Genomic DNA, 56473 nt, shown 5'->3' with positions numbered 1-56473 from the left:
AACACCACCTTGATGAATTACCTGCCGGACGCCAGCAATCATGGCGCCGAGATTTTCTGCCAGGCCGAAGTGCGCTACCTGGAGCGGGAGGGCGATGGCTGGATCGTGCATTTCCAATATCTGGACAGCGGTCGCGAGAAGTTCTCGGCGCCGACCCTGTTCGTCAAGGCCGACATCGTGGTGCTCAGTGCCGGCACCCTGGGTTCCACGGAAATTCTCCTGCGCTCCAAGGCCAAGGGCCTGTCCACCTCGGACCAGCTGGGTGAGCACATGAGCGGTAACGGCGACATCCTCGGGTTCGGCCATAACTGTGAGCAGACCATCAACGGCATCGGCTTCGGCACCCATTCGGCCAGTGAGCTCAAACCCGTGGGGCCGTGCATCACCTCCATCATCGACATGCGCACCGAAGGCGACTGGCGCAGCCGCATGGTCATCGAGGAGGGGTCGATTCCCGGTGCCCTGGGCCGGGCCATGGTGCCCAGCATGGCGCTGTTTGCCGCGACCCTGGGCAAGGCCACCGACAACAGCCTCAGCGCTCAGTTGGGCTACAAGGAGCGCGAGGCCGAGAGCTTTCTGCGGGGGCCTTATTACGGTGCGCTGCACAACATGCAGACCTACCTGATCATGAGCCATGACGATGGCCGCGGCCGCATGCTGCTGGACGCCAAGGATCAACTGCGCATCGACTGGCCGGGCGTTGGCCAGCAGCCCAATGTGATTCTTGGCAACGAGCGCCTGTACCAGAGCACCAAGGCGCTGGGCGGAGTCTGGGTGGAGAACCCGATCTGGACCAAGCTGCTCAAGCACAGCATCGTTTCGGTGCACCCGCTGGGCGGCTGCGTCATGGGCGAAGACGCCGCTCAGGGGGTGGTCAACCACAAAGGCCAGGTGTTTTGCGGCGCCAGCGGCACCGAGGTCTATCCCGGGCTGTATGTGGCGGACGGCGCGGTGATTCCCACCTCGTTGGCGGTCAATCCGTTGCTGACCATCTCGGCGGTCAGCGAGCGCAACATGCGCCTGCTGGCCGAAGATCGGGGCTGGAAGATCGATTACAGCCTGCCCTCGGCCCCGAGCAAGGCGGTGCCGGCGCCGACCCTGGGCGTGCAGTTCACCGAGACCATGAAGGGTTATTTTTCCACGGCCTTCACCCAGCCCCAGGGCACCGATCTGGCGCTCTATCAGGAGGCGGCCAAGCGCGGCGAGGCGCAGAACTCTCCCATCGAGTTCACCCTGACCATCACGGCCAACGACCTCAACCGGATGATCAAGGAGCCCGAGCACGCTGCCACCCTGGTGGGCACCCTGGAGGCTCCGGCGCTGTCGGCTCAGCCCCTGGTGGCCAGCCACGGGGTGTTCAACCTGTTCGAGGAGTTCCAGCAGCAGGTGGGCGTGCGCCACATGAACTACGACATGCGCCTGACCGCCGAGGACGGCAACCAGTACTACTTCAGTGCGTTCAAGACCGTGCCCGAGGATCACGGCGTGCTGAACATCTGGCCCGACACCAGCACCCTGTACGTGACCCTGTACCGCGGCCAGGACAAGAGCGGCCCGGTGCTGGGCTCCGGGGTGATGCACATCCTGCCGGCGGACTTCGCCAGGCAGATGACCACCATGAAGGTGCTCAATGCGCGCAACGAGCGTGAGCGCATCGAGGCCCTGGCGCGCTTCGGCAAGTTCTTCGCCGGGATTCTCTGGGAGAGCTACGGCGGCGTGTTCGCCGGAGACATCTACTTCAACCCCGACGCGCCGCCGCGGAACAAGCGGCCCCTGGATGCACCGGTGCCCACGGTGCAGTTCTTCGAGACCGAAGACCGGGTGCAGCTGCGCCTGACCCGCTACCAGGCCGGCAGCAAAGGCCCGGTGATGCTGGTGCACGGGCTTGGCGTGGGCTCCAACATCTTCTCCACCGACACCATCCAGACCAACCTGCTGGAGTACCTGTGCAAGCACGACTATGACGTCTGGCTCCTGGATTTCCGGGTCAGCATCCTGTTGCCGGCGAGCAAGCGGGAATGCAATGGCGACCAGATCGCGGCCTATGATTTCAAGGCCGCCATCGGCCAGATCAAGCAGGCGACCGGGGCCCGTGACGTGCAATGCGTGGTGCATTGCTACGGCGCCACGACCTTCTTCATGTCGCTGCTGGCGGGCCTGCAGGACGTGCGCTCGGTGGTCTGCTCGCAGATTGCCGCGGATACCGTGGTGGCCACCGCCACCGGGATCAAGGCCGGGTTGCACCTGCCGGGCATGCTCGACGCCATCGGCATCAAGTCCCTGACGGCCTACGCCGACAGCAAGGAAAGCCTGTTCAACCGCCTCTACGACACGGCGCTCAACGGCTACGCGCGGATCGAGGCCCAGGGTTACTGCACCAATCCGGTGTGCCACCGCATCACCTTCATGTACGCCTCGCTGTACCGCCACGACACCCTCAACCAGACCCTGCACGACAACCTGCACGAGCTGTTCGGCGCCTCCAACATCGAGACCTTCGAGCATCTGGCACTGATCTGTCGCAAGGGGCACCTGGTGGACTTCAAGGGGCGTGACGTCTACATGCCGCATTTCGATCGGCTGAAGTTGCCCATCTGCTTTATCAGCGGCGCCGACAACCAGTGCTACCTGCCGCTAAGCACGCAGAAGACCTATGAACGCCTGTGCCAACTCCATGGCCCCGAGTTGTTCAGCCGCCACGTGGTGCCGGGTTACGGACACATCGACTGCATCTTCGGCAAGAACGCGGTGGTCGATGTGTACCCGCTGATGCTGGCGCACCTGGAAAAGACCGCCCGGGGCTGACCCAGGCCAGCCCGCGGCAAGATCGCCGCGGGCCCGCTCCAGATCAAGCAACAGGCACCGCAGCAAGCGCGCTTGGAGGCCAAGTGCAGGCTGCAGCGGCCGCTACACATGGATGCAGGGAAGGTTGATATGAACGCTTATATCCGCTGGTTCCAACGCTTCATCTGGCTGGGCATCGCCATGAACATGGTGTTCGCCCTGCCGGCGCTGTTTGCCCCGGCGCTGCTGACCGCGGTGGTCGGCCTGCCGCCGGTGCTGTCGGACCCCTGGCTGGAAAACACCGGCATGCTGCTGGTGGGCATCAGCCTGTTCTATATGCCTTCGGGCTGTAACGCGCCGCGCTTCGTGGTGCATTCCTGGCTGTGCGTGCTGTCGCGGCTGATCGCCGTGGCGTTCTGGATCTACCTGATCAATACCAGCAACCAGGCCACGGTGTTCGTGCCCATGCTGATGGGCGACCTCAGCATGTTCCTGATCCTCGGCATCCTGCTGTACTTGGGCAGTGCCCCGGCCAACCGGCCCTGGGCCCTGCTCTGTGCCGGGCTGCACGACTGGCGCCAGTACTGGGCCGCCTGCTGGAAGCGCCACAGCTTTCGCGTGGGCAGCCTGGTCCTGCTGCTGGTCCTGGGGGTGGTCGGTTATGCCACGTGGGTCAACATGATTCGCGAGGTGCCCCAGCCGCCGGAAGCCTCGGACGAGGATCACTTCAAGTACGCCGCCATCGGCCTGGGGATCGAAGCGCGGATTCCTTACTACCTGTTTGCCGTGCTGCCGCAACTGTGCCCGGAAAAACTCCCGCGCCCCGGCGGTTACGAGGTCTTCGGCTTCCTCTACGAGAACGGCCGGGACCTGCCGGTGGGCATGGCCAAGCGGCAATTGGGCTACCCCACGGTGGAGCCCAACTGCGCCCTGTGCCACACCGGTGCCTACCGGGCCAGCGCCAGCGATGTGTCCCAGGTGGTGCCCACTGCACCGGCCAACCTGATGCAGCTCCAGGCCTTCCAGTGGTTCGCCTACGATTGCGCCAGCGATCCGAAATTCACCGTGGATGCGCTGATGAACGCGATCAACGCCAAGTTCCAGCTGGGCTTTGTCGAACGCCTGTACAACCGCTACCTGATCATGCCCATGGCCAAGAGCGCGCTGCTCAAGCAGAAGCAGGCCTATGCCTGGCAGAAGCTGCGGCCGCAGCAAGGGCCAGGGCGCACCGACACCTTCAACCCGACCAAGATGGTGGTGTTCGGCTTCCCCGACGACTCCACCATCGGCACCGTGGACCTGCCGCAGATCTGGAACCAGAAGCCGCGGGAATCGATGTACCTGCACTGGGACGGCAACAACAACCAGATCCGCGAGCGCAACTACGCGGCGGCGATGGCGGTGGGCGCGACCCCGGAATCGGTGCTGCCTGAGAGCTTCAACCGGGTCACCAACTGGCTGCTGGGGCACAAACCGCCGGCCTGGCCGTTCGCCCTCGATCAGGCCAAGGTGGCCCAGGGCAAGCCGCTGTGGGAGGCCAACTGTGCCGGGTGCCATGACTTCGGCAAGGCCGACACCGGCCAGGTCACCACCAATATCCAGACGCTGGGCACCGATCCCCACCGCCTGGACTCCTTCACCACCGGCCTGGTGCAAGCCTTCCATGGGTTCAAGAAGCCGCCTTTCGACTTCGGTGCCTATCGCAAGACCCAGAGCTACAGCAACACCCCTACCGACGGTGTCTGGCTGCGGGCGCCTTATCTGCACAACGGCTCGGTGCCGAGCCTCTGGGACCTGTTGCAGGCTCCGGAATTGCGGCCCCAGGTGTTCTACACCGGCTCGGATGTGTATGACCCGCAGAAGGTCGGTTTCATCACCAGTGGCGCGGCGGTGCAGGGGCCGGGCTCCTTCAAGTACGACACCCACCTGGAGGGCAACAGCAACAGCGGCCATCTGTACGGCACGCAGCTTTCCGCAGAGCAGAAGTGGCAGTTGATCGAATACATGAAGACCCTGTGACGCCCGTTCGGCGTTTGGGCAAAGGGACCATCAAGAGGGATGCCGGCATGTCATTTGTGAGCAATCTGGAACATGAATACGAACAGGTCAAAGCCCGGGTCGACGGGCTGCTGGCCAGACTCGAGCTGGCCTGGAAAAAACTCCGTAGCGAGCTTGAACCGAAGGAGCTGCAGGCGATCGTGCAACTGCTGCAGCGCGCCCATGACCAGGCGCAGTACGCCCTGATTCACGGCGACTTGCCCCCCGGTCAGGCGCCGGTGCCCTGGGAGCTGGCCCACGGCCTGTCGGTCCTGCACCTGGGGAACGCCAAGCCCTTGCCGCAAACGGTGGCCGAGCTGCAAACCCAGGTGATGAAGGACGGCACCCTGCTGGGTTGTCGCCAATGGGAGCTGCTGGACCTGCGCTGGAGCGAGGCCTTGCTCAACTGGATCGAGAACCTGCGCACGCACGCGACCTTCGGCACCACCCCGGCGCTGATCGAGATGGCCGACAACGTGCTGCTGGACATGGCCGGGGATTGGGGCACCGGCTACTTCCAACCCAATTCGGCGGCGCAGCGCGTGGCGGACCTGATCAAGCAGGACCAGCCGGATTTCACCGTCCACCTGGGAGATGTGTATTACGCCGGTACCGGCAGCGAAGAGAATTCCGACCTTGCCGACTGGCCCATGGGCCGCCAGGCTTCATTCAGCCTCAACTCCAACCATGAAATGTACAGCGGTGCCCATGGCTACTTTGCCGAGATCGCCGCGCTGTTTCCCAAGCAGCAAGGCACCAGCTACTTCGCCCTGTTCAACAGCCACTGGCTGATCGTCGGCCTGGACAGCGCCTATGCCGCCGATGAAATGAACCTGTACATGGACGGCAACCTCAATCCCCCGCAGCAGCAATGGCTCAAGGACCTGGTAGCGAGCAAGGGGCAGGGGCGCAAGATCATGGTCCTCAGTCATCACCAGGGGCTGGATATCAGCGGCCAGCAGCAGACCGCGCTGTACAAACAGGTGGTCGCGGCCCTGGGTCGGGTGCCGGACTACTGGTACTGGGGGCACCTGCACAATGGCATCTGCTATGCGCCCAAGGACGGTATGTACGGGCGCTGCATCGGCCACGGGGCGATTCCCTATGGCGTCACCCGCGAGTTGAAAGGCAACCCTCAGGTGCTGTGGTCGGAAACCCTGTCGGCGGGTGATCCGAACTACCCGCTGCGGGTGCGCAATGGCTATGTGAGAGTGAAGTTGAGCGGCTCGCAGATCAGCGAAGACTTCATTGGCGAGACCGGCGCGGTCAGTTGGTCACAGCCCTGAAGGCCCTGTAGCCGCTGCCGAGCCCGCGAGGCTGCGACAAGGTCCGCAGGACCTTGCTTGACGGTTTCCCGCCGGACCTCAAGCGTTCTCAAGCTCGCTGCGTCTGCCGCGTTTGCTGCATCGCAATGCCGCCCAAGCCGTTCGCAGCCTGCGGCAGCGGCTACATAATCCTGTAGCCGCTGCCGAACTCCTGCGGTGTCAGCCAGTGACCGGCACGCCCTTGAGATAAGGCGCCGGTTCCGCGCCGAGGTTGCTCAGCATGCGCTCGCTGTACCAGTCGACGAAGTTGACCACGCCGAACTCATAGGTCTTGGAGTACGGACCCGGCTGGTAGGCGGTGGAGTTGATGCCACGCTGGTTTTCTTCCGCCAGGCGCCGGTCCTGGGCGTTGGTGGCGTCCCACACCTGGCGCATGCGCTCGACGTCGTAGTCCACGCCTTCCACCGCGTCCTTGTGCACGATCCACTTGGTGGTGACGATGGTTTCCTGAGCGCTGATGGGCCACACGGTGAACACGATGATGTGGTCGCCCATGCAGTGGTTCCATGAGTGCGGCAGGTGCAGGATGCGCATCGAACCCAGGTCCGGGTTCTTGATCCGTCCCATCAGCTTGGCGCAGCCCTGCTTGCCGTCCAGGGTCATGGACACGGTGCCCTTGAGCAGGGGCATGCGCACGATGCGATTGCGCAGGCCGAAGCTGGCGTGAGCGTAGGGGATCTTCTCGGCTTCCCAGGCGGCGGCGGACGCGGCCACATGGTCCTTGAACGCCTGGTCGGCGCGGGGGTCGGTGACGTCGTCCCATTCCAGCAGGGTTTTCAGCAACTCGGGGTGCGAGCCGACGCAGTGGTAGCACTCGCGGTTGTTCTCCAGTACCAGCTTCCAGTTGGCCTTTTCGTGCAAGGTGGTCTGCACCGCCACCTTGGTGTTCTCCATGTCGTAGGGCTCCATGTAATGGGCCAACGTGGAGAGGAAGTCGTCGATGGCCGGCGGATTCTCGGCCAGGGAAATGAAGATGTAGCCGCCGGCGGTTTTCACGTTCACCGGTTTCAGGCCGTATTGCTTCATGTCGAAGTCGGCGCCCATCTCGGTGCCGGCGAACAGCAGGCGGCCGTCCAGTTCGTAGGTCCACTGGTGGTAGTGGCAGACCAGCTTGGCCACCTTGCCCTTGTCGCTGGTGCACAGCCGCGAGCCGCGGTGGCGGCAGACGTTGTGGAAGGCGTGGACCACACCGTCGGCGCCGCGGATGACAATGATCGGGTTCTTGCCGATCTGCAGGGTGATGTAGTTGCCCTTGGTGGGGATCTCGCAGGTCATGCCGGCGATCAGCCATTCCTTCTGGAAAATCTCCTGCATGTCGATATCGAACAGCCTTTCATCGCAGTAGAAAGGCTGCGGCAGGGAGAAGGTCCGCTCGCGCTCCTGCAGCATCTGTGCAGTGGCCTTGCGTGCAGGTTCCAGTGGATCGCCCAAGCTCAGGGTTGCGGTGACGTCCATCGTTCAAGTCCTCATGGCCGTTCGGTGCGGCCGGCGAATTAAATAGTGGCTACGGTGGGTGCTACGCAAGTCACGAAAAATCGGTTGTCGTGTTTGAGGCGAGTGTGGGTCCGCGGGCGCCTTGAACCTTATCCATGGGCGACATGGCCCAATCTGTTCCCGACGGGGGAGCCCCTGTAACTGGGGGCTGGTCGCGATAAGCATGTGAATGTCGCAGATAGGTAAATGGGCGCGAGAAGCCTTACGCAGAATCGCTGACAAGACGCCGACAGTCGGCCGTGGAGAACAGCATGTCCAACACCTTCCTCAACCCGGTAACCACCCAGACCTGGGCCAATGGCCGTCACATCGTCCGTTGCGTCAAAGTCATCCAGGAAACCTGGGATGTGCGGACCTTCTGCTTCATGGCCGACCAGCCGATCATGTTCTTCTTCAAGCCCGGGCAGTTCGTCACCCTGGAGCTGGAGATCGAAGGCCAGCCGGTGATGCGTTCCTACACCATCTCCAGCTCGCCATCGGTGCCCTACAGCTTCTCGGTGACCATCAAGCGCGTGCCGGGCGGCAAGGTCTCCAACTGGTTGCACGACACCTTGCATGAAGGCCAGGAACTGGCGGTGCACGGGCCGGTGGGGCTGTTCAACGCCATCGATTTCCCCAGCCCGAAAGTGCTTTACCTCAGCGGCGGCGTCGGCATCACCCCGGTGATGTCCATGGCGCGCTGGTTCTACGACACCAACGGCAACGTCGACATGGTGTTCATCCACAGCGCCCGCTCGCCCAAGGACATCATTTACCACCGCGAGCTGGAACACATGGCCTCGCGGATCGACAACTTCAGCCTGCACCTGATCTGCGAGAAACACGGCCTGGGCGAGCCCTGGGCCGGCTATCGCGGCTACCTGAACCACAAGATGCTGGAACTGATGGCCCCGGACTTCCTGGAGCGGGAAGTGTTCTGCTGCGGGCCGACGCCCTACATGAATGCGGTCAAGCGCCTGCTGGAAGCCGCCGGTTTCGACATGGCGCGCTACCACGAGGAATCCTTCGGCGCGACCCCGCCCGAAGCTCGGGCCGACGCCGTGGAGCATGCCGAGCAAGCCGCCGAAGCGCCGGAAGTGGATGTCGCCGACCTGCATCAGGTGGAGTTCACCGCCTCCGGCAAGAGCATCCGCGTGGCCCCGGGGGAAACCGTGCACGCGGCCGCAGCCAAGCTCGGCCTGATGATCCCCAAGGCCTGCGGCATGGGCATCTGCGGCACCTGCAAGGTACTCAAGCTGGGCGGCGAAGTGGTGATGGAACACAACGGCGGGATCACCGAGGAAGACGAAGCCGAAGGCTACATCCTGTCCTGCTGCAGCGTGCCCAAGGGCGACGTGCGGGTGGAGTTCTGATCGCCGGCAAGCCGGCTCCTACACCCATCTGCTGTAGGAGCTGGCTTGCCAGCGAACAGGGGCAACCCGGCTACTGATACAACGCCGGCCGCCGATCCAGGTGCACATGGTTATGTTCACTGATGGACTTGTGCCAGGCCTGGGCCAGCTCCAGCTCCGCCAGCAGCAACTGCTGCCCGTTTTCCCGATTCTTGCCCGCCAACGGATAGCCATCGGCATCGACGATGGTCGAGCCGCCCACCCAGTTCACCCCGCGCTCTTCGCCGCAGCGGTCGCAGGCGGCGATGAACATCCGGTTGACCGCCGCGTTGGCCTGGACCCGGACCATCTCCGCCGGCCGCTCGCTGGCCGGGCGCGGGCCGTCCGGCCAGTTCACCGGCGCGCATAAAAGCGCCGCCCCGGCCAGGGCTGGCAGGCGCACCCATTCGGGGAACTCCAGGTCGTAGCAGATCATCATGGCGATCGGCCCGAAGCGGGTGGGCACCACGGGGGGCGGCTCGTCGCCCGGGGTGAAGATCAGGTTCTCCCGGTCCCACAGGTGCGCCTTGCGATACACCGTCAGCGTTCCTTCAGGCTCGATCAGGGCGGCGCTGTTGGCCACTCGCTGATCGTCCAGGCGCTCGCAGAAGCCGCCGACAATCACCACCTGCAGTTCTTCGGCCAGGGTTTTCCACAGGCTCAAGGTCGGCCCGTCGAGGCTTTCCGAAAGCGCCAGGGCTTCTTGCAGGTCGCGGAACACGTAGCCGCTCTGCACCAGCTCCGGAAGCACCACCACTTGGGCGCCGTGGGCGGCGGCCTGGCGGATGGCCTCGGTGCTGAGGGTGCGGTTGTAGTCCAGGTCGCCGATTCGTGGTGCCAGTTGCTGGCAGGCCACTTTCAGGGATGTCTGGGGGATCATTGCGCGCCTCCTTCCAGTTGCTGTTCGCTGGCCTGGATAGCCAGGCGTTCGGCTTCCAGGTCCAGGTTGCGGGTCAGCGCCCAGTAGACCAGCCCGGCCACCGCCAGGCCAATCACGAAGGCGACGTCGGCGCCGCCCAGGGCCTGGGACAGTGGGCCTTGGTAGAAGCTCAGGGACATGAACGGCACCATCGCCAGCAAACCGAGGAAGTAGGCCAGCAACCCGGCGCTGGACCAGCGGCCATAAATGCCGGCTGGATTGAAGATGTGGCTGATGGCGTAGCGGCCTTTGCGCACCAGATAGAAGTCCGCGAGGTTGACCGCGGTCCAGGGCACCAGGAAGTACAGCATCAGCAGGACAAAGGTGTTGAAGCTGCCCAGGTAGCTTTCGGGAATGTTCATGGCGATCAGGAAGATCACCACCGCCACCAGCAGGATGCCGGTTACCCGGCTCTTGAGGTTGGGCTTGATCGACTTGAAACCGTCAATGGCGCTGATGCCGGTGAGCATGGCGCCGTAGCAGTTGACCGCCATGATGCCCACCAAAGCCGGCACCGCGATCAGCACGGTGAAGGTGCCGAAGCCGGGAATCAGGGTGTTGCCCACTTCGCGCACGCTGGCAATGGCGTCCGGCGAGGGCAGGGCCGAGGCCAGGAAGGCTCCCAGGGACATCAGCCACAACGCCGAGCCGGCGGCGCCCAGGTAGGTCCAGAAAACCACCTGGCGCGACGGCGTCTGGTGCGGCAGGTAGCGCGAATAGTCGGAGACGTACACCGAATAGCTGATCTGGTAACCGGCGGCGGCCGACAGCTGGATCAGGAACGCCGACCAGGAAAACTGCGGGTCGGCCAGGGCCGAGTCGGCCTGCAGGGTCAGCAGGGCGCTGACGGTGAGCACCGCGAACACGCTGATCATCACGTAGGTCAGCCAGCGCTGCACGGTGTGCAACAGGTCATGGCCAACCACTGCGATCAGCACCGCGATGGCGATCATCAGGGTGTACCAGGGCGCCCGGGCCCCGGGGATCACCGTGTTGATGGCGTCGGTGGCGAGGATCACGTTGAACACGTTGAAGCCTATGTAGACGAACACCACCGCGGTGAACGGCACGATGGCCCCGCGCAGGCCGAACTGGGCGCGGGACTGGATCATCTGCGGCAGGCCCATGCGCGGGCCCTGGTTGGCGTGGAAGGCCATGCAGAAGGTGCCCAGGCACACGCCAATGACGATCGCCAGTATGGCATAGGGCAGACTCAGGCCCAGGGCCGCGCCGGTGAAGCCGGTGACCATGGTGGTGAGCACGAAGTTGCCGGTGAACCAGAACGGTCCCTGGTGCCAGACCTTGCCGTGGCGCTCGTTGCGCGGCACGTAGTCGATGGAACGGGTTTCGATCGCAAGGCCAGGAGACTGGGCCTTTTCGGTGACGCAAGACTGAGTCGTCATGGGTGGAGCCTTTGTTTTTATAGGTCGACCCCGGAGTCTCGGATAAAGGTGGCGGATGTTGAATCAGCAGGGGCAAATAATCAGTTCAGGAATTTGTGAACTGATGCTTTCGCTGGCCAGCCAGTTCCCGTGGAGGAGGGTGTGTCGTTGTAGGAGCCGGCTTGCCGGCGAAGGCGCCCGTGAGAGCGGCGCCCGGGTTGCGGGCCTGTTCGCTGGCAAGCCAGCTCCTACGGGGTGGGAGGTGCGCTGGCCGGCGAAGGCGCCTGTGAGACCGGCGCCCGGGTTGCGGGCCTGTTCGCTGGCAAGCCAGTTCCTACATGCGCAGGGGATGGGTCAGGCGCTCATGACGGTGCGGATGTCCGCTGCCAGTTCGCGCACGCGCTCTTCTTCGGTGTCCCAGGAGCACATGAAGCGCGCGCCGCCCTTGCCGATGAAGGTGTAGAAGCGCCAGCCCTTGGCCGTCAGGGCGGCAATCGCCGGTTCCGAAAGTTGCAGGAACACGCCGTTGGCCTGCACCGGGAACATCAGATCCACGCCAGGGATGTCGGCCACCAGTTGGGCCAGCAACTGCGCGCAGTGGTTGGCGTGGCGGGCGTGCTTGAGCCAGGCGTCGTTTTCCAGCAGGCCGACCCAGGGCGCCGAGAGAAAGCGCATTTTCGAGGCCAGCTGGCCGGCCTGCTTGCAGCGGTAGTCGAAGTCTTCCGCCAGCTTGTGGTTGAAGAACAGGATCGCTTCACCCACCGCCATGCCGTTTTTCGTACCGCCAAAGCACAGCACGTCGACGCCGGCTTTCCAGGTCAGCTCCGCCGGGGTGCAGCCGAGGAAGGCACAGGCGTTGGAGAAGCGCGCACCGTCCATGTGCAGGTTCAGCCCCAGTTCCTTGCAGGTGGCGCTGATGGCGCGCACTTCTTCCGGGGTGTAGACGCTGCCCACTTCGGTGGCCTGAGTCAGGGTCACCACCCGCGGCTTGGGATAGTGGATGTCCTGGCGCTTGAGGGCGATCTCGCGGATCGATTCCGGGGTCAGCTTGCCGTTCTGGGTGCCGGCGATCAGCAGTTTGGAACCGTTGGAGAAGAACTCCGGAGCGCCGCATTCGTCGGTTTCGACGTGGGCGGTTTCCGAGCAGATCACGCTGTGGTAACTCTGGCACAGCGACGACAGGGCCAGGGAGTTGGCGGCGGTGCCGTTGAAGGCGAAAAACACTTCGCAGTCGGTTTCAAAGAGCTTGCGGAAATGATCGGCGGCGCGAGCGGTCCACTGATCGTCGCCGTAAGCGCGCTCGTGGCCGTGGTTGGCCTGCTCCATGGCGGCCCAGGCTTCAGGGCAGATGCCGGAGTAGTTGTCGCTGGCGAACTGTTGGCTTTTGTCGGTCATGGCCGGCTTCCGTGTAAGAGAGTTCCGTGGTCGATGATGGTGCGCACTTTACCCAAGAACAATGGCCGAGCACACGCTCTGTTTATGCCGGAATAATGCAGGGCCCATAAGGATTTATGCGTGATGCGATGCTGAAAACCGACAACCGCCGGCGCGATGAGGCGCTGGATGCGCTGAAGTGGCTGGCGCTGCTGAGCATGGTGCTGGATCACCTGCGGTATGTGGGCTTGAGCCTGGACTGGCTGTACGTGCCGGGGCGCCTGGCGTTTCCCTGGTTCTGCCTGGCGATGGCGGTGAATCTGACCCGGGCCAGGGTTGAAACCGACCGTCGGCCCGGACCATGGCGTTACCTGGGCTGGCTGCTGCTGTTCAGCCTGCTGAGCGAGATTCCCTACCGCCTATTCATTCCTGATCCCGACACCTTGAATGTGTTGCCGACCCTGGCCCTGGGCCTGCTGGTGGCCCGGGGCTGGCAGCAACGTCGGGGACTGGCCTTGGCGCTTGGCCTGGTGGCCCTGTTGCTGGCGCTGGGTTTTTCCCGCTGGCTGATGTTTGGCGCCTTCGGGGTGTTGCTGCCACTGGCCTTGCTGCTGGTGCTGCGTCGCCCCTGGTATTTCAGCCTGTTGCCCGGGGCCTTGTGCCTGGCGGCCAACCAGTGGGAAACCTTGTTCCCGGCGGCGCGCCTGGGCAATCCGGTGGCGACCTGCGGTATTGCCGTTTGTCTGCTGGCGCCGTGGCTGGGAGTGATGCTGCTGCGGGGGCTGCGTGGCGGGTCGGTGCCGGCCATGCGCCGCTGGGCCTACCTGCTGTACCCGGCGCACTTTCTCCTGCTGCTGGCCCTGCGCCAACTCCTGTAGCCGCTGCCGCAGGCTGCGAACGGCTTGGGCGGCATTGCGAAGTAGCAGACGCGGAGATCCTGAAGGCGTCGATCCAGAGCCTTCACTGGGCAGCGGTCCGAGGCATTTGTCCGTGGGCGCCAAGGCATGTCGTAAACGCACCTTTGCGTGGCGTCCATAGGCATTTGAGTTCCCCTTGCCGGTCATACCATCGCATCCAAAGGGCGCAGCTTTAAGGCTGGCCTCACCGAGACGAAAGGCGCAGCGCCGCCGCTGGGAGAGACGTGATGTTCAGCAAGCAAGACCAGATCCAGGGTTACGACGATGCACTGCTGGCGGCGATCAATGCCGAGGAACAACGCCAGGAAGATCACATCGAGCTGATTGCGTCGGAGAACTACACCAGCAAGCGGGTGATGCAGGCGCAAGGCAGCGGGCTGACCAACAAGTACGCCGAGGGCTACCCGGGCAAGCGCTACTACGGTGGCTGCGAGCATGTGGACAAGGTCGAGGCCCTGGCCATCGAGCGTGCCAAGCAGCTGTTCGGCGCCGATTACGCCAACGTCCAGCCACATTCCGGTTCTTCCGCCAACAGCGCGGTGTACCTGGCGCTGCTGCAGGCCGGCGACACCATCCTCGGCATGAGCCTGGCCCATGGCGGCCACTTGACCCACGGCGCCAAGGTGTCGTCTTCGGGCAAGCTGTACAACGCCGTGCAGTACGGCATCGATACCCGCACCGGGCTGATCGACTACGACGAGGTCGAGCGTCTGGCCGTGGAACATAAGCCGAAGATGATCGTCGCCGGCTTCTCGGCCTACTCCAAGACCCTGGACTTCCCGCGCTTCCGGCAGATTGCCGACAAGGTCGGGGCGCTGCTGTTCGTCGACATGGCCCACGTCGCCGGGCTGGTGGCCGCCGGTCTGTATCCCAACCCGCTGCCTTATGCCGACGTGGTCACCACCACCACCCACAAGACCCTGCGCGGTCCCCGTGGTGGGCTGATCCTGGCCAAGGCCAACGAAGAGATCGAGAAGAAGCTCAACGCTGCGGTGTTCCCGGGTGCCCAGGGCGGTCCGTTGATGCACGTGATCGCCGCCAAGGCGGTGTGCTTCAAGGAAGCGCTGGAGCCCGGGTTCAAGGCCTACCAGCAACAGGTGATCGACAACGCCCAGGCCATGGCCGGCGTATTTATCAAACGCGGCTACGATGTAGTGTCCGGTGGCACCGACAACCATCTGTTCCTGGTCAGCCTGATCCGTCAGGGCCTGACCGGCAAGGATGCCGACGCCGCCCTGGGCCGCGCCCACATCACCGTGAACAAGAACGCCGTGCCCAACGACCCGCAGTCGCCGTTTGTCACCTCCGGCCTGCGCATCGGCACCCCGGCGGTCACCACCCGCGGATTCAAGGTCACCCAGTGCACTGAACTGGCCGGTTGGATCTGCGACATCCTCGACCACCTCGGCGATGCCGACGTCGAGGCCAATGTCGCTCGCCAGGTGGCAGCCCTGTGCGCTGATTTCCCGGTTTACCGCTGAGAGCCGCAACTGGAGCAATGACTATGCAACGCTATTCGGGCTTCGGCCTCTTCAAGCACTCTCTCAGCCACCATGAAAACTGGCAGCGCATGTGGCGCACGCCGACCCCGAAGAAGGTCTACGACGTGGTCATCGTCGGCGGTGGCGGGCATGGCCTGGCCACCGCCTACTACCTGGCCAAGGAGCACGGCATCACCAATGTCGCGGTGGTGGAAAAGGGCTGGCTGGGTGGCGGCAACACTGCGCGCAACACCACCATCGTGCGTTCCAACTACCTGTGGGACGAGTCGGCGCAGCTTTACGAGCACGCCATGAAGTTGTGGGAAGGCCTGTCCCAGGACCTCAACTACAACGTGATGTTCTCCCAGCGCGGGGTCTACAACCTGTGCCACACCCTGCAGGACATCCGTGATTCCGAGCGCCGGGTCAGCGCCAACCGCCTCAACGGCATCGATGGCGAGCTGCTCAACACCCAGCAGGTGGCGGACGAGATCCCCTACCTGGATTGCTCGAAAAACACCCGTTATCCGATCCTCGGCGCCACAGTCCAGCGCCGTGGCGGCGTGGCCCGTCACGACGCCGTGGCCTGGGGCTTTGCCCGGGCCGCCGACGCCCTGGGCGTGGACCTGATCCAGCAGACCGAAGTCATCGGTTTTCGCAAGGAAAACGGCGTGTGCATCGGCGTCGAGACCAACAAGGGCTTTATCGGCGCCAAGCGCGTCGGTGTGGTCACCGCCGGTAACTCCGGGCACATGGCCAAGCTCGCCGGTTTCCGCCTGCCGATCGAATCCCACCCGCTGCAAGCGCTGGTGTCGGAGCCGATCAAGCCGATCATCGACAGCGTGATCATGTCCAACGCGGTGCACGGCTATATCAGCCAGTCGGACAAGGGCGATCTGGTGATCGGTGCCGGTATCGACGGCTGGGTCGGCTACGGCCAGCGCGGCTCCTATCCGGTGATCGAACACACCATCCAGGCCATCGTCGAGATGTTCCCGGTCCTCTCCCGAGTGCGCATGAACCGCCAGTGGGGCGGCATCGTCGACACCAGCCCGGACGCCTGCCCGATCATTTCCAAGACTCCGGTGCCGAACATGTTCTTCAACTGCGGTTGGGGCACCGGCGGCTTCAAGGCCACCCCGGGCTCGGGCAACGTGTTTGCCGCGAGCCTGGCCAAGGGCGAGATGCATCCATTGGCCGCCCCTTTCTCCATCGACCGTTTCCACAACGGCGCGCTGATCGACGAACACGGCGCTGCTGCGGTCGCCCACTAAAAGGACAACTCCCTATGTTGCATATCTTCTGTCCTCACTGCGGCGAGCTGCGCTCCGAAGAGGAATTCCATTCGTCCGGCCAGGCGCACATTCCCCGGCCGCTGGACCCCAACGCCTGCACCGACGAGGAGTGGGGCGACTACATGTTCTTCCGCGATAACCCTCGCGGCCTGCACCACGAGCTGTGGATTCACGCCGCCGGTTGCCGCCAGTACTTCAACGCCACCCGCGACACCGTGACCTACGAAATTCTTGAAACCTACAAGATAGGCACCAAACCGCAGTTCACCGCCAAGGCTGCTGGAGAGAAGGTATGAGCCAGACCAATCGCCTGTCCAACGGCGGACGCATCGACCGCAACAAAGTCCTGACCTTCACCTTCAACGGCCAGACCTACAAGGGCTTCGAGGGCGACACCCTGGCCTCGGCCCTGCTGGCCAACGGCGTGGACATCATCGGTCGCAGCTTCAAGTATTCCCGGCCCCGGGGCATCTTCGCCGCGGGCTGCGAAGAGCCCAACGCGGTGCTGCAGATCGGCGCCACCGAAGCCACCCAGATCCCCAACGTGCGCGCCACCCAACAGGCGCTGTACCAGGGCCTGGTGGCCACCAGCACCAACGGCTGGCCTAGCGTCAACAACGACATGATGGGGATTCTCGGCAAGGTCGGCGGCAAGCTGATGCCGCCGGGCTTCTACTACAAAACCTTCATGTACCCGCAATCGTTCTGGATGACCTACGAGAAGTACATCCGCAAGGCGGCGGGCCTCGGTCGCTCGCCCACCGAGAACGATCCGGACACCTACGACAACATGAACCAGCACTGCGACGTGCTGATTGTCGGTGGCGGCCCTGCTGGTCTTGCAGCTGCGCTGGCCGCAGCCCGCAGTGGCGCCCGAGTGATCCTGGCCGATGAGCAGGAAGAATTCGGCGGCAGCCTGCTGGACAGCCGCGAAAGCCTGGACGGCAAGCCGGCGGTGGAGTGGGTGGCCAGTGTGGTCGCCGAGCTCAAGTCGCTACCGGATGTATTGCTGCTGCCACGGGCCACGGTCAACGGCTACCACGACCATAACTTCCTGACCATTCACGAGCGTCTCACCGATCACCTCGGCGACCGCGCGCCGATCGGCCAGGTGCGCCAGCGTATCCACCGGGTCCGCGCCAAGCGCGTGGTGCTGGCCACCGGCGCCCACGAGCGGCCGCTGGTCTATGGCAACAACGACGTGCCGGGCAACATGCTGGCCGGTGCCGTCTCCACCTACGTGCGCCGCTACGGCGTGGCCCCGGGCAAGAAACTGCTGCTGTCTACCAACAACGACCACGCCTACCGCGTGGCCCTGGACTGGCTCGACGCCAGCCTGCAAGTGGTGGCCATCGCCGATGCGCGGCACAACCCCCGCGGCGCCCTGGTGGAAGAAGCCCGGGCCAAGGGTATTCGCATCCTCACTTCCAGTGCGGTGATCGAAGCCCGTGGCAGCAAGCACGTGACTGGCGCGCGCGTAGCGGCCATCGACGTCAAGGCGCACAAGGTCACCAGCCCCGGCGAATGGCTCGATTGCGACCTGATCGCCAGCTCCGGCGGCTACAGCCCGGTGGTGCACCTGGCTTCGCACCTGGGCGGCAAGCCGGTGTGGCGTGAAGACATCCTCGGTTTCGTGCCCGGTGAAGCGCCGCAGAAACGCGTGTGCGTCGGTGGCATCAACGGCGTCTACAGCCTCGGCGACACCCTGGCCGATGGTTTCGAAGGCGGTGTGCGCGCCGCCAGCGAAGCCGGGTTCCAGAGCGTGGAGGGCGTGCTGCCCAAAGCCCTGACCCGCCTGGAAGAACCAACCCTGGCGCTGTTCCAGGTGCCCCATGAAAAAGGCACCGCGCGTGCGCCCAAGCAATTCGTCGACCTGCAGAACGACGTCACCGCCGCCGCCATCGAACTGGCGACCCGCGAGGGCTTCGAGTCGGTGGAGCACGTCAAGCGCTACACCGCGCTGGGCTTCGGCACCGACCAGGGCAAGCTGGGCAACGTCAACGGCCTGGCCATTGCCGCCCGCTCGCTGAACGTCAGCATTCCGCAGATGGGCACCACCATGTTCCGCCCGAACTACACGCCGATCACCTTCGGCGCCGTGGCCGGTCGGCACTGCGGGCACATCTTCGAGCCGGTGCGTTTCACCGCGCTGCATGCCTGGCATGTGAAGAATGGCGCCGAGTTCGAAGACGTCGGCCAGTGGAAGCGCCCCTGGTACTTCCCGAAAAACGGCGAAGACCTGCATGCCGCGGTCAAGCGTGAATGCCTGGCGGTGCGTGACAGCGTCGGCCTGCTGGACGCCTCGACCCTGGGCAAGATCGACATCCAGGGCCCGGACGCCCGGGAATTCCTCAACCGCATCTACACCAACGCCTGGACCAAGCTCGACGTGGGCAAGGCCCGCTACGGCCTGATGTGCAAGGAAGACGGCATGGTCTTCGACGACGGCGTCACCGCCTGTCTGGCCGACAACCACTTCCTGATGACCACCACCACCGGCGGCGCGGCCCGCGTGCTGCAGTGGCTGGAGATCTACCAGCAGACCGAATGGCCGGACCTCAAGGTGTACTTCACTTCGGTCACCGACCACTGGGCCACCATGACCCTGTCGGGCCCCAACAGCCGCAAGCTGCTGAGCGAAGTCACCGACATCGACCTGGACAAGGACGGCTTCCCGTTCATGACCTGGAAGGAAGGCCTGGTGGGCGGCGTGCCGGCGCGGGTGTTCCGTATCTCGTTCACTGGCGAGCTGTCCTACGAGGTCAACGTCCAGGCCGACTACGCCATGGGCGTGCTGGAGCAGATTGTCGAGGCTGGCAAGAAGTACAACCTGACCCCTTACGGCACCGAAACCATGCACGTGCTGCGGGCCGAGAAGGGTTTCATCATCGTCGGCCAGGACACCGACGGCTCGATGACCCCGGACGACCTGAACATGGGTTGGTGCGTGGGCCGGACCAAGCCGTTCTCGTGGATCGGCTGGCGCGGCATGAACCGTGAAGACTGCGTGCGCGAGCAACGCAAGCAACTGGTGGGCCTCAAGCCGATCGACCCGACCCAGTGGCTGCCGGAAGGCGCGCAACTGGTGTTCAACCCCAAGCAGGCGATTCCCATGAGCATGGTCGGTCACGTGACCTCCAGCTACGCCCACAACTCCCTGGGTTATTCCTTTGCCCTGGGTGTGGTCAAGGGCGGCCTCAAGCGCCTGGGCGAGCGGGTCTTCGCGCCCCTGGCCGATGGCCGGGTGATCGAGGCGGAAATCGTTTCCTCGGTGTTCTTCGACCCCAAGGGCGACCGCCAGAACATATGACATGAACCCGGGCACGCACCCTGTAGCCACTGCCGCAGGCTGCGCCAAGGTCCGCAGGACCTGCCCGGGATGCAAAACCTTGCGCCCGGTTCCCAAGCGACCGCAGCCCCTGGCAGCGGCAACCGGAACCGGACCACAGAATAAAGGACAGGTGCTCCATGACCGCAGTCAACGTTTACCAACAGCGCCCCACCACCGGGGCCAAGGCCGAGTCGTCTTTGCACCACGCCGACCTGCCGAGCCTGGTGGGCAAGGGCCGCAAGAACGCCGGTGTGATCCTGCGCGAGAAAAAACTCCTCGGTCACCTGACGATCCGTGGCGACGGCCACGATCCGGCCTTCGCCGCCGGCGTGCACAAGGCCCTGGGCATCGAATTGCCGGGTGCCCTGAGCGTGGTGGTCAAGGGTGAAACCAGCCTGCAATGGCTGGGCCCGGATGAGTGGCTGCTGATCGTGCCCAGCGGCGAAGAGTTCGCCGCCGAGCAGAACCTGCGCGCCGCCCTGGGCGACCTGCATATCCAGATCGTCAACGTCAGCGGCGGCCAGCAGATCCTCGAACTGTCCGGCCCCAACGTGCGCCAGGTGCTGATGAAGTCCACCAGCTACGACGTGCACCCCAACAACTTCCCGGTGGGCAAGGCGGTGGGCACGGTGTTCGCCAAGTCGCAACTGGTGATCCGCCGTACCGGCGAAGACACCTGGGAGTTGCTGGTGCGCCGCAGCTTCTCCGATTACTGGTGGATGTGGCTGCAGGATGCCGCCGCCGAATATGGCCTCAGCGTCCAGGCCTGAACCCTAACCCTGTGGCCGCTGCCGCGGGCTGCGACAAGGCTCGAAGAGCCGCCCCCTGCGGGGCCGAGCGCAGCCTTCGGCAGCGGCTACAGTGCTTTCGTCAACAGGAGCCCATCTGATGAGCCGCGCCCCCGATACATGGATTCTCACCGCCGACTGCCCCAGCGTGCTCGGCACGGTGGACGCGGTGACCCGCTTTCTGTTCGAGCAGGGTTGCTACGTCACCGAGCACCACTCCTTCGATGACCGACTCTCGGGCCGCTTTTTCATTCGCGTGGAATTTCGCCAGCCCGACGGCCTCGACGAACAGGGCTTTCGTCAGGGGCTGGCCGAGCGCGCCAAAGCCTTCGAGATGAACTTCGAGCTGACCGCGCCGCACTACCGGCCGAAGGTGGTGATCATGGTCTCCAAGGCCGACCACTGCCTCAACGACCTGCTCTACCGCCAGCGCATCGGCCAGTTGCCCATGGACGTGGTGGCGGTGGTGTCCAACCACCCGGACCTCAAGCCCCTGGCCGACTGGCACCAGATTCCCTACCACCACTTCCCCCTCGACCCCAATGACAAGCCGTCCCAGGAGCGTCAGGTGTGGCAGGTGATCGAGGAGTCCGGCGCCGAACTGGTGATCCTTGCCCGCTACATGCAAGTGCTGTCGCCGGAGCTGTGCCGCAAGCTCGATGGCAAGGCGATCAATATCCATCACTCGCTGCTGCCGGGCTTCAAGGGCGCCAAGCCTTATCACCAGGCTTACAACAAGGGCGTGAAACTGGTGGGGGCCACGGCGCACTACATCAACAACGACCTGGACGAAGGCCCGATCATCGCCCAGGGCGTGGAAGTGGTGGACCACAGTTACTACCCCGAAGACCTGATCGCCAAGGGGCGTGACATCGAGGGCCTGACCCTGGCCCGGGCGGTGGGCTACCACATCGAACGGCGGGTGTTCTTGAACGGCAACCGCACGGTGGTGCTCTGATGATTCTTGGGGCTGCTGCGCAGCCCTTAGCGAGCAAGCTCGCTCCTACAGGCGTTGCGCCTGTTTGCGTGAAAGCGATTTTGAAAACGAAACAGCATCCGTACCCGAGCAATCCACGTGTTTCCCCCTTTGGGTAACGCGGTTCCATAACAACAACAGCGAGGTGAAAGCATGTCTGGTAATCGTGGTGTCGTGTATCTGGGCAGCGGCAAGGTCGAGGTACAGAAAATCGACTATCCAAAAATGCAGGACCCGCGCGGCAGGAAGATCGAGCACGGCGTCATCCTGCGCGTAGTCTCCACCAACATCTGCGGTTCGGACCAACACATGGTCCGTGGCCGTACCACCGCCCAGGTCGGCCTGGTCCTGGGTCATGAAATCACTGGCGAAGTGATCGAGAAGGGCAGCGACGTCGAGAACCTGAAGATCGGTGATCTGGTGTCGGTGCCGTTCAACGTGGCGTGCGGGCGCTGCCGTTCCTGCAAGGAGCAACACACCGGGGTCTGCCTGACCGTCAACCCGGCCCGCGCCGGTGGCGCCTACGGCTACGTCGACATGGGCGACTGGACCGGCGGCCAGGCCGAGTACGTGCTGGTGCCTTACGCCGACTTCAACCTGCTGAAACTGCCGGATCGCGACAAGGCCATGGAGAAGATCCGCGACCTGACCTGCCTCTCCGACATCCTGCCCACCGGTTATCACGGCGCGGTGACTGCTGGCGTTGGCCCGGGCAGCAGCGTTTATGTGGCCGGGGCCGGCCCGGTCGGCCTGGCCGCCGCTGCGTCTGCGCGCCTGCTGGGGGCGGCGGTGGTGATCGTCGGCGACGTCAACCCGGTGCGCCTGGCCCACGCCAAGGCCCAGGGTTTTGAAATTGCCGACCTGTCCAAGGACACCCCGCTGCACGAGCAGATCGCCGCCCTGCTGGGCGAGCCGGAAGTCGACTGCGCGGTGGACGCCGTGGGCTTCGAAGCCCGGGGCCACGGCCATGCCGGTGCCCAGCACGAAGCCCCAGCCACCGTGCTCAACTCGCTGATGGGCGTGGTACGGGTAGCGGGCAAGATCGGCATTCCCGGCCTCTACGTCACCGAAGACCCAGGCGCCGTGGACGCCGCGGCGAAGATGGGCAGCCTGAGCATCCGCTTCGGCCTGGGCTGGGCCAAGTCCCACAGCTTCCACACCGGCCAGACCCCGGTGATGAAGTACAACCGCCAACTGATGCAGGCCATCATGTGGGACCGCATCAACATCGCCGAAGTGGTGGGCGTGCAAGTCATCAGCCTCGACGACGCCCCGCGCGGCTATGGCGAGTTCGATGCCGGCGTGCCGAAGAAATTCGTCATCGACCCGCACAAGCTGTTCAGCGCTGCCTGAGGACCGTCAGCCTTTGGGTTGAAGCCTGTCAGTCACTTAAAACGCCGCGTTCTCTTGCCGAGAACGCGGCGTTTTTTCTTCTGGGGTGAGGGCACTTTCAATCAGGCGATCAGTGTGGCGCGCAAGCGCCGTCCCAGCACATCCATCAGGTCGCAGCCATCGCGCAGGGGAATGGCGCAGAGCTGGGCCAGCTCCTGGGCCAGTACCGGGTCCTTGCCCAGCGCATCGCTCAAGGCCAGTTGCTCCAGCACCTGGGTCACGGCGCGGATACGGAAGGCGGCGGCTTCATGGAGCACATCCAGTGGCGCCTGGGTGTCGATCAGTAGAGAGGGAATGTTGCAGTCGTGGCCGGTGATCGGCATGTAACGGTTCATGGAAAGTTCTCCGCAGTTCAGTGAGAACCGCCACGGATTCGTCGCCAAACGATGGGTGGCAGCTGTACGCAGGTTGGCGAACCGGGAACACACGGAACCGGCAGACCCGAAGGTCTCCCACGCACAGCTGCCATAACGGCAACGTTGCGGGTGCAGAACGTCCTGCCAACAAAGCAGGACGCTTCTGACCGTAGTTCGTCGGGTCGCCAAACCCGGTCGCTATTTGAGCGACCGGCGGACTATAAGCCGCCGGTGCGTGAGGCAGCAAGGCGTCGGGTGGTTGATGTCTTGCAGGAGTTGTCGGTTGTTCGGCGAGTGCTCGGTAACGGTTGCGGATGGTGAGTCAATAGCCTCTGCCCGGGTAGTCGAACCAGTGTTCGCCACTCAGGATTTCCTTTATGTCGGTCTCGGCCAGGATGCCTGGCGCATCCCGCTGGAAGCGCGAGCGCCACTGGGGCAGCCACCAGTAGTTCAGCGCCGTGCCTCGTGGTATCAGCACCAGGGTCAGGACGGGGCGGTCCATGGCCCTGCGCTGATACAACTGGTGGCTGCGGTCCATGAGGTCCAGGTAGTAGTCGAGGGGCAGGGACAGCATCAGGGCCGTGGTATGCACCTTTTCCGTCTGGGTTCGCTGTGGGTCCTGCAGCAGGTTCAGGGCTTCGCAGTAGTAACGCTCGGGTTGGCGGGCGAACGCCTGGGCCTCGGCAACGCCAAGAATGCCCAAGGCACTGCCGTCGTCGCGCCAGTCGGCTCCCTGGCGATCGCTGAAGTGCTGGCGGATGAAGCCGGTCAGGGGGCCCGGGGCTGTGTCGGCGCATTGGCTGCTATCGACCGGGGTGCCGATTCGCCAGAGCAAGACGGCGATTGCCAGGGCCAGCAGGAGACCGCTGTAGAGCGCAGCTTTCATAAGAGTCCGTTCGATGGATGGCGCCAGGCAAGGCGGGGGCTTGCATGGCAGGCAAGGGCCTGCCTGCAAGGATGCGACGGGGGGCCTGGGCGCGGAGTTTACCCTGACGACGTTCGCGGGCAAGCCCGTTCCTGCGGCAGCAGGTGCCTGTTACAGCGCCGCCAATTGCCCCTGGTACAACACCGGCCCGGTGGGTTGCCCAGTAGGTGAGCCGCCGTGGGGTTCCAGGCTCACGGCCAGGGCGATCGGGGTGCCCAGCAGTTCGCGTTGGGCCGGGCTCAGGTTGATCTTGCCTTGGCCGCCTACCGGCACCACGCCGAGGGAAATCGGTTTGCCGTCGGCAGGGATCGCCCAGAGTTCCAGGCTGCGGTCCAGGCCAACAGCCGCCAGGGTCAGGGGTTCGACTTGCAGGTACTGGGCATGGGCCTTGATCCGCAGGGCCGGTTGCTGGTCGGCGCTGAGCAGGGTGGCGCTGTAGCGCACCTGATCGCTCTGCTGGATAAAGCCGATGTACAGGGTCGCCAGCACGGCGCAGGCGGCGAGCGCCAGACGCAGGCGCATCCACAGCGGGTTCTTCTGCGGTACGTGCAGCACTTGCGGTTCGATGCGTGCCTGGATGCCCGCCCAGACCCGTTCCGGCACCGCGGCTTCAGGCAGGGCTTCGGTCAGGCTGGCGAGGCTTTCCTGCCACTGCGCCAGTTCTTCGCGCAGGGCCGGGTCGTCCAGCAGGAGCATTTCGAAGCGCCGGCGGGCGGCGCCCTGCATCAGGCCGATGGCGTAGTCGGCGGCCAGGGCGCGGCGGCGTTCTGGGGTTCGATAGTTCATGATTCAAGGCACCGGCGCAGGCGTTCCATGCCCCGACGAATCCAGGATTTGACCGAGCCCAGGGGCGCGGCCAGGTGTTCGGCCAGCTCCGAGCAGGACAGGCCCTGGAAGTAGGCCACGGTGATGGACTGACGCTGCATGCCGTCGAGGCTTTCCAGGCAGCGGTTCAGGGCCCGGGCGGCGCGGGCGCTGTCCAGTTGGTCGTGGGCCGAAGGGCTTTGATCCTCCAACTGTTGTTCTTCGAGTTCGCCCAGGGGCCGTTCGCGGTGTTTGCGCAACTGGTCGATGGCCTGGTTGCGGGTGATGTTGACCATCCAGGTCAGGGGCGCGGACAGGTGCGGCTGGTAGCGCACGGCGTTGTTCCAGATGCGCACGAAGCTTTCCTGCAGCACCTCTTCGGCCAGATCGCGGCGGCCCATGAAGCGCAGGGCGACGCCGTGCAGGCGTGGCGCAACACTGCGATAGAGGGTTTCGAAGGCCCGGCGGTCGCCCAGTGAACACTGGGCCAGCAGGTGTCGCAGTTGATCGGTGTCGAGGCTCGAGATGGCGGTTCTCCTGGCAGGAACTGGGGCAAGGGGCAACGACAGGCGCCGACTGACGCAGCCAAAGATTAGTCCAGGGGGGGCGGTTGTTCCATTCACGTCTTGCTGCCTCGCGCCGGGGGGCTGGGGTTGGCGCTTGTGGACGATATACGCAGCAGCAACGGGCCTGGATGCAGCCGCCGGACGGCAGGGCGGGCGTCGGAACATTCAGTGTCGGGCTCAGTCAAAACACTGCTTTCCCGCCGCCCGAATCCGGGTGGTTTCTCGCCCCATGAGGTTGTTTCGATGAATATTCCACGCGGTTTCGCCCTGGCTACCCTGATGACCCTGGCAGCCGGTTCGGCTCTGGCCGGCGGTTTCAGCCTGAACGATGCGGCCAACGCCATTGCCGGCATGCAAGGCGGCGACAAGGCTGCCGCCGCGCCGACTTCCCAGACCGCCGGCCTGCTGGGCACGCTGGCGCAACTCAATGTCACCCCTGAGCAAGCCATCGGCGGCACTGGCGCCATGCTCGGCCTGGCGAAAAATCAACTAAGCAGTTCGGACTACTCGCAACTGAGCCAAAGCGTGCCGGGCCTGGACCAACTGTCGGGCAGCAACGCCCTGGGCAGCCTGGGCGCCTTGGGCGGGCTGCTTGGCCAGTCTTCCGGCAAGAGCGCCGGCCTGGACAGCGCCCTGGGCAACGTCAAGGACACCCATGACTTGAACAACGCCTTTGGCGCCCTGGGCATGGACAGCGGCATGATCGGCCAGTTTGCCCCGCTGATCCTGCAGTACCTGGGCCAGCAGGGCGTTGGTGGTTCCCTGCTGCAAAGCCTGAGCGGCATCTGGGGTGTGCCCAAGTAACCTCCTGTGGCCCCGGCGCCGAGTGCGTCGGGGCTTGCCTTGAGGGTTGAAACAGTCGTCTTTACCTTCCCTGGAGTTTTCGCCGAATCGGGCCTGTGCTATATCTCGCGCCCCGTTTTCCAAGGAAGCTTGAACGCGATGTTCATGGATGCACTGAAGATGTCTTTGCCCGCCGATGCGGTGCTCGGTTTCATGCTCTACATGCTGGGCGCTGCCCTGGTGTTTGCCCTCTACGCGTTCATCTACACGCGCCTGACCCCCTATAACGAATTCGCCCTGATCCGCCAGGGCAACAGTGCCGCTTCCATCGCTCTTTCCGGCGCCTTGCTGGGCTTTGCCATTCCGGTGGCCAGCGCGATTTCCCATTCCATTTCGATCATCGATTTCCTGCTCTGGGCCGGCATCGCCGCGGTGGTGCAATTGCTCACGTTCCTGGTGGTCAGCCTGACCCTCAAGGGCCTGTCCCAGCGCATCGCCAACCAGGAACATTCCGCAGCGATCCTGGTGGCTTCGGTGTCTGTCGGTGTCGGCCTGCTGAATGCGGCCTGTATGACTCCATCGGTCTGAGGGCGCCGGCATGAAACGCAGTAAAAGCGTGCGCCTGGTGCTGCTGGGCAGTGTGCCGTTCGCCCTGGTTGCGTGTGACGGCCAGCCTCAGGCTACCCGCGAAGTGCGCCAGACCCAGCATTTCAGCAGTGTCCGCGACTGCGTACTGGCACAGGTTCCGTCCGCGATCTGCCAGGCCGCTTTCGATGATGCCCGCGAGCGTGGAGAGCTGATAGCGCCGCGTTATCTCGACCTGCAACGCTGTGAAGACGACTTCTTTGCTGGCAACTGCATGGTTTCCAGAGACAACCGCGCCTACGTGCCGATTGCCAAGGGCCTCGCCCTGACCACCCAGCGCACGGTGCCGGTTCAGCCCGAAGACGAGCAACCCGAGCAGGCCAGCTCCAGCAGTTCGGGTGGTGGTGGTGGTGGCTCCAGCGCCCGTTCGGGCTCCAGCTTCTGGCGCTGGATCGGCTTGGACTCCACGCCCGAGCCGCGCTATTTCAGCGAGACGCTGTACAAGGAGCGCGACGGTCGGGGCGGCTCGCAACTGAGTACCCTCAGCCAGCAGGTGGCGGCCGGCAAGACCTTCTCCGGTGCCAGTGGCGGGCGTTTCGGCATTTCCAGCCCGGACCACTTCACCAGCGCTGGCAATTCCCTGGCCGGTGCCCATGAAGTGGTCAGCCGTGGCGGCTTCGGTTCCTCCAGCCGCAGCAGTTGGAGCTTCGGTTCTTGAAGCGCATCCCCAGCACCCCGCGTGCGGATTGGCAGGCCACGGCGGAGCAGTTGGGCTTTGCCTTCCACACCTTCGACGGCGAGCCGTACTGGGATGAGTCGGCCTACTACCGCTTCAGCCTGCGGCAGATCGAGGACGACCTGGAAGACCCGACCCGGGAACTGCACGAGCTGTGCATGGCCCTGGTGGCCGAGGTGGTGGACAGCGAAGCCTTGCTGGAGCGCCTGGCGATCCCTGCGGCTTTTCATGAGTTGATCCGTCAGTCGTGGAAACAGGGCGATCCCCATCTCTACGGACGCATGGACCTGTGCTACGACGGCAGCGGCCCGGCCAAGCTCCTGGAAACCAACTACGACACGCCGACTTCGCTGTACGAGGCGAGCTTCTTTCAGTACGTCTGGCTTGAGCAGCAGTTGCAGCGTGGGCAGTTGCCGGCCGGCTGCGACCAGTTCAACAGCATCGAAGACAAGCTGCTGCAGGCCTTTGTCCAGGGCGGCTTCAAGTCGCCGATGCACTTTGCCTCGGTGCGGGACTCGCTGGAGGATCGCGGCACCGTCGAATACCTGCGCGACATCGCCCGTCAGGCTGGCCTGGGTACGCGACTGATCGATATCGAGGACATCGGCCTGAATGCCGGCGGGCGCTTCGTCGACCTGCTGGGCACGCCCATCGACAGCCTGTTCAAGCTCTACCCCTGGGAACAGCTGTTCAACGAAGCCTTTGGTCCGGCCATTGCCGGCAGCCGCACGCAGTTTGTCGAGCCGCCGTGGAAGGCGATCCTGTCCAACAAGGGCGCGCTGGCCCTGCTCTGGGAACGGCATGCGGGGCATCCGAACCTGCTGCCGGCGTTTATCGACGACGACCCATCCGCGAGCCTGGGCCCGGGCTGGGTGCGCAAGCCGTTCTTTTCCCGAGAGGGCGCCAATGTGGAAATCTGCACCGAGGGCGGTGAGCGCCTGATCGAGGCCGGGCCCTACGACGGGCCGTGCATCCGCCAGCGGTTTCATCCGCTGCCGGTGTTTGCCGGCAATCACACGGTGATTGGCAGTTGGGTGATCGGCGATCAGCCGGCGGGGATTGGCATTCGCGAGGACAACTCGCCGATCACCAAGGACAGCAGTCGTTTCCTGCCCCACGTGATCAGCGATTGATCAGCGGTGTTCGCCCAGCAGTTCGCTGATGCGCTGGTCCTTGTCGGTCCACAGCTGGTTGACCCAGTCCTGCACTTGCTGGCGGAACGCCGGGTCGTTTTCGTAATCGCCGTGCCACAGCGCCGGGTCCAGCTCGCGGGTGCGGATGTCGATGATCACCTTGGGCACGCTGCCGCAGATCAGGTCCCAGAAGCCGGGAATGCGTTCTTGGGGATAGACCACGGTCACGTCCAGCACTGCGTCCAGCTGTTCGCCCAGGGCTGCGAGAACGAAGGCCACGCCGCCGGCCTTGGGCTTGAGCAGGTGCTGGAAGGGTGAGTTCTGTTGCTGGCGCTTGGCCTCGGTGAAACGGGTGCCCTCCAGGTAGTTGACCACGGTCACCGGCTGGCGCTTGAACAGCTCGCAGGCCGCCTTGGTGATCTCCAGGTCCTTGCCTTGCAGCTCCGGGTGCTTGGCCAGGAACGCCTTGCTGTAGCGCTTCATGAAGGGGTAGTCCAGGGCCCACCAGGCCAGACCGAGGAAGGGCACCCAGATCAGTTCCTTCTTGAGGAAGAACTTGAAGAACGGCGTGCGCCGGTTGAGTGTCTGGATCAGCGCCGGGATGTCGACCCAGGACTGGTGGTTACTCACCACCAGGTAGGAGGTGTCGACCCGCAGGCCGTCGCCGCCGCGAATGTCCCAGCGGGTAGGGATGCACAGGGCGAAGATCAGCTTGTCGATTTCGGCCCAGGTCTCGGCGATCCACATCACCGCGGCGGACGCGTAGTCCCGCAGGCGTCCCGGCAGGATTAGCTTGAGCAGGGCAAACACCATCAGCGGGCCGAACAGCACCAGGGTGTTGAGCAGCAGGAGCAGGGTGACGAAACAGCCGGTGAGCAGGCGGCGCATAAGGCACTCTTTACAATCTTTTGGACGCGCCATGATAAGCAGCTTCGGTGGGCAGGCCAAATTCAAGTGTGCTGACGAATGTTTCACTTGGGAGTGGGTAGGGTGTTGGGCAGGCCGGGCCTCTTCGCCGGCAAGCCGGCTCCTGCGGGGCAGCGGTAGAACCAATTCGTTGGCCGCGGTCTAAAATCCCGCTGCCCCTCTCTTCAAGGAATCCACTGTCGTGAAATCTGTCCTTGCTCTTGTTTCTCTGTTGGTGCTGCCGGTGATGGCCGCCGAGCCGACGTTGTATGGCCGTTACGAATACATCCGCCTGCCGGAAATCGGCGAAACCCTGCAGGCCAAGATGGACACCGGGGCCCTGACCGCTTCGCTGTCGGCCAAGGATATCCAGACCTTTACCCGTGACGGCGAGGACTGGGTGCGCTTCCGCCTGGCCACCAAGGAGGCTGGCGGCAAGGTCTATGAACACAAGGTGGCGCGCATCAGCAAGATCAAGAGCCGCTCCGAGGAGGGCGATGAGGCCGAAGAACCGCAGTCGGCCAAGCGCCCGGTGGTGGAGCTGGAGATGTGCCTGGGCAACGTCAAGCGCACGGTGGAGGTCAACCTCACCGACCGCAGCAGCTTCAACTATCCGCTGTTGATCGGTGCCAAGGCGCTGCGGGAGTTCGGCGCGGCGGTGAACCCGGCGCGGCGCTATACCGCGGATAAACCCGACTGCTGATTGACGGCTTACCAGGCATCCGGCACCGTTCGCCCACTGAATTTGCGCGCTTGGATGCCATGCCCCATATCCTGATTGTCGAAGACGAAGCGGCGATTGCCGACACCCTGATCTTTGCCCTGCAAGGCGAAGGTTTCACCACCACCTGGCTGAGCCTGGGGCGTGCGGCCCTGGACTATCAGCAGGCAACCCCGGCGGACCTGATCATCCTCGATATCGGCCTGCCGGATATCAGCGGCTTTGAAACCTGCAAGCAGCTGCGGCGCTTCAGCGAGGTGCCGGTGATGTTCCTCAGCGCCCGGGACGGTGAGATCGATCGGGTGGTGGGGCTGGAAATCGGCGCCGACGATTATGTGGTCAAGCCCTTCAGCCCCCGGGAAGTGGCGGCGCGGGTCAAGGCGATCCTCAAGCGCATGACGCCGCGCACCGCGCCCGAGGCGGCCCCGGCGCTGTTTGTCATCGACCCGGAGCGGGTGCAGATCAGCTACCGGGCCCAGCCCCTGAGCCTGACCCGGCATGAATTCCGCCTGCTGCAATGCCTGCTGGAACAGCCCGAGCGGGTGTTCAGCCGCGAGCAGTTGCTGGACGCCCTGGGGGTGGTGGCGGATGTGGGCTACGAGCGCAATATCGACAGCCACATCAAAAGCCTGCGGGCCAAGCTGCGCCTGGTGGCGGCCGAGGCCGAGCCGATCCAGACCCATCGCGGCCTGGGCTATAGCTACAGCCCGAGCCAAGCCTGATGACCTTGGGCATCCGCATCTTCCTGGTCTATTTGCTGTTCATCAGCCTGACCGGCTATTTCGTGCTGAGCACGGTGATGAAGGAGATCCGCCCCGGCGTGCGCCAGTCCACCGAGGAAACCCTGGTGGACACCGCCAACCTGCTGGCGGAGATCCTGCGGGACGATTTCAAGGCCGGCACCCTCAGCGAGAACCGCTGGCCGCAGCTGCTGCGGGCCTATGGCGAGCGGCAACCGGCGGCGACCATCTGGGGCCTGCCGAAGAATCAGGTCAACCACCGTATCTACGTCACCGATGCCAAGGGCATCGTGGTCCTGGACTCCAGCGGCCTGGCGGTGGGCCAGGATTATTCGCGCTGGAACGACGTGTACCTGACCCTGCGCGGCCAATATGGCGCGCGTTCGTCGCGCTCGCTGGCCGACGATCCCAACTCCTCGGTGATGCACGTGGGCGCGCCGATCCGCGACAACGGCCAGATCATCGGTGTGGTCACCGTGGCCAAGCCCAACAGTTCCCTGCAGCCCTATGTCGACCGTACCGAACGCCGCCTGCTGTGGTATGGCGCCGGGCTGATCGCCATGGGCCTGTTGTTTGGCGCCTTGCTGTCCTGGTGGCTGAGCGCGGCGTTGCGACGCATGACCGCCTACGCCCTGGCGGTCAGTGAAGGGCGCCGCGCCGAGCTGCCGCACTATCGCGGCGGCGAGCTGGAGCAACTGGCGACGGCGGTGGAACACATGCGCACCCAGCTCGAAGGCAAGGCCTATGTCGAGCGCTACGTGCACACCCTGACCCACGAACTCAAGAGCCCCCTGGCGGCGATTCGTGGGGCGGCGGAGTTGCTGCAGAGCGAGATGCCCCTGGAGCAGCGCCAGCGTTTCGTCGGCAATATCGACAGTGAAAGCGCGCGCATGCAGCAGTTGATCGAGCGTCTGCTGAACCTGGCGCAAGTGGAGCAGCGCCAGGGCCTGGAAGAGCGGGTGAATGTGCCCCTGGCGCCGTTGTGCAAGGAGCTGCTGAACAGCCAGCACGGGCGTATCGAAGGCAAGCAACTGCAGGTGCAACTGCGGGTGCCGGCGGACCTGGCCTGGTCCGGCGAGCCGTTCCTGCTGCGCCAGGCCCTGGGCAACCTGCTGACCAACGCCCTGGACTTCAGCCCCGCAGGCGGCCTGCTGCGTTGCAGCGCGCAACCTGTGGAGGAGGGCGTGGAGCTGGTGCTGTTCAACCAGGGCGAGCCGATTCCGGACTATGCCCTGCCGCGCCTGTGCGAGCGTTTCTACTCGCTGCCGCGCCCGGACAGCGGGCGCAAGAGCACCGGCCTGGGGCTGAATTTCGTCGAGGAAGTGGTGCAGTTGCATGGCGGCCAGATGCACATCGAAAACGTCCCGGGCGGGGTGCAGGTGACCTTGCGTCTGCCCTGAGCGGGGATTCTCCACAGAGTCTCCACATTGCCCCCATAAAACCCCCATGGCCGCGTTCCAGACTCTCTCCCATTCCAACTGGGGAGAGCCTCATGAACCGTAACCTGACCTTCAAACTCGGGGCCATTGGCCTGTTGATCCTGCTGTTGCTGATACCGCTGCTGATGATCAGCGGCCTGATCAGCGAGCGCCAGAGCCTGCGCGACGGCGTGCTCGAGGATATCGCCCGCAGCTCCAGCACCCAGCAGCAGATCAGCGGCCCGGTGATGGTGGTGGACTACCGCAAGACCGTGCGCACCTGGAAAACCGACGACAAGACCAAGAAGCGCTACCAGGAAACCAGCGAGCAACAGGGGCGGCTGTTTTTCCTGCCCGAGCATTTCGAGCTGGACAGCAAGGCCCAGACCGAGCTGCGTGCCCGGGGGATCTACGAGGCGCGGCTGTTCCACGCCGACAACCACCTCAGCGGCCATTTCGTCGTGCCCGAGCAGTACGGCATCAAGGAAGACTTTGCTGATTACCAGTTCGACCAGCCGTTCCTGGCGGTGGGCATCAGCGATATCCGCGGCATCGAAAACGCCCTGCAACTGCAGCTCAATGGCCAGACCCTGGACTTTGCCCCGGGCACTTTTGTCAGCTGGCTGGACGAAGGCGTGCACGTGCTGCTGCCGCCCCTGGATCTGAAGAAGAGCACCCGCCTGGACTTCGCCTTCGACCTGCGCCTGCAGGGTACCGGGCAACTGCAGGTGCTGCCGGTGGGCAAGACCAGCAAGGTGCTGCTGACGGCCAACTGGCCTCACCCAAGCTTTGTCGGCAACTACCTGCCGGTGCAGCGTGAAGTCACCGAGCAGGGCTTTTCGGCGCTCTGGCAGACCTCGTTCTTCTCCACCAACCTGGAACAGGCCATGGAGCGCTGCGCCTATAGCAGCCAATGCCAGGACTTCAACAGCCGCAGCTTTGGCGTGAGCTTCATCGACCCGGTGGACCAGTACCTGAAAAGCGACCGGGCGATCAAATACGCGCTGCTGTTCATCGGCCTGACCTTTGCCGGCTTCTTTCTCTTCGAGGTGCTCAAGAGCCTGTCGGTGCACCCGATCCAGTACGGCCTGGTGGGCGTGGCACTGGCGTTCTTCTACCTGTTGCTGCTGTCGCTGTCGGAGCACCTGGGTTTCGAACTGGCCTACGGCGTGTCGGCTGCGGCCTGTGTCGGCTTGATCGGTTTCTATGTCAGCCATGTGCTGCACAGCTGGCGTAACGGCGCAGTGTTCGCGCTCTCGCTGGCGGCCTTGTACGGCTTGCTGTATGGCCTGCTCAGCGCCGAGGACTATGCGCTGCTGATGGGCTCGCTGTTGCTGTTCGGCCTGCTGGGCGTGTTCATGGTGCTGACCCGCAAGCTGGACTGGTATGGCCTGGGCCAGCGCAAGGATCCGGCCCCCCTGCAGTTCGACCTGGAGGCCATCCATGAGTAAGTCACTGGGCTTGCGTGAGGACCAGCGTCAGCGCGAGCGCCTGACGCAGCGGATTGGCCAGTTGTTTCCACCGGAGGCGTGGTGGCGGGTGCGCCAGCAAGCTGCTCCCCGTGCTACAGGAGCCGGCTTGCCGGCGAACAGGGCCGAGCGCCTGACCGATTAGGCCGGCGGTCGGGTCTCGAGCATCGACGGTCGCTGACTGACCTCGAAGTACCAGGCCGCGAGCCCGGGCTGTTGCTGGCGCCACTCCAGGTCTGGATGGCGGAAGTCCAGGTAAGCCAGGGCACAGGCGACACTGATGGCGGCCACGTCGAAGTGGCTGGCCAGCTCGGCCAGCGCCTGCGCCTCAAGCACTGCCAGGGCCCGTCGGATCTTGTCGCGCTGGCCTTCGAGCCACGGCGCCCAGTGGTGTTCCGGTGGCCGCAGGGTCAGCTCGTAACGCACCAGCACTGCCGCCTCCAGGATCCCGTCGGCCAGGGCCGCCAGGGTCAGGCGCCGCCAGCGGGCCGAACCCTCTTGGGGAATCAGTGGGTTGCCGACATGTTGCTGGTCCAGGTACTCGAGGATCACCCGGCTGTCGTAGAGCACCTGGCCGTTGGCCAGGCGCAGGGCAGGAATCTTGCCCAGGGGGTTGTCCTGGTTCAGCGCGTTGTCCGGGTTTACCGGGGTCAGTTGGCAGGCTTGCAGGGCCACACGGTCGAGCTGCCCGGTTTCGTGCAGCAGCACCATGATTTTGCGTACGTAAGGTGATGCCCGGTTGTGGAACAGCGTCATGCTTGGGGTAGACATGAATATTCCTCGCGGTTGGGAACGGAGCACAGGCTCGCGGCCCGAGGATCTTAGCGCAGCCTGTGGCACTGGCCACAGGGGCGGCACAAGGGACAGACAAGGAGCGATGAATGCGCAGGTCCTATCTTTTGCACGGGCTGTACAGTCTGGCCCTGACCCTGTTGGGTGGGCTGGCGGTGTACCTGGCCCTGCAGTACGAGTTCCGCCGCAAGGGCGAGGGTGAGCCCGAGCTGATCATGGCGTTTGCCTACATGGCCTGGTACTGGGCGCTGCCGGCGCTGGCCCTGCCCGCCCTGGTGTGCGGGCTGCTGGGCCTGCGTGGCCCAGAGCCGGTGACCCGGCCCTGGCGCTGGAGCCTGGCGGCGAGCTATGTGCCGCTGCTGGGGCTGGCGCTGTTTTGCGTACTGATCGCGGCTGAGGCGCTGCTGGAAAACCGCGTGTTCATTCCGGTGCTGCTGATCAGCCTGGGGCTGTCGGTTTATCTGTGGCGCGGTTTCCCCTCGGCTGCCGTCAAGCCGCTCGCCCGCGCCTGAACAAGCCCCGCAGGGCGATCAGCGCCGGCAGGCCCAGGCCGAGCCAGCTCAGGCTGTCCCAGATCCCATCCCCCAGCAGCGCCGCGAACAGGCCGCCGGCGCTGAGCAGGGCCAGGGCCAGCGGCGCCCTGAAGACTTTCCAGAAGTTCGATTGCCGGGGCTTCATGGGCGCACCTGCGCAACCGACTTCGCAGCACGCCGCCGGACTGTCCACAGGTACAGGCCACTGCCCAGGACAATGATGGTCAGCCCATCCAGGGTTGCCCACAGCACCTTCATCGGCATGCCGCCGTAGTCACCGAAGTGCAGCGGCTGGGACATGCCCATGGCATCCATGTACCAGGGGCGCGTGCCCACGGCGGTGACCTGCAGGGTGCTGGCGTCGATCAGCACCGGGGTCAGCAGGTGCGAAGTCAGGTGGCTGCTGCCCTTGAGGAACACCGCGTAGTGGTGCTCGCTGGAGAAGCGCGTGCCGGGGAAGGCAATGAAGTCCGGCTGCATGCCTGGGGCGGCTTCCCGGGCGATGTCCAGCAGGCGGCTGGCGGGAGCCAGCGCGGTCAGGGGCGGGGCGTCGCGGTAGGGCGCGACCATGGCGCTGAGGCTGTCGTTGCGCCAGGCGGCGATGATCAGGTCGGCGCAGGCGCTGATGACCCCGGTCACTCCCACCACCAGGGCCCAGGTCAGGGTGACCACGCCAATCAGGTTGTGCAGGTCGAGCCAGCGCAGGCGGCTGGATTTGTCCTGACGCACGCTGGCGAATTTCAAGCGGCGCATGAACGGCAGGTACAGCACCGTGCCGGAGATGATCGCCAGTACAAATAGCAGGCCCATGAAGGCCAGCAGCAGTTTGCCCGGCAGCCCGGCGAACATATCCACATGCAGGCGCAGCATGACCATCATCAGCCCGCCGTTGGCCGAAGGCATGGCCACGGCTTCGCCGGTGCGGGCGTCGAGCATGAAGGTGTGGGAGGAATTGGGCTCGGTGCCGGCGGTCTTGGCCATGATCGCCATCACACCGTTGGGCTCGTCCTCGTCCCAGCCGAAGTACTGCATGACTTCCCCCGGGCGGTGAGCTTCGGCGGCCTTGACCAGCTGTTGCAGGTCCAGGTGCGGGGTGTCGGTGGGCATCTCCCGCAGCTCGGGGGAATCCCCCAGCAGGTGGTCGATCTCGTGATGGAAGATCAGCGGCAGGCCGGTGAGCGCCAGCATCAGCAGGAACACCGTGCAGATCAGGCTGGTCCAGGTGTGGATAAAGGACCAGCGGCGGATTGTCTTGCTTTTCATTTCTTAGCCTTCAGGCACACCAAGGCCGTCCCTGTGGGACGGCCTGGTTGTTAACTCAGCCGATTACCATTGATAGGTGGCGCTGGCGACCACGCTGCGCTGATCGCCGAAATAGCAGTAGGAACCATCGCAGGTGGACAGGTAGTCCTTGTCGAACAGGTTGGTGGCGTTGAGTTTCAGCGACGCCCCTTTGAGGCTGTTGTCCAGGCGACCGAGGTCGTAATGCACGGCAGCGTCGAACACCGTGTAGGCGTCGGCCTTGCCCAGCCAGGTGTTGGCCTGGTCGCCATAGGTATTGCCGGTGTAGCGGGCGCCGGCACCGATGCCGAAACCGTCGAGTACGCCGGAGTGCCAGGTGTAGTCCGTCCACAGGGAGGCTTGCTGGTTTGGCATCAGCTGCAGGCGGTTGCCTTTGTGGATGCCTTTTTGTACCTCGGACTTGGCCAGGGTGTACGCAGCGATGACCTTGAGGTTTTCGGTCACGTCAGACACGGCTTCCAGCTCCAGGCCTTTGACCTTCACTTCGCCGGTCTGGTTGGTGATCGACTCGCCTCCTGCCCCAATGCTGGTTACCAGGACATTCTTCTGGGTCAGGTCGTAGACCGCCGCACTCAGCAGCGTGTTCGAACCCGGCGGTTGATACTTGATGCCCAGCTCCCACTGTTTACCTTCCGTGGGTTTATACGATTCGGTCGGTGAAACGCTAGCGTTGCTCGCTGGCTGGAAGGATTCGGCGTAGGAAATGTACGGCACGACACCCGAGTCGAACACATAGCTGAGCGCCGCATTGCCACTGAAGTTCTTGCTGCGATCAGTGTTGGTCACGTCTTTCTTGTTGAGGTAGGTGGTGCCTTGGTGCACCCAGTCCTCACGGCCACCCAGGGTCAGGCGCCAGTTGTCCAGGGCCATCTGGTCCTGGACGTAGAGGCCGGTCTGAATGGTTTTCTGGTCGTAGTCGTAATAAGCGTCGGTGCGCGACGGACGAACAATCGGCTGGCCATACACCGGGTTGAAGATGTTGGTTGTTCCCCCGTTGCCGTAGATCGACAGGTAGGAGGTGTCGGTACGTTGGTGATCCAGGCCAAGCAGCACCGTGTGGGTAATGTCGCCTGTGGCGAAGTCCGCCTGGAAGTTGTTGTCGACCGCGAACTGGCCGATGTCTTCGTTGACGTTGGTCGAGGTACGGCTGATGTTGCCCGCCGCATCAGCCGGGGAGTAGGCATAGGAACCCACGGTCAACTGTTGGAAGGACAGCTCCGATTTGGTGTAGCGCAGGTTCTGACGGAACTGCCAGACATCGTTGAAGCGGTGCTCGAAGGCGTAGCCCAGCGCGTAGTAGGTCCGATCGTAGAACTCGTAGTCCGGGTCACCCAGGTTCTTGTGATGGGAGACGTCGCCCAGTGGCGATTTGATCTTGGTGCCCTGGATCGGCATGAACTGGCTGGTGGCACCGGTATCGTCGCGGGTGAACTGCGTGAGCAGGGTCAGCTTGGTATCGGTATCGATGTTCCAGGTCAGGCTGGGGGCAATGTTGTAGCGCTTGTTGTCGATGTGATCGACCTGGGTGCCGGCATCGCGCACGACGCCGCTGAGCCCATAGAGGAACTGGCCTTCATCGTCGATCTTGCCGGTGCTGGCGAAGTTGATCTGGCGGTAGTTGTCACTGCCGTACTGGATCTGCACGGCATGACTGGTGTCTGCACTGGGGCGCCGGCTGACCATATCCAGCAGGCCGCCCGGCGGGGTCTGGCCATACACCGAGGACGCCGGGCCGCGCAGCAGGGCAAGGCGGTCGAGGTTCCAGGTTTCCGCTTTCGGGTTGGCATACACACCGCGGGGCAGGGGCAAGCCGTCGAGGAACTGTGTGGGTTCGAAGCCCCGTACACGCATCCAGTCATAGCGGGTATCGCTGCCGTAGCTGGCAGAAACAATCCCGGGCATGTAACGCACGGCATCGTCGAGGTTCTGGACGTTGCGGTCTTCCATCTGCTGGCGGGTAGCGACGGAAATCGAGCGCGGAGCCTCAACCAGCGAGGTGTCGGTCTTGGTGCCGGCGGCGGTACGTGTGGCGAGGTAACCGTCGACCGGGCCCCAGGCACTCTCGCCAGCCAGCTGGCCAGTGATATTGGTTTCCGGCAAGGTCACCACGCCTTCCGGTGCCGCCACCAGGCTGTAGGTGCCGGCGCTGCTGTGCTCCAGTTGCAAGCCGGTGCCGCGCAGGGCTTCGCGCAAGGCGCCCGGGGCGTCGAACTGGCCATTGACTGGAGCCGAGGTCTTGCCCGCCGCCAGGGACGGATTCAGGCTCAGGGCCAGGCCAGCCTGACTGGCAATCTGGTTCAGGGTGCTGGCCAGGGGCGCTGCTGGCAGGTTGTAGGCGCGCACGCTGCTGGCCTGTTCGGCGGCCATCAGCGCTGGGCTGGTCAGGGGGGCGCTGAGCGCGATGGCAACGGCCAAGAGACTGGGGCGCAACAGAGTGTCTAGCGGGCGGTACATACGGCGGCTCCTGAATGGAAATGTTTCGCAATTGCCTAGGTGCCGGACGAGATTGGAAAAGTGATAGGGCAGATTGAAAATAATTTAGATTTAGATTGATTGAGGTTCATTCGCTGGCAAGCCAGCTCCTACGGGATCGGTGTAGGAGCCAGCTTGCTGGCGAAGGCCACGACACCGTTCTCAGTGTTTGGCGTCAGCCTTGGCCACCACGGTCACCCACCAGTCGGTGTGCCGCTCGATCTTCACGGGCAGGGTCGGCAGCAGGGCATTGAGGGCCAGGTCGGTGTCCTGCAACGGGAAGCTGCCGGTGATCCGCAGGTCGGCCACTTCCGGGGCCACGCCCAGGTGACCGCGGCGATAACGGCCCAGCTCATCGATCAGGTCACCGAGGCGGGCGTTGTCCACCACCAACATGCCTCGGGTCCAGGCATCGGCGCCCAGGTTCAGCGCCTGCAGCGGCCCGAGACCGTCGCGGCGCATCAGCACTTGCTGGCCTTCCTTGAAGACGTGTTCGTCCTGGCCGGCTTGCGCTCGCGCCGCCACCGCCGATTGCAGCACGCCGAGGCGGGTGCCCTGGTCTTCACGCTTGACCAGGAAGCGCGTACCCAGGGCGCGCATCCGGCCGTCGCGGGTTTCGACGATGAAGGGGCGACTGTCGTTGTGCCCGGTCTCGATGAGGATTTCGCCTTCCTGGAGAACGATCCGGCGCTGCTTCTCATCGAAGCGCACATCCAGCGCACTGTGGGTATTGAGGTTGATCACCGTGCCGTCTGTCAGGCGCAGGGTGCGCTGCTCACCGGTGGCGGTGCGCTGGTCGGCCAGCCAGTAGTCCACCGGCAGGTAGCGCTCGCCGGCAAACAGCGCCAGCCCCGCCACCAGCACCACGCTGGCGACTCCGCGTCCCAGTTTGCGCACGCGCCGGCGCAGGCCTTCGCGAGATTGCACCAAGGCATTGCGCGCCGGGCCGGCCGCCACGCTAAAGCGCTGGTCGAGCATGCCCAACTGGCGCCAGGCGCGGGCGTGTTCTTCATGGGCGGCATGCCATTTGGCGAACTCTTCGCGCTCCACGGCACTGGCGCCGCCGTCCAGGGACAGTTGCCAGGCAATGGCGGCATCCAGCACCCGGGCGGACACCGGCTTGGAGCTGATGGGAGTCATACCGGCTCCCCGTACAGGGCGATGTAGCACTGGCGGATGCCCTGAGCCAGGTACTGACGCACCCGTGGCACCGAGACTCCCAGGCGTTCGGCGATCTCGGCGTGGCTCAGGCCGTCGAGGCGGTTATAGAGGAAGGCCATGCGCGCCTTGCTGGAGAGTTTGCCCAACAGGCGGTCGATGGCCTTGAGGTCTTCGAGGATCATCTGCTGCTCTTCCGGCGACGGTTGTTCGCCTTCGGGGATCAGCATCAGTTCGCTGAGGTAGGCCTGTTCCAGGGCGGCGCGGCGGAAGTAGTCGAACAACAGGCCTTTGGCGATGGCCACCAGAAAGGCCCTGGGTTCCCGTGGAGCCTCGAGTTCATCGCGACCCAGCAGGCGCACGAAGGTGTCCTGGCTCAGGTCCTCGGCCCGTTGAGCGCAGGCAACGTTGCGCCGCAGCCAGGCCAATAGCCAACGGCGATGGTCGCGATACAACGCACCAACCAGCTCATTGTGGGGGCTTTGGACTGACGACAACGGGGCTCACCGATCGAGAAGTTTAAAATAACGAGAACTATTCGCGATTGTGGCAGAGGCGAAACACAGGCGCAATTGGCGCTGGTCGGCTGCTCTTTCCCGTGGGTTGCACGCTTTTTTCTGATGTGGCGAGGCAGACTGCGCCCTCGCCACGGTCAATTGCCGCGGATCAGAACGAGTGCGCCTGCTGGCGGCGTTTCCATTGGCTGAGGCGCTGTTGCAGGTTCAGCGGGCTGTCAATCTGCTGCTGGCGGGCACGGTTGAACAGGATCAGTGCCAGCTCTGCCGTGGCCAGGGCGTCGGCTGCTGCGTGGTGACGCTCGGCCACTTGCAGCTTGAACACGTTGATCCAGTCATCCAGGCCGGCCTCACGGAAAGCGGCCTGGGGACAGAGCATGGGCGCCATGTCCGCCACGTCGAGGAAACTGTGCTGCAGGCGATAGCCCAGGCTGTCCTTGAGTGCCCGACCGAGCATGTGCTGGTCGAAGGGGGCATGAAACGCCAGGAGCGGGCTGTCACCGACGAACTCCATGAAGTCCAGCAGGGCCTCCACTGGATCGCAGCCGGCGGCTATGGCGCTGGGCCCCAGGCCATGGATCAGCACGCTGGGGCTGAGCTTGTGGCCTTCACGCTGCAGGGTGCGTTCGAACTGCTGGCTGAAGTCGATGGCGCCGTCCTCGATCACCACCGCGCCGATGGACAGCACCTGATCGCGGTTGAGGTTGAGGCCGGTGGTTTCCAGGTCCACCACCACCCAGCGTTGCTCTCGCAGGCCGCACTCACCCAGTTCGGTGAACGCGGGCAGGCGGTCGCGGCGTTGTTGCTGTTGGGCCGTCAGGACGCTGGCGGCGGGACGGAACCAGGCAAACAGGCTCATGACTGATAGCTCATAACTGGTAGCGCAGGGCCAGGCTGCTTTGCAGGCGCTGGGCCTGGCGCAGGGACTCGCGCAGGATGCGTCGGTCCAGGTGATTGAGGCTGTCGGGGTCGACCCGATTGGAGTAGGGCTGGTTTTCCCGGGTCTGGCGTTGATGTTGCTGCATGCGGGTCTGCTGGATGAAGTGGTAGGCCTCTTCATAAGCGGCGCCGTCCAGGGGCTCGATGACCTGCTTGGACACCAGCTGGCGCAGACGCTCCAGGGTGTTGATGGCGCCAATGCCGTTGGCCAGGGCCAGCAGCCGGGCGCCATCGACGAAGGGGGTGAGGCCCTGGACCTTGAGGTCGAGGGTGGCTTTTTCGCCGTTCTTTTTGGCCAGGACGAATTCGCGGAAGCGGCCCACGGGCGGGCGCTGGCGCAAGGCGTTTTCCGCCATCATGCGCTGGAACAGACGGTTGTCGCCCACTTGGTCGAGGATTCCCCGGCGCAGTTGTTCGGCGCCTTGTTCATCGCCCCAGACCACCCGCAGATCGAAATAGATGCTCGAACCCAGCAGGTTTTCCGGCGTTGCCTCGCGGATGAAGGCGGCAAAGCGTCGGGCCCATTCGGCTCGGGACAGGCACAGCTCGGGGTTGCCGGCCATGATGTTGCCCTTGCACAGGGTAAAGCCGCACAGCGCCAGGCTCTGGTTGATCTGCTGGGCGATGGGCAGCAGCTTGCCGCGGATCTCGGCGGCGTGGGCCGCGTCCCGGGCCTCGAACAGGATGCCGTTGTCCTGGTCGGTGTGCAGGGTCTGTTCGCGCCGGCCTTCGCTGCCGAAGCACAGCCAGCTGAAGGGCACGCCGGGGTCGCCCTTGTCCGCCAGGGTCAACTCGATCACTCGGCATACGGTGTGATCGTTGAGCAGGGTGATGATGTGGGTGATCTGGGTCGACGACGCACCGTGGGCCAGCATGCGCTCCACCAATTGGCCGATCTCGCCTCGCAGTGCCACCAGGTGTTCCACCCGGGGAGCATTGCGGATGGTTCGCGCCAGGTGCACCAGATCGACCCGTTGCAGGGAAAACAGGTCGCGCTCGGAGACCACGCCGCACAGGCGCTGGTCTTTCACCAGGCAGACGTGGGCGATATGGCGCTCGGTCATGGCGATGGCGGCGTCGAAGGCACTGTGGTCCGGGCTGAGGAAGAAAGGGGCCTGGGTCATGTGCTGTTCGATGGGCTGGTTGAGGTCCTGGGTGCGGTCGGCGACGACCTGGCGCAGGTCCCTCAGGGTGAAGATCCCCAGGGGCGCCTTGTGCTCGTCCACCACCACGATGCTGCCCACCTGTTGCTCGTGCATCAGCGCCACGGCCTCACGCAGCGGCATCTGTGGGGCGCAGGCGACCGGATGACGCATGGCTAGTTCGCCCAGGCGGGTGTTCAGCGAGTATTGGGTGCCAAGGGTTTCCACGGCCTTTTGCTTGACCTGCTGATTGACCTGATCCAGCAGGCTGCTGACCCCGCGCAAGGCGAAATCGCGGAACTCGTCGGACAAGGCGAAGAGTTTGATGAAGGCGCTCTTGTTCAATTGCAGGCAGAAGGTGTCTTCGGCGGCCCGGTGTTCGGTGCGGGTGGCGCGTTCGCCCAGCAGTGCAGCCAGGGGAAAACATTCGCCAGTGGTGATCTCGAAGGTGGTTTCGGTGCTGCCCTTGGCGGCGTGGGTGCGTTCGCCCACCACGCGCCCCTGCTTGACGATATAGAAGTGCTCAACCGGGCCGTCGGCGGGCTTGATGATGCTGTCGCCGGGCCCGTAGAAACGCAGCTGGCATTGTTCTACCAGATAGGCCAGGTGGAGGTTTTCCATCTGGTTGAAGGGGGGGAACCGCTGCAGGAACTGCACGGTCCCCTGGATGTTCTGCAACACCGCGGTCTTCCCTGCCTGGGTGAAGGCGTCCGCTTTACTCATAACGATTACCGCAGTCTTTTTGGATTTGTTGTGGTCGGATCACGGCAATGGTCGGACTCCCAGCGCGAGGTGCCCATTGGACGTAAGTCTAGGTAGCGGCCGGAGCCCGGACATTTGGCTTTGAGCGGCGTTTAATCAATGCAAAAAAGCTCTGATCAAGGCTCTTGGCAATTTTTCCGACGAAGTGCACATTGGAGGTCTGCTTAGCGATGTCTGACCAATGTGCTAGGGGATTGATCTGTTCATGTAGAGAAATGTATGCCCGACCACGATATTTTGAGTGACGCCGAGCGCGAGGCGCTGAGTGCAGTCATGCTGGAGCCGGATCTGCCGGCCCAGCGGGTGTTGATCGCCGATGACGACAAGGATGCACGGGAACTGCTGGCGGAAATTCTTGGCCTGGATGGTATCCGTTGCATCACGGCTGCCAGCGGCAAGGCCGCTCTTGAATTACTCGAATCGAACAAGTCCATCGGCCTGCTGATCACCGATCTGCGCATGGCGCCCTGCAGTGGTCTTGACCTGATTCGCCAGGTGCGGGAATCGGAACGGGCGGCGCTGCCGATCATCATCATTTCCGGTGACGCCGATGTGCGCGACGCCATCGCTGCCATGCACTTGAGCGTGGTGGACTTCCTGCTCAAACCCATCGACACCGGCAAGTTGCTGGCCCTGGTCAAACACGAACTGGGTGTCATTCACTGAGCTGCAATCTGCAATCTGCAATCTGCAATCTGCAATCTGCAAGCGCCGAGCCAGGGCGACACACTAAAAAGCCCCGGCGGACCGGGGCTTTTTGTCTGTTGCCAGGCGTGCTTACAGGCCGTTCTTGGCCTTGAACTCGCGACGACGACGGTGCAATACCGGCTCGGTGTAGCCGTTAGGCTGCTTGGTGCCTTCGATCACCAGCTCCAGGGCGGCCTGGAAGGCGATGTTGCTATCGAAGTCCGGGGCCAGCGGGCGGTACAGCGGGTCACTGGCGTTCTGCCGGTCGACCACCGGGGCCATGCGCTTGAGGCTTTCCAGCACCTGCGCCTGGGTGACCACACCGTGGCGCAGCCAGTTGGCGATGTGCTGGCTGGAGATGCGCAGGGTGGCGCGGTCTTCCATCAGGCCAACGTCGTTGATGTCCGGCACTTTCGAGCAACCCACGCCCTGGTCGATCCAGCGCACCACGTAACCGAGAATGCCCTGGGCGTTGTTGTCCAGTTCGTTCTTGATCTGCTCGGCCGACCAGTTGGTGTCGCTGGCCAGAGGGATGGTCAGGATGTCGTCCACCGATGCGCGGGCACGCTTGGCCAGTTCGGCCTGACGGGCGAACACGTCGACCTTGTGGTAGTGCAGCACGTGCAGGGCGGCGGCGGTCGGCGACGGCACCCAGGCGGTGTTGGCACCGGCCAGCGGGTGGGCGATCTTCTGTTCGAGCATGGCGGCCATCAGGTCCGGCATGGCCCACATGCCCTTGCCGATCTGCGCACGGCCTTGCAGGCCGGTGGACAGGCCGATATCGACGTTCCAGTTCTCGTAGGCGCCGATCCATTTCTCGGCCTTCATGTCGGCCTTGCGCACCATGGCGCCGGCTTCCATGGAGGTGTGGATCTCGTCGCCGGTGCGGTCGAGGAAGCCGGTGTTGATGAACACCACGCGCTCGCTGGCCGCCTTGATGCAGGCCTTGAGGTTGACCGTGGTGCGGCGCTCCTCGTCCATGATCCCGACTTTCAGGGTGTTGCGCGGCAGGTTCAGTACGTCTTCGATGCGGCCGAACAGTTCGTTGGTGAACGCGGCTTCTTCAGGGCCGTGCATCTTCGGCTTGACGATGTACACCGAGCCGGTACGGCTGTTCTTGCGCGAGGTGTTGCCGTTGAGGTTGTGGATCGCCGCGAGGCTGGTGACCAGGCCGTCGAGGATGCCTTCCGGCACTTCGTTGCCATGCTTGTCGAGGATCGCGTCGATGGTCATCAGGTGGCCGACGTTACGCACGAACAGCAGCGAACGGCCGTGCAGCTTCACCGGCTCACCGTTGACGCCGGTGTACTCGCGGTCGGCATTCATGGTGCGGGTAAAGGACTTGCCGCCCTTGGAAACCTCTTCCGCCAGGTCGCCCTTCATCAGGCCGAGCCAGTTGCGGTAGATCACCACCTTGTCGTCGGCATCAACCGCGGCAACCGAGTCTTCGCAGTCCATGATGGTGGTCAGGGCCGCTTCCATCAGCAGGTCCTTGACCCCGGCGGCGTCGGTCTGGCCGACCGGGCTGGTGGCATCGATCTGGATCTCGAAGTGCAGGCCGTTGTGCTTGAGCAGGATCGCGGTAGGAGCTGCGGCGTCGCCCTGGTAGCCGATCAGTTGGGCATCGTTGCGCAGGCCGCTGTTGCTGCCGCCCTTGAGACCCACCACCAGCTTGCCGCCGACGATCTTGTAGCTCACGGAGTCCACGTGGGAGCCGGCGGTCAGTGGCGCCGATTCATCGAGGAAGGCGCGGGCGAAGGCGATGACCTTGTCGCCGCGAACCTTGTTGTAGCCTTTGCCTTTTTCCGCGCCATCGGCTTCGCTGATGGCGTCGGTGCCGTACAGGGCGTCGTATAGCGAACCCCAGCGGGCATTGGAAGCGTTGAGGGCGAAGCGCGCGTTCATCACCGGCACTACCAGCTGCGGGCCGGCCATGTGGGCGATTTCTTCATCGACGTTCTGGGTGCTGGCCTGGAAGTCTGCCGCTTCTGGCAGCAGGTAGCCGATGTCTTGCAGGAAGGCTTTGTAGGCCACGGCATCGTGTGCCTGGCCGGCACGGGACTGGTGCCAGGCATCGATCCGTGCCTGGAAATCATCGCGTTTGGCGAGTAGGGCTTTGTTCTTCGGCGCCAGGTCGTGGATGACCTTGTCGGCACCGGCCCAGAATGCGTCGGCGGTGAGGCCGGTACCGGGAATGGCTTCGTTGTTCACGAAGTCGAACAGGACTCTGGCGACCTGCAGGCCACCGACTTGAACGTGTTCAGTCATTGCTTGCCTCACTCTGCTCAGCTATTTCGCTTTTCAGCTCTTCAAATTAACAATGAAGCCGGCGGCCATTTAAAGCACAACCCTGTTCACCAGTACATGCCATTGCTGGCGGCTGGGTGCTTCCAATCAACGGCGGAGCCTTGCTGATGGGCGGTTGCGAGGGTTGCGATCAGGCCTTGGCAGACATCGTTCCAACGTTATGTAGTGCGCGCTGCGGCATACTACATGATGAATTGCGCTTGTGAAAATTAGACTAAATACGTCGTTCCGCGACTTAAGAATGCAGTGCGGTCACGCTGGGGAACGTGATGTTCTCAAAAAAGCTGGTGGATTGTTCCATATAAATACAAAAAGTTGTACACGATTTATGTTTTGCCCTGCGCGTCCTCGTAGGAGCCGGATTGCCGGCGAATGGGCCTTCGGGGGTTGCGTCGGCCTTGCGGGCACTTTCGCTGGCAAGCCAGCGCCTACACAAGCTGCTGCGATATGGGTTGGAAGGCGCGGGGAATGAGGCTGCCTATAATTGCTCTTTCATCAAGCAAAGAGGGCTGCGCCATGGACCATCTCGTTCTCACGGTTTTCGCCCCGGACAAGGCCGGACAGGTCGAGCGTATTGCCCAGTGCATCGCCGAGCACGGCGGCAACTGGCTGGAAAGCCGTCTGTCGCGCATGGCGGGGCAGTTTGCCGGCATCTTGCGGGTCGGGGTCCCGGCCGAGGCCTACGATGAGCTGGTGGATGCCTTGCAGGGGCTCTCCGCCCAGGGCATCCGGGTATTGATCGCCGAAAGCGGCATCGAGCAGTCCTGCACCTGGAAACCCATCGCCATGGAGCTGGTGGGCAATGATCGTCCGGGAATCGTCCGGGATATCACCCGCTTGCTGGCGGAGCAGGGGGTCAACCTTGAACGGCTGGTGACCGAGGTGCGCCCAGCGCCCATGAGCAGCGAGCCGTTGTTTCATGCCGAGGCGATTCTGGCGGTGCCCCTGACGTTGTCCCTGGAGGTATTGCAGTCGCGCCTGGAAACCCTGGCCGACGATCTGATGGTGGAGTTGGTGCTGCGCAGCGAGGTCTGAACACCGTCCCGCAGGTTATCCCAGTAATCCGTGCATGCGCCTGTGGATAACCTGTAGAGACCCGTCGCCAGCCCAGTACCGCCGCGGCTTAGCGCGCTCTGATCAAAAAACCAGCAGTTTCAAGGGCTTGTGCACAAACGGCGGGGATCAGGTTGTGGATAACCTTGGGAAGAATCGCTGCAGGCCACGAATGGACTGGCCTGCAGGGCGTTGTACGTTTATTGATCAGCGGCGGCCGCGCAGGCTGAGCCAGGCATCGACGCTGTACACCGCAAGGCCGGCCCAGATGAACATGAACGCCAGCAAGGTGCTGGAGGACAGGTGTTCGCCAAACAGCAGCACCGCTTGCAGCAGCACCAGGGTTGGCGCCAGGTACTGAAGGAAGCCCAGGGTGGTGTAGGGCAAGTGCCGAGCCGCGGCGTTGAAGCACACCAGCGGGATCAGCGTGACCGGGCCGGCGGCTACCAGCCACCAGGCTTCGGAGCTGGTCCAGAAGTCGGCATGGGCACTGCTGGCTTCGGGGTGCAGGAGCAGCCAGGCCATGGCGATGGGCACCAGCATCCAGGTTTCCACCACCAGCCCGGGCAAGGCCTTGACCGGGGCCTGTTTACGGATCAGGCCATAGAAGCCGAAGCTCAGTGCCAGTATCAGTGAGACCCAGGGCAAACTGCCTACTTGCCACACTTGCTGGGCCACGCCCACCGCCGCCAGGATCACCGCCAGCCACTGCATGCGCCGCAGGCGTTCGCCAAGAATCAGCATGCCCAGCAGCACATTGATCAGGGGATTGATGTAGTAGCCCAGGCTGGCCTCAAGCATGCGCCCATTGTTCACGGCCCAGACATAGGTCAGCCAGTTGCCGGCGATCAGGGTGCCGCTCAGGGCCAAGATGGCCAGGCGCCTGGGGTTTTCCCGCAGCTCGCGCCACCAGCCGGGATGTTTCCACACCATCAGCAACACAGCGCCGAACAGCGCCGACCAGAGTACCCGGTGGACGATGATTTCCACGGCCGGAACGCTGGCGATGGCTTTGAAGTAGATCGGAAACAGACCCCAGATGATGTAGGCGGTCAGGCCCAGGATGTACCCGCGACGCGGGTTGGCGGCTTGCATGCAGAGTCCTTGCTTAGGCAGCTAACGAAGACGGGATTGTAAGGACAATTGTCAGGACATGTCCTGACTTTTGCGCCACCCGTTCTGTGGGGGAGGGCTGGTGGGCAATGGCGAACTTACGGGCCTCTTCGCTGGCGAGCCAGCTCCTACGGTTGGCGTTGTATCGAGGCGGATTCTTGTAGGAGCCGGCTTGCCGGCGAAGACGACCTCATGGGCCTCTTCGCTGGCAAGCCAGCTCCTGCAGGCAGGGTCAGAACAGTTTGAGAGGTTCTTCGTTGAGGGCCGCCAGCTGTTCGCGCAGGGCCAGGACCTGATCCCCCCAGTAACGTTCGCTGCCGAACCAGGGGAAGCTGTGGGGAAAGGCCGGATCGTCCCAGCGTCGTGCCAGCCAGGCGCTGTAGTGCATCAGGCGCAGGGCTCGCAGCGGTTCGATCAGGGCCAGTTCCCGCGGGTCGAAATCATGGAACTCGCTGTAGCCGTCCATCAGTTCGGAGAGCTGGCTGAGGCACTCCTGGCGATCGCCGGCCAGCATCATCCACAGGTCCTGCACCGCTGGGCCCATGCGGCAGTCGTCCAGGTCGACGATATGGAACATCTCGTCGCGGCACATCATGTTGCCGGGGTGGCAATCGCCGTGCATGCGGATGTTCTGGTGCGGGGTGGCCTGGTAGACCTCTTCCACCCGCTTGAGCAGGTCCCGGGCCACGGACTCGTAGGCCGGCAGCAGGCTCTTGGGAATGAAGTTGCCTTGCAGCAGGGTCGCCAGTGAGTCATGACCGAAGTTCTTCACGCCCAGGGCTTCGCGGTGCTCGAAGGGGCGGGTGGCGCCCACGGCGTGCAGGCGACCGAGCAATTGCCCGAGGCGATAGAGTTGATCCAGGTTGCCCGGTTCGGGCGCGCGCCCGCCACGCCGCGGAAACAGGGCGAAGCGAAAGCCCGCATGCTCGAACAGGCTGGCACCGTCGTGGATGATCGGTGCGACCACCGGCACATCGCACTCGGCGAGTTCGAAGGTGAAGCGGTGTTCTTCCAGGATCGCTTCGTTGGTCCAGCGCTGGGGGCGGTAGAACTTGGCGATCAGCGGTTCGCCTTCGTCGATGCCGACTTGATAGACGCGATTTTCGTAGCTGTTGAGCGCCAGCACGCGGGCGTCGCTGAGAAAACCGATGCTTTCAACGGCGTCGAGAACCAGGTCGGGGGTCAGTGTTTCAAACGGGTGCGACATGCTTACTCCTGCGCGCAGCAGGCTGCCGCGTCCGGCCAAGCATGGTAACGCAGACGGGGAGCCAGCGGGGGAGGGTTTGCTGGTGGTTCGGCTGGGCGCCAGGTTGGCCGGCGAGCCGGCTTCTACGGACGTAGGAGCCGGTTTGGCGCGGGGCGGGTTCAGGCGCCGATGATGCCGCCGTCTTCCCGGGTGATAGCCATCACCGAGGAGCGCGGCTTGCCGTTGGGCAGGTGCTCGGGGAAGGTCGAACCACCGGTTTCTCCCGGGTGCTGGATGCCGACGAACAGGGTCTTCTGGTCCGGGGCGAAGGCGATCCCGGTGACTTCGCAGCCCACCGGTCCGACCATGAAACGGCGGATTTCACCGCTGTCCGGGTCGGCGCAGAGCATCTGGTTATTGCCCATGCCGGCAAAATCGCCGCTGTTGCTGTAGTCGCCGTCGGTGAGGATCCACAGGCGTCCGGCCTGGTCGAAACCCAGGCCGTCGGGGCTGTTGAACATGTTCTCTGGGGTGATGTTGGAGGAGCCGCCCTTGGGCTGGCCGGCATGCACAGCGGGGTTGCCGGCTACCACGAACAGGTCCCAGGAAAAACTCATCGCGCCATGATCGTCGCCGCCGGTGCGCCAGCGCAGGATCTGTCCGTAGACATTCTTCTCCCGCGGGTTGGGGCCACCTGCTGGCTGGCCGTCTTCGCCACGCTTGGCGTTGTTGGTCAGGGTGCAATAGACCTGGCCGTCCTTGGGGCTGACCACAATCCATTCCGGGCGGTCCATGCGCGTGGCCTGGACCACACTGGCCGCCAGGCGTGCCTGGATCAGTACCTGGGCCTGGTCGGCAAAGCCGCTGCTGGCGTCGATGCCGTTCTTGCCGTGAGTCAACTCGATCCACTGGCCCTGGCCCTTGGGACGGTCCGGGTTGCCGTCGCCGGCATCGAAGCGCGCCACGTACAAGGTGCCGTGGTCCAGCAGGTCGCGGTTGGCCTTGGGGTTGCGGTGGTTGATCTTGTCGCGGCTGATGAACTTGTAGATGAATTCCCCGCGCTCATCGTCCCCCATGTAGACCACGGCGCGGCCGTCACGTGTTTGCGCCAGGGCCGCGTTTTCATGCTTGAAGCGGCCCAGGGCGGTGCGTTTGACCGGGGTCGATTGCGGGTCGAAGGGATCGATTTCCACCACCCAGCCGTGACGGTTGAGCTCGTTGGGGTTCTTGGCCAGGTCGAAACGCGGGTCGTGGGGGTGCCAGTTGATGTCCTTGCTGGTCACCACCGCGCCGTAGCGTTTCTGCGCGGCGTCGAACTTCTGCTCGGGGTTGCTGCTGCCGAAGCAGTCGGTGAAGTTCTCTTCGCAGGTCAGGTAGGTGCCCCAGGGGGTCTTGCCGTTGGCGCAGTTCTGGAAGGTGCCGAGGACTTTCCTGCCCTTGGGGTCGGCAGCGGTCTTGAGCAGGTCGTGACCGGCGGCAGGGCCGCTGAGGCGGATTGGCGTGTTGCCGTGGATGCGCCGGTTGTAGCGTGAACCCTGGACGAACTGCCACTGGCCGTTCTTGCGCTGCACTTCGATGACCGACACCCCTTCGCTGGCCTGGGCCTTGCGCACGTCCTCGGCCGATTGCGGTTGGCCGCCGTGGGAATAGAGGTAGCGGTAGTTGGTGTATTCGTTGTTGATCGCCATCAGCGCCCGGTGCTTGTCGTCCGGGAAGGCGAACAGGCTCATGCCGTCGTTGTTGTCGCCAAACTGCACTTCCTGGGCCTGGGCGGTGCCATTGCCGCTGGGGTCGAAGGCCGGCCCGTTCTTGGTCAGCGGCTGGCCCCAACTGATCAGTACCGAGGATTTGTAGCCCGCCGGCAGGGTGATGTTGTCGCTGGTGGCGGCCGCAATGCCGGCAAAACCCAGCAGCTGGCTGTTGCCGGCGCTGACACTGGTGGCCAGGGCGCTGCGGCCGAGCAGTCCGCCACCGAGAAACAGGGCGGCGCCGCACAGGGCACCGGCACCGATGAAACCCCGGCGGCTGAGGCCGACCATCTGTTCCAGGTCGGTGGGTTGGTCTTCTTCTAACAGGCTCATATCAGGCTCCCTGCGGGTTTTTGCAGCCACCTTAATGAGCGCCTATGACGAATATGTTGCAGCCTGAAGTCGTCGCACTCCGGTTACAGCGGGGTGCCGAGCAGGACATGGGAGGCAGAGAACTGCACCTGGACCGGTTTGCCTTCGGTCATTTCCAGCGTCTTGAGCCGGTGCGGCTCGGCCAGGGCGCAGAGGGTCTGGCCGTTGGGCAGGGTGATGCGCACCTCGCAGGGGCCGTCTTCGGCGTCGAGAATCTGCTCGACGGTCCCGCTCAGGCAATTGTGTCCAGTTGTTACTTGGGCGTCGGCAGGGTGCAGGTCCAGCCAGCCGGCCTTGATCAAGGCCACCACTTCAGTGCCGGTTTCCAGTTCCAGGCGCTGGGTGCTGTCGTGGGTGATCTGCGCCTTGAGGAGCAGGCCTTCGGGCAGCTCCAGGCTGATCAGGTCATTGCAGCCTAGAGGTGCGATCTCGCGGATCTTGCCGTGCAGCTGGTTGCGGGCACTGGTGCGCAGCATCAGGCGCCCCAGCAGATCGAGATCGCTGGCATCTTCTGCGGCTTCCAGCACTTGGGCCTGCAGTGCTTGCAGGCGTTGGTAAAGGCGCAACACGCGTTCGCCCTCGGCGGAGAGTTTGGCCCCGCCGCCGCCCTTGCCGCCGACGTTGCGCTCTACCAGCGGACGCTGAGCCAGGTTGTTGAGCTCATCGATGGCATCCCAGGCGGCCTTGTAGCTCAGGCCGGCGCTTTTGGCCGCGCGGGTGATGGAGCCCTGTTCGGCAATGTGTTGCAGCAGGGCGATGCGTTGTGGGCGGCGGGCGATGTGCTGGGTCAACAGAGTGGGCAAGGACATGGCAGGGACGCTTTGGGCACTGAAGATGGACAGGGAGTTTGCGGTTTGAGCGATGAGAGTCAAGTCAGCCGGGGGTGTTGGGTCTTGCGGTTCGGGCCAGGCAATAGACATCCACTTGACGGGCACCGGCATTGATCAGCAACCGGGCCAGGGCCTGGGCAGTGGCACCTGTGGTGAGGACGTCGTCCACCAGGGCCAGGTGGCGGCCGGCCACAGGCGCGTCGGCGGCGAGGGCGAAGGCCTGGTGCAGGTTGCGCTGACGGGCACGGGCCCCCAGGCCTTGTTGTGCCGGGGTGTCCTGGGTGCGCAGCAGCAGAAGGGGCTCCACCGCCAGTTGCAGTTGTTCTCCCAGCCACTGGGCCAGCATGCCGGCCTGGTTGAAGCCTCGCTGGCGCAGGCGTCGCCGGGACAGCGGCACCGGCAGCAGGCAGTCTGGCCGGGGCAGGCCTTCATCGTAGCGATAGTGAAGGAATTGGCTGAGAAGTTCGGCCATCAGTTGGCCAAAAGGCCACTTTTCATAGTGTTTGAAACGGCTGATCAGGCTGTCCACCGGAAAATCGTAACGCCAGGGGGCGATGACCCGTCGAAACGCGGGGAGACGTTTCAGGCACTGGCCACAGGTCAGGCTGGCGGCGGGCAGGGGCAGGGCGCAGACCGAGCATTGGGCGCCGAGCCAGGGCAGTTCGTCCTGACATGAACTGCACAGGGCCAGGGCTGAATCGCTGGGCTCATCGCAAAGCAAACAGATTTGTTTGTTTTTTGACCAGATGTAAACTGGCCCTTTGTATTCAGGTTGACAGTGCATGGCTCTTCCTTAAATATGCCGAACATCCGTGTTGCGGCTGTGGACTTTCCCTGTCCCGCACCGCCTGCCAAGCATAATCAAGGAATCGCCCATGAGCGCCAGCACCACCGCTACCCTGCGTCATGACTGGACTTTGGCTGAAGTCAAAGCCCTGTTCGTCCAGCCATTCAATGACTTGCTGTTCCAGGCGCAGACGGTGCACCGCGCGCATTTCGATGCCAATCGGGTCCAGGTTTCGACCCTGCTGTCGATCAAGACCGGCGCCTGCCCGGAAGATTGCAAATATTGTCCGCAGTCCGGCCACTACAACACCGGCCTGGAAAAGGAAAAGCTCCTGGAAGTGCAGAAGGTGCTGGAGGAGGCCGCTCGGGCCAAGGCCATCGGCTCTACGCGTTTCTGCATGGGCGCCGCCTGGAAGCACCCTTCGGCCAAGGACATGCCCTATGTGCTGGAGATGGTCAAAGGCGTGAAGGCCATGGGCCTGGAAACCTGCATGACCCTGGGCCGTCTCGATCAGGACCAGACCGAGGCCCTGGCCAAGGCCGGCCTGGACTACTACAACCACAACCTGGATACCTCGCCGGAGTTCTACGGCAGCATCATCACCACCCGCACCTACAGCGAGCGCCTGCAAACCCTGGCCTACGTGCGTGACGCCGGGATGAAGATCTGTTCCGGCGGCATCCTCGGCATGGGCGAGTCCCTGGACGACCGCGCCGGCCTGCTGATCCAGCTGGCCAACCTGCCGGAGCACCCGGAGTCGGTGCCGATCAACATGCTGGTGAAGGTGGCCGGTACGCCGCTGGAAAACGCTGAGGATGTGGACCCGTTCGACTTTATCCGCATGCTCGCCGTGGCACGGATCCTCATGCCGCAATCCCACGTGCGCCTGTCCGCCGGCCGCGAAGCGATGAACGAGCAGATGCAGGCCCTGGCCTTCTTCGCCGGTGCCAATTCGATTTTCTACGGCGACAAGCTGCTGACCACCGCCAACCCGCAGGCCGACAAGGACATGCAGTTGTTCGCGCGCCTGGGCATCCAGCCCGAAGCCCGGGAAGAGCACGCCGACGAAGTGCATCAGGCGGCCATCGAGCAGGCCCTGGTGGAGCAGAAGAGCAGCGAGCAGTTCTACAACGCTGCCGTCTGACCTCCTGTGGTAGGAGCCGGCTGCCGGCGAATCCCGTGAACGGCGCAAGTGCGACGGGTTTCGCGTCGTCTGTTTCGCTGGCAAGCCAGCTCCTGCGGGTAATGTGTCTGTGAGCCAATATCGAGGCCAGCATGTCTTTTGATCTCGCAGCACGGCTTGCAGCCCGTCGTGCTGAACATCTTTATCGCCAGCGTCCGCTGCTGGAAAGCCCTCAGGGGCCGCAAGTGGTGGTGGACGGCCAGCCATTGCTGGCTTTCTGCAACAACGACTACCTGGGCCTGGCCAATCACCCGCAGGTGATCGAAGCCTGGCGCGCTGGTGCCAGCCGCTGGGGCGTGGGCGGCGGCGCTTCCCATCTGGTGATCGGTCACAGCGCTCCCCATCACGCTTTGGAAGAAGCCCTGGCCGAGTTCACGGGGCGCCCGCGGGCGTTGCTGTTTACCACGGGCTACATGGCCAATCTCGGGGCGGTCACGGCGTTGCTCGGGCAGGGCGACACGGTGCTGGAAGACCGTCTCAACCATGCTTCCCTGCTGGATGCCGGCCTGCTCTCTGGTGCGCGCTTCAATCGCTATCTGCACAACGATGCAGGGAGCCTGGCCAAACGCCTGGAGAAGGCCACCGGCAATACATTGGTGGTCACTGATGGGGTGTTCAGCATGGACGGCGATGTCGCCGACCTGCCGGCCCTGGCCCGGGAAACCAAGGCCCGTGGTGCCTGGCTGATGGTGGACGATGCCCATGGCTTTGGTCCGCTGGGGGCCAACGGTGCCGGGCTGGTGGAACACTTCGGCCTGGGGCTGGATGAAGTGCCGGTGCTGGTGGGCACCCTGGGCAAGGCCTTCGGTACCGCTGGGGCCTTTGTCGCCGGTAGCGAGGAGCTGATCGAAACACTGATCCAGTTCGCCCGGCCTTATATCTACACCACCAGCCAGCCACCGGCGCTGGCCTGCGCCACGCGCAAGAGCCTGGAGTTGCTACGCAGCGAGCACTGGCGGCGCGAGCACCTGGCGAAGCTGATTCGTCAGTTCCGGCTGGGGGCCGAGCAGATTGGCTTGGAGCTGATGGACAGCTTTACCCCGATCCAGCCAATCATGGTGGGCGACAGTGCCCGGGCCATGGAGTTGTCACGGATGCTCCGTTCGCGGGGGATCATGGTCACCGCCATCCGTCCGCCGACCGTGCCGGCCGGCAGTGCGCGGCTGCGGGTGACGTTGTCCGCCGCCCACAGCGAGGCGCAGGTCCAGCTATTGTTAAGCGCGTTGGCGGATTGTTTCAGTGAACTGCAAACGAGGCCTAGCCATGCGTGATCGACTGATCCTGTTGCCGGGCTGGGGGCTGGGGGTGTCGCCCCTGGAACCTTTGGCTGCCGCTTTGCAGGGGCTGGATGAACACTTGCGGGTGGAGATCGAACCCCTGCCGGAGCTGACGTCCAGCGATCTGCAGGCATGGCTGGACGAGCTCGACGATGCGCTGCCGGATGACGCCTGGCTGGGGGGCTGGTCCCTGGGCGGCATGCTCGCCGCGGAGTTGGCGGCCCGACGCGGCGAGCGCTGCTGCGGTTTGTTGACCCTGGCCAGCAATCCCAGCTTCGTTGCTCACGAGCAATGGTCCAGTGCCATGG

General features: G+C 64.0%; 50 protein-coding genes (2 of these 50 running past the window's edge). 27 read left to right on the top strand and 23 right to left on the bottom strand.

What is annotated here, in order from left to right; translation table 11 throughout:
- The 3 genes from PFZ56_RS03135 to PFZ56_RS03125 form a co-directional block, all read left to right on the top strand.
- Window positions 1-2805: the 3' portion of an alpha/beta fold hydrolase gene (locus PFZ56_RS03135; protein ID WP_170004473.1), read on the top strand. It extends 648 nt beyond the left edge of the window; the window shows 2805 of its 3453 coding nt (coding positions 649-3453); its start codon lies beyond the left edge, outside the window; the stop codon is at window positions 2803-2805.
- 129 nt (window positions 2806-2934) lie between these two features.
- A complete protein-coding gene (locus tag PFZ56_RS03130) occupies window positions 2935-4803 on the top strand; it encodes a hypothetical protein (RefSeq protein WP_170004475.1) in 1869 nt (622 codons plus the stop codon).
- A gap of 47 nt (window positions 4804-4850) precedes the next feature.
- The gene (locus tag PFZ56_RS03125; RefSeq protein ID WP_170004477.1) at window positions 4851-6107 is read left to right on the top strand and encodes a metallophosphoesterase; all 1257 of its coding nucleotides are present in this window, start codon (window positions 4851-4853) and stop codon (window positions 6105-6107) included.
- Window positions 6108-6305: 198 nt separating this feature from the next.
- On the opposite strand, the gene gbcA is transcribed toward PFZ56_RS03125, so the two are convergent.
- Window positions 6306-7601, bottom strand: coding sequence for a glycine-betaine demethylase subunit GbcA (gbcA, locus tag PFZ56_RS03120; protein ID WP_170004479.1), 1296 nt, complete (start codon window positions 7599-7601; stop codon window positions 6306-6308).
- 290 nt (window positions 7602-7891) lie between these two features.
- Between gbcA and gbcB the strand changes: the two genes are divergently transcribed.
- Window positions 7892-8992, top strand: coding sequence for a glycine-betaine demethylase subunit GbcB (gene gbcB, locus PFZ56_RS03115; protein WP_102881089.1), 1101 nt, complete (start codon window positions 7892-7894; stop codon window positions 8990-8992).
- A gap of 70 nt (window positions 8993-9062) precedes the next feature.
- Here gbcB and PFZ56_RS03110 read toward each other — a convergent pair whose 3' ends face one another.
- The 3 genes from PFZ56_RS03110 to PFZ56_RS03100 form a co-directional block, all read right to left on the bottom strand.
- Window positions 9063-9890, bottom strand: a complete 828-nt coding sequence (locus tag PFZ56_RS03110; RefSeq protein WP_394304585.1) for a nitrilase-related carbon-nitrogen hydrolase — start codon at window positions 9888-9890, stop codon at window positions 9063-9065.
- Window positions 9887-11332 carry a cytosine permease gene (locus PFZ56_RS03105; protein WP_170002908.1) on the bottom strand — a complete coding sequence of 482 codons (1446 nt, stop codon included), beginning with the start codon at window positions 11330-11332 and terminating at the stop codon, window positions 9887-9889. The genes PFZ56_RS03110 and PFZ56_RS03105 overlap by 4 nt, the downstream gene beginning before the upstream one ends.
- A 333-nt stretch (window positions 11333-11665) precedes the next feature.
- On the bottom strand, window positions 11666-12706 hold the full coding sequence (locus PFZ56_RS03100) for a low specificity L-threonine aldolase (protein WP_170002905.1): 1041 nt from the start codon (window positions 12704-12706) through the stop codon (window positions 11666-11668).
- A 116-nt stretch (window positions 12707-12822) separates the two neighbouring features.
- Between PFZ56_RS03100 and PFZ56_RS03095 the strand changes: the two genes are divergently transcribed.
- The 8 genes from PFZ56_RS03095 to fdhA all read left to right on the top strand — a co-directional run bounded on the left by PFZ56_RS03095 (window position 12823) and on the right by fdhA (window position 22826).
- On the top strand, window positions 12823-13563 hold the full coding sequence (locus PFZ56_RS03095; RefSeq protein ID WP_110594431.1) for a TraX family protein: 741 nt from the start codon (window positions 12823-12825) through the stop codon (window positions 13561-13563).
- A gap of 266 nt (window positions 13564-13829) precedes the next feature.
- Window positions 13830-15083 carry a serine hydroxymethyltransferase gene (locus tag PFZ56_RS03090; RefSeq protein ID WP_047289636.1) on the top strand — a complete coding sequence of 418 codons (1254 nt, stop codon included), beginning with the start codon at window positions 13830-13832 and terminating at the stop codon, window positions 15081-15083.
- Between the two features lie 23 nt (window positions 15084-15106).
- Window positions 15107-16357 (top strand): sarcosine oxidase subunit beta family protein, encoded by a 1251-nt coding sequence (locus tag PFZ56_RS03085; protein WP_016964291.1) that lies wholly within the window; start codon window positions 15107-15109, stop codon window positions 16355-16357.
- 14 nt (window positions 16358-16371) lie between these two features.
- Window positions 16372-16674 carry a sarcosine oxidase subunit delta gene (locus PFZ56_RS03080; RefSeq protein ID WP_011063902.1) on the top strand — a complete coding sequence of 101 codons (303 nt, stop codon included), beginning with the start codon at window positions 16372-16374 and terminating at the stop codon, window positions 16672-16674.
- Window positions 16671-19688 carry a sarcosine oxidase subunit alpha gene (locus PFZ56_RS03075; RefSeq protein WP_110594433.1) on the top strand — a complete coding sequence of 1006 codons (3018 nt, stop codon included), beginning with the start codon at window positions 16671-16673 and terminating at the stop codon, window positions 19686-19688. Before PFZ56_RS03080 ends, PFZ56_RS03075 begins: the two co-directional genes overlap by 4 nt.
- Window positions 19689-19846: 158 nt before the next feature.
- Window positions 19847-20479 carry a sarcosine oxidase subunit gamma gene (locus PFZ56_RS03070; RefSeq protein ID WP_047306416.1) on the top strand — a complete coding sequence of 211 codons (633 nt, stop codon included), beginning with the start codon at window positions 19847-19849 and terminating at the stop codon, window positions 20477-20479.
- A gap of 118 nt (window positions 20480-20597) precedes the next feature.
- Window positions 20598-21455, top strand: a complete 858-nt coding sequence (gene purU / locus PFZ56_RS03065; protein ID WP_060841437.1) for a formyltetrahydrofolate deformylase — start codon at window positions 20598-20600, stop codon at window positions 21453-21455.
- A gap of 171 nt (window positions 21456-21626) precedes the next feature.
- Window positions 21627-22826: a formaldehyde dehydrogenase, glutathione-independent gene (fdhA, locus tag PFZ56_RS03060; RefSeq protein ID WP_047306414.1), complete on the top strand. Its 1200-nt coding sequence runs from the start codon at window positions 21627-21629 to the stop codon at window positions 22824-22826.
- Window positions 22827-22927: 101 nt separating this feature from the next.
- Here fdhA and PFZ56_RS03055 read toward each other — a convergent pair whose 3' ends face one another.
- From PFZ56_RS03055 to PFZ56_RS03040, 4 genes are all read right to left on the bottom strand, one after another.
- On the bottom strand, window positions 22928-23200 hold the full coding sequence (locus tag PFZ56_RS03055) for a hypothetical protein (RefSeq protein WP_047306413.1): 273 nt from the start codon (window positions 23198-23200) through the stop codon (window positions 22928-22930).
- A gap of 343 nt (window positions 23201-23543) precedes the next feature.
- On the bottom strand, window positions 23544-24107 hold the full coding sequence (locus PFZ56_RS03050) for a hypothetical protein (RefSeq protein ID WP_170002903.1): 564 nt from the start codon (window positions 24105-24107) through the stop codon (window positions 23544-23546).
- 150 nt (window positions 24108-24257) lie between these two features.
- Entirely contained in the window at window positions 24258-24932 is a 675-nt protein-coding gene (locus PFZ56_RS03045) for an anti-sigma factor domain-containing protein (RefSeq protein WP_110652386.1), read from the bottom strand.
- Complete coding sequence (locus PFZ56_RS03040) at window positions 24929-25573, bottom strand: sigma-70 family RNA polymerase sigma factor (RefSeq protein WP_102881080.1); 645 nt, start codon at window positions 25571-25573, stop codon at window positions 24929-24931. Before PFZ56_RS03040 ends, PFZ56_RS03045 begins: the two co-directional genes overlap by 4 nt.
- Before the next feature lie 186 nt (window positions 25574-25759).
- On the opposite strand from PFZ56_RS03040, the gene PFZ56_RS03035 reads away from it, so the two are divergent.
- The 4 genes from PFZ56_RS03035 to PFZ56_RS03020 all read left to right on the top strand — a co-directional run bounded on the left by PFZ56_RS03035 (window position 25760) and on the right by PFZ56_RS03020 (window position 28753).
- Window positions 25760-26320 carry a DUF2780 domain-containing protein gene (locus PFZ56_RS03035; RefSeq protein ID WP_170002901.1) on the top strand — a complete coding sequence of 187 codons (561 nt, stop codon included), beginning with the start codon at window positions 25760-25762 and terminating at the stop codon, window positions 26318-26320.
- Window positions 26321-26458: 138 nt separating this feature from the next.
- Entirely contained in the window at window positions 26459-26887 is a 429-nt protein-coding gene (locus PFZ56_RS03030; protein ID WP_102881078.1) for a DUF350 domain-containing protein, read from the top strand.
- Between the two features lie 10 nt (window positions 26888-26897).
- Entirely contained in the window at window positions 26898-27602 is a 705-nt protein-coding gene (locus PFZ56_RS03025) for a DUF1190 domain-containing protein (protein ID WP_170002899.1), read from the top strand.
- On the top strand, window positions 27599-28753 hold the full coding sequence (locus PFZ56_RS03020; RefSeq protein ID WP_170002897.1) for a glutathionylspermidine synthase family protein: 1155 nt from the start codon (window positions 27599-27601) through the stop codon (window positions 28751-28753). The genes PFZ56_RS03025 and PFZ56_RS03020 overlap by 4 nt, the downstream gene beginning before the upstream one ends.
- Here PFZ56_RS03020 and PFZ56_RS03015 read toward each other — a convergent pair whose 3' ends face one another.
- Window positions 28754-29641: an acyltransferase gene (locus tag PFZ56_RS03015; protein ID WP_170002895.1), complete on the bottom strand. Its 888-nt coding sequence runs from the start codon at window positions 29639-29641 to the stop codon at window positions 28754-28756.
- A gap of 220 nt (window positions 29642-29861) precedes the next feature.
- Here PFZ56_RS03015 and PFZ56_RS03010 point away from each other — a divergent pair, with 220 nt between their 5' ends.
- The 5 genes from PFZ56_RS03010 to PFZ56_RS02990 all read left to right on the top strand — a co-directional run bounded on the left by PFZ56_RS03010 (window position 29862) and on the right by PFZ56_RS02990 (window position 34152).
- Window positions 29862-30362, top strand: a complete 501-nt coding sequence (locus tag PFZ56_RS03010) for an ATP-dependent zinc protease (protein WP_170002893.1) — start codon at window positions 29862-29864, stop codon at window positions 30360-30362.
- Window positions 30363-30421: 59 nt separating this feature from the next.
- Window positions 30422-31102 carry a two-component system response regulator CreB gene (gene creB / locus PFZ56_RS03005; protein ID WP_102881469.1) on the top strand — a complete coding sequence of 227 codons (681 nt, stop codon included), beginning with the start codon at window positions 30422-30424 and terminating at the stop codon, window positions 31100-31102.
- Entirely contained in the window at window positions 31102-32520 is a 1419-nt protein-coding gene (gene creC, locus PFZ56_RS03000; RefSeq protein ID WP_110653371.1) for a two-component system sensor histidine kinase CreC, read from the top strand. Before creB ends, creC begins: the two co-directional genes overlap by 1 nt.
- A gap of 92 nt (window positions 32521-32612) precedes the next feature.
- On the top strand, window positions 32613-33989 hold the full coding sequence (gene creD / locus PFZ56_RS02995) for a cell envelope integrity protein CreD (RefSeq protein ID WP_170002891.1): 1377 nt from the start codon (window positions 32613-32615) through the stop codon (window positions 33987-33989).
- A complete protein-coding gene (locus PFZ56_RS02990; RefSeq protein ID WP_170002889.1) occupies window positions 33982-34152 on the top strand; it encodes a hypothetical protein in 171 nt (56 codons plus the stop codon). The genes creD and PFZ56_RS02990 overlap by 8 nt, the downstream gene beginning before the upstream one ends.
- Here PFZ56_RS02990 and PFZ56_RS02985 read toward each other — a convergent pair.
- The gene (locus tag PFZ56_RS02985; protein WP_115581094.1) at window positions 34149-34778 is read right to left on the bottom strand and encodes a glutathione S-transferase; all 630 of its coding nucleotides are present in this window, start codon (window positions 34776-34778) and stop codon (window positions 34149-34151) included. The two genes, PFZ56_RS02990 and PFZ56_RS02985, sit on opposite strands and share 4 nt — an antisense overlap.
- Before the next feature lie 110 nt (window positions 34779-34888).
- On the opposite strand from PFZ56_RS02985, the gene PFZ56_RS02980 reads away from it, so the two are divergent.
- On the top strand, window positions 34889-35311 hold the full coding sequence (locus PFZ56_RS02980; protein WP_170002887.1) for a hypothetical protein: 423 nt from the start codon (window positions 34889-34891) through the stop codon (window positions 35309-35311).
- On the opposite strand, the gene PFZ56_RS02975 is transcribed toward PFZ56_RS02980, so the two are convergent.
- The 7 genes from PFZ56_RS02975 to PFZ56_RS02945 form a co-directional block, all read right to left on the bottom strand.
- Entirely contained in the window at window positions 35289-35477 is a 189-nt protein-coding gene (locus tag PFZ56_RS02975) for a hypothetical protein (protein WP_110594445.1), read from the bottom strand. The genes PFZ56_RS02980 and PFZ56_RS02975 overlap by 23 nt on opposite strands.
- Window positions 35474-36595 (bottom strand): PepSY domain-containing protein, encoded by a 1122-nt coding sequence (locus PFZ56_RS02970; RefSeq protein ID WP_170002885.1) that lies wholly within the window; start codon window positions 36593-36595, stop codon window positions 35474-35476. Before PFZ56_RS02970 ends, PFZ56_RS02975 begins: the two co-directional genes overlap by 4 nt.
- Window positions 36596-36658: 63 nt before the next feature.
- Complete coding sequence (locus tag PFZ56_RS02965; RefSeq protein WP_170002883.1) at window positions 36659-39088, bottom strand: TonB-dependent siderophore receptor; 2430 nt, start codon at window positions 39086-39088, stop codon at window positions 36659-36661.
- A 180-nt stretch (window positions 39089-39268) separates the two neighbouring features.
- Window positions 39269-40246: a FecR domain-containing protein gene (locus PFZ56_RS02960; protein ID WP_170002881.1), complete on the bottom strand. Its 978-nt coding sequence runs from the start codon at window positions 40244-40246 to the stop codon at window positions 39269-39271.
- Entirely contained in the window at window positions 40243-40761 is a 519-nt protein-coding gene (locus PFZ56_RS02955) for an RNA polymerase sigma factor (protein WP_170002879.1), read from the bottom strand. Before PFZ56_RS02955 ends, PFZ56_RS02960 begins: the two co-directional genes overlap by 4 nt.
- 169 nt (window positions 40762-40930) lie before the next feature.
- Window positions 40931-41638: a PolC-type DNA polymerase III gene (locus tag PFZ56_RS02950; protein WP_170002877.1), complete on the bottom strand. Its 708-nt coding sequence runs from the start codon at window positions 41636-41638 to the stop codon at window positions 40931-40933.
- A 10-nt stretch (window positions 41639-41648) separates the two neighbouring features.
- The gene (locus tag PFZ56_RS02945) at window positions 41649-43583 is read right to left on the bottom strand and encodes a putative nucleotidyltransferase substrate binding domain-containing protein (protein WP_222933739.1); all 1935 of its coding nucleotides are present in this window, start codon (window positions 43581-43583) and stop codon (window positions 41649-41651) included.
- A 258-nt stretch (window positions 43584-43841) separates the two neighbouring features.
- On the opposite strand from PFZ56_RS02945, the gene PFZ56_RS02940 reads away from it, so the two are divergent.
- Window positions 43842-44288, top strand: a complete 447-nt coding sequence (locus PFZ56_RS02940; RefSeq protein WP_102861963.1) for a response regulator — start codon at window positions 43842-43844, stop codon at window positions 44286-44288.
- Window positions 44289-44399: 111 nt separating this feature from the next.
- Here PFZ56_RS02940 and PFZ56_RS02935 read toward each other — a convergent pair whose 3' ends face one another.
- Window positions 44400-46577, bottom strand: a complete 2178-nt coding sequence (locus tag PFZ56_RS02935) for a malate synthase G (RefSeq protein WP_170002875.1) — start codon at window positions 46575-46577, stop codon at window positions 44400-44402.
- 555 nt (window positions 46578-47132) lie between these two features.
- Between PFZ56_RS02935 and PFZ56_RS02930 the strand changes: the two genes are divergently transcribed.
- Window positions 47133-47651, top strand: a complete 519-nt coding sequence (locus PFZ56_RS02930) for a glycine cleavage system protein R (protein ID WP_016964741.1) — start codon at window positions 47133-47135, stop codon at window positions 47649-47651.
- Between the two features lie 225 nt (window positions 47652-47876).
- On the opposite strand, the gene rarD is transcribed toward PFZ56_RS02930, so the two are convergent.
- The 5 genes from rarD to PFZ56_RS02905 form a co-directional block, all read right to left on the bottom strand.
- Entirely contained in the window at window positions 47877-48764 is an 888-nt protein-coding gene (gene rarD / locus PFZ56_RS02925) for an EamA family transporter RarD (RefSeq protein ID WP_102881065.1), read from the bottom strand.
- A 250-nt stretch (window positions 48765-49014) separates the two neighbouring features.
- Window positions 49015-49989, bottom strand: coding sequence for a serine/threonine protein kinase (locus PFZ56_RS02920; protein WP_102861960.1), 975 nt, complete (start codon window positions 49987-49989; stop codon window positions 49015-49017).
- Window positions 49990-50147: 158 nt separating this feature from the next.
- The gene (locus tag PFZ56_RS02915; RefSeq protein WP_170002873.1) at window positions 50148-52049 is read right to left on the bottom strand and encodes a PhoX family phosphatase; all 1902 of its coding nucleotides are present in this window, start codon (window positions 52047-52049) and stop codon (window positions 50148-50150) included.
- 83 nt (window positions 52050-52132) lie between these two features.
- Entirely contained in the window at window positions 52133-52897 is a 765-nt protein-coding gene (locus PFZ56_RS02910) for a TOBE domain-containing protein (RefSeq protein ID WP_102861958.1), read from the bottom strand.
- A gap of 64 nt (window positions 52898-52961) precedes the next feature.
- On the bottom strand, window positions 52962-53702 hold the full coding sequence (locus PFZ56_RS02905; RefSeq protein ID WP_170002871.1) for a ComF family protein: 741 nt from the start codon (window positions 53700-53702) through the stop codon (window positions 52962-52964).
- Window positions 53703-53793: 91 nt separating this feature from the next.
- On the opposite strand from PFZ56_RS02905, the gene bioB reads away from it, so the two are divergent.
- The 3 genes from bioB to PFZ56_RS02890 form a co-directional block, all read left to right on the top strand.
- Entirely contained in the window at window positions 53794-54849 is a 1056-nt protein-coding gene (gene bioB / locus PFZ56_RS02900; protein ID WP_102861956.1) for a biotin synthase BioB, read from the top strand.
- 131 nt (window positions 54850-54980) lie between these two features.
- Window positions 54981-56159, top strand: a complete 1179-nt coding sequence (gene bioF, locus PFZ56_RS02895) for an 8-amino-7-oxononanoate synthase (protein WP_110594461.1) — start codon at window positions 54981-54983, stop codon at window positions 56157-56159.
- A protein-coding gene (locus PFZ56_RS02890; protein ID WP_102881061.1) for an alpha/beta fold hydrolase crosses the window boundary here: on the top strand, window positions 56152-56473 show its 5' portion. 410 nt of this gene lie beyond the right edge of the window; the window shows 322 of its 732 coding nt (coding positions 1-322); its start codon is at window positions 56152-56154; its stop codon lies beyond the right edge, outside the window. The genes bioF and PFZ56_RS02890 overlap by 8 nt, the downstream gene beginning before the upstream one ends.

This window comes from Pseudomonas danubii (assembly GCF_042980055.1).
Taxonomy (GTDB): Bacteria; Pseudomonadota; Gammaproteobacteria; order Pseudomonadales; family Pseudomonadaceae; genus Aquipseudomonas; species Aquipseudomonas danubii.
The sequence above is the reverse complement of the archived record's forward strand: the minus strand, read 5'-3'. Positions and strand labels throughout refer to the sequence as shown.

What these genes read in the sequence shown, in the direction of transcription:
- PFZ56_RS03130 (WP_170004475.1), top strand. Translation starts at nt 2,935, where the DNA reads ATGAACGCTTATATCCGCTGGTTCCAACGCTTCATCTGGCTGGGCATC.
- PFZ56_RS03125 (WP_170004477.1), top strand. Translation starts at nt 4,851, where the DNA reads ATGTCATTTGTGAGCAATCTGGAACATGAATACGAACAGGTCAAAGCC.
- gbcA (WP_170004479.1), bottom strand. Translation starts at nt 7,601, where the DNA reads ATGGACGTCACCGCAACCCTGAGCTTGGGCGATCCACTGGAACCTGCA.
- gbcB (WP_102881089.1), top strand. Translation starts at nt 7,892, where the DNA reads ATGTCCAACACCTTCCTCAACCCGGTAACCACCCAGACCTGGGCCAAT.
- PFZ56_RS03110 (WP_394304585.1), bottom strand. Translation starts at nt 9,890, where the DNA reads ATGATCCCCCAGACATCCCTGAAAGTGGCCTGCCAGCAACTGGCACCA.
- PFZ56_RS03105 (WP_170002908.1), bottom strand. Translation starts at nt 11,332, where the DNA reads ATGACGACTCAGTCTTGCGTCACCGAAAAGGCCCAGTCTCCTGGCCTT.
- PFZ56_RS03100 (WP_170002905.1), bottom strand. Translation starts at nt 12,706, where the DNA reads ATGACCGACAAAAGCCAACAGTTCGCCAGCGACAACTACTCCGGCATC.
- PFZ56_RS03095 (WP_110594431.1), top strand. Translation starts at nt 12,823, where the DNA reads ATGCGTGATGCGATGCTGAAAACCGACAACCGCCGGCGCGATGAGGCG.
- PFZ56_RS03090 (WP_047289636.1), top strand. Translation starts at nt 13,830, where the DNA reads ATGTTCAGCAAGCAAGACCAGATCCAGGGTTACGACGATGCACTGCTG.
- PFZ56_RS03085 (WP_016964291.1), top strand. Translation starts at nt 15,107, where the DNA reads ATGCAACGCTATTCGGGCTTCGGCCTCTTCAAGCACTCTCTCAGCCAC.
- PFZ56_RS03080 (WP_011063902.1), top strand. Translation starts at nt 16,372, where the DNA reads ATGTTGCATATCTTCTGTCCTCACTGCGGCGAGCTGCGCTCCGAAGAG.
- PFZ56_RS03075 (WP_110594433.1), top strand. Translation starts at nt 16,671, where the DNA reads ATGAGCCAGACCAATCGCCTGTCCAACGGCGGACGCATCGACCGCAAC.
- PFZ56_RS03070 (WP_047306416.1), top strand. Translation starts at nt 19,847, where the DNA reads ATGACCGCAGTCAACGTTTACCAACAGCGCCCCACCACCGGGGCCAAG.
- purU (WP_060841437.1), top strand. Translation starts at nt 20,598, where the DNA reads ATGAGCCGCGCCCCCGATACATGGATTCTCACCGCCGACTGCCCCAGC.
- fdhA (WP_047306414.1), top strand. Translation starts at nt 21,627, where the DNA reads ATGTCTGGTAATCGTGGTGTCGTGTATCTGGGCAGCGGCAAGGTCGAG.
- PFZ56_RS03055 (WP_047306413.1), bottom strand. Translation starts at nt 23,200, where the DNA reads ATGAACCGTTACATGCCGATCACCGGCCACGACTGCAACATTCCCTCT.
- PFZ56_RS03050 (WP_170002903.1), bottom strand. Translation starts at nt 24,107, where the DNA reads ATGAAAGCTGCGCTCTACAGCGGTCTCCTGCTGGCCCTGGCAATCGCC.
- PFZ56_RS03045 (WP_110652386.1), bottom strand. Translation starts at nt 24,932, where the DNA reads ATGAACTATCGAACCCCAGAACGCCGCCGCGCCCTGGCCGCCGACTAC.
- PFZ56_RS03035 (WP_170002901.1), top strand. Translation starts at nt 25,760, where the DNA reads ATGAATATTCCACGCGGTTTCGCCCTGGCTACCCTGATGACCCTGGCA.
- PFZ56_RS03030 (WP_102881078.1), top strand. Translation starts at nt 26,459, where the DNA reads ATGTTCATGGATGCACTGAAGATGTCTTTGCCCGCCGATGCGGTGCTC.
- PFZ56_RS03025 (WP_170002899.1), top strand. Translation starts at nt 26,898, where the DNA reads ATGAAACGCAGTAAAAGCGTGCGCCTGGTGCTGCTGGGCAGTGTGCCG.
- PFZ56_RS03015 (WP_170002895.1), bottom strand. Translation starts at nt 29,641, where the DNA reads ATGCGCCGCCTGCTCACCGGCTGTTTCGTCACCCTGCTCCTGCTGCTC.
- creB (WP_102881469.1), top strand. Translation starts at nt 30,422, where the DNA reads ATGCCCCATATCCTGATTGTCGAAGACGAAGCGGCGATTGCCGACACC.
- creC (WP_110653371.1), top strand. Translation starts at nt 31,102, where the DNA reads ATGACCTTGGGCATCCGCATCTTCCTGGTCTATTTGCTGTTCATCAGC.
- creD (WP_170002891.1), top strand. Translation starts at nt 32,613, where the DNA reads ATGAACCGTAACCTGACCTTCAAACTCGGGGCCATTGGCCTGTTGATC.
- PFZ56_RS02990 (WP_170002889.1), top strand. Translation starts at nt 33,982, where the DNA reads ATGAGTAAGTCACTGGGCTTGCGTGAGGACCAGCGTCAGCGCGAGCGC.
- PFZ56_RS02985 (WP_115581094.1), bottom strand. Translation starts at nt 34,778, where the DNA reads ATGTCTACCCCAAGCATGACGCTGTTCCACAACCGGGCATCACCTTAC.
- PFZ56_RS02980 (WP_170002887.1), top strand. Translation starts at nt 34,889, where the DNA reads ATGCGCAGGTCCTATCTTTTGCACGGGCTGTACAGTCTGGCCCTGACC.
- PFZ56_RS02975 (WP_110594445.1), bottom strand. Translation starts at nt 35,477, where the DNA reads ATGAAGCCCCGGCAATCGAACTTCTGGAAAGTCTTCAGGGCGCCGCTG.
- PFZ56_RS02970 (WP_170002885.1), bottom strand. Translation starts at nt 36,595, where the DNA reads ATGAAAAGCAAGACAATCCGCCGCTGGTCCTTTATCCACACCTGGACC.
- PFZ56_RS02965 (WP_170002883.1), bottom strand. Translation starts at nt 39,088, where the DNA reads ATGTACCGCCCGCTAGACACTCTGTTGCGCCCCAGTCTCTTGGCCGTT.
- PFZ56_RS02960 (WP_170002881.1), bottom strand. Translation starts at nt 40,246, where the DNA reads ATGACTCCCATCAGCTCCAAGCCGGTGTCCGCCCGGGTGCTGGATGCC.
- PFZ56_RS02950 (WP_170002877.1), bottom strand. Translation starts at nt 41,638, where the DNA reads ATGAGCCTGTTTGCCTGGTTCCGTCCCGCCGCCAGCGTCCTGACGGCC.
- PFZ56_RS02945 (WP_222933739.1), bottom strand. Translation starts at nt 43,583, where the DNA reads ATGAGTAAAGCGGACGCCTTCACCCAGGCAGGGAAGACCGCGGTGTTG.
- PFZ56_RS02940 (WP_102861963.1), top strand. Translation starts at nt 43,842, where the DNA reads ATGCCCGACCACGATATTTTGAGTGACGCCGAGCGCGAGGCGCTGAGT.
- PFZ56_RS02935 (WP_170002875.1), bottom strand. Translation starts at nt 46,577, where the DNA reads ATGACTGAACACGTTCAAGTCGGTGGCCTGCAGGTCGCCAGAGTCCTG.
- PFZ56_RS02930 (WP_016964741.1), top strand. Translation starts at nt 47,133, where the DNA reads ATGGACCATCTCGTTCTCACGGTTTTCGCCCCGGACAAGGCCGGACAG.
- rarD (WP_102881065.1), bottom strand. Translation starts at nt 48,764, where the DNA reads ATGCAAGCCGCCAACCCGCGTCGCGGGTACATCCTGGGCCTGACCGCC.
- PFZ56_RS02920 (WP_102861960.1), bottom strand. Translation starts at nt 49,989, where the DNA reads ATGTCGCACCCGTTTGAAACACTGACCCCCGACCTGGTTCTCGACGCC.
- PFZ56_RS02915 (WP_170002873.1), bottom strand. Translation starts at nt 52,049, where the DNA reads ATGAGCCTGTTAGAAGAAGACCAACCCACCGACCTGGAACAGATGGTC.
- PFZ56_RS02910 (WP_102861958.1), bottom strand. Translation starts at nt 52,897, where the DNA reads ATGTCCTTGCCCACTCTGTTGACCCAGCACATCGCCCGCCGCCCACAA.
- PFZ56_RS02905 (WP_170002871.1), bottom strand. Translation starts at nt 53,702, where the DNA reads ATGCACTGTCAACCTGAATACAAAGGGCCAGTTTACATCTGGTCAAAA.
- bioB (WP_102861956.1), top strand. Translation starts at nt 53,794, where the DNA reads ATGAGCGCCAGCACCACCGCTACCCTGCGTCATGACTGGACTTTGGCT.
- bioF (WP_110594461.1), top strand. Translation starts at nt 54,981, where the DNA reads ATGTCTTTTGATCTCGCAGCACGGCTTGCAGCCCGTCGTGCTGAACAT.